Below are 57,671 nucleotides of genomic sequence, written 5' to 3'. Positions count from 1 at the left end.
TCTAAGTTCGTACCCGTACCAGAAGTATATAGAGTAAGTGAAGATGAGGATATTGGAAACAGAGAATATGCCATTTATGAATATATTGAGGGAAAGACTATAGGGCAGGCTATAAGAGAAGGTTATAGTTTGGAGGATAGTTTTGTTAGAAACGTTGCAAGGGCTTTAGCTAAAATACATAGCTATAAGTTTTCTAAGGTTGGGGCTTTAGATGAATGTTTACATATAAGAGAAGAACTACCACCACTTGTTTCATGGTATGAAAGCTTCATGGGAGATATAGCTAAGAAGCGTTTAGGAAAAACTATTGTAAATGACATTAATCGCGTAGTTAGGAAGAATGAAAAAGCATTAAGAGATTTAGATAAGGATCCTAGGCTTGTTCATGGCGATTTTCAGGGGACTAATATAATAATAAAAAATAAAATGCTAGCAGGTATATTAGATTGGGAGTTCGTAATAGCAGGGCACCCTTTAGCAGACATAGGACAGTTCTTTAGATATGAAGAATATTTTAATAGAAAATTAATTGAGGCATTTGAATATGAGTATAATAAATTTTCAGATTATAAGCTTACTCAAAATTGGTATAACATAAGTAAGCTAAGAGATCTCGTAAATTTGATTCAATTAATAGGAACGAATGAGGAAATGCCAATTAAGCATGAAAACATAAAAAAAATAATAATTAATACATTAAGTGTTTTTGATTAGATGTTAAACAAAATTAAATCTCCTTTGAAAAAAATGTTGACAATTTTATATGGAGATAATATACTATCAATAAGAACAATGGTGTTTGAGAAATATACTCGTAAGTATATTTCTCAAGCACCTTTTTTCATTTATAAAAATTATAATTATAATTCTAAGAGACTATTAAATTGATTTTTAGATAATGTGCGCAGTTATCTCTCTATTAACAGTTATTTGAAAAAATTTAAGTAATTTCAAGATGTTAATTAGCAATCTATATCTTAAACTTACTATATTTAAGGGGGATTTTTTATGGAAATTAATTTTGGCGATAGCAGTTTTATATTGATTTGTTCAGCACTTGTACTTTTAATGACACCAGGACTTGCATTCTTTTATGGTGGAATGGTTCGTAGAAAAAATGTTTTAAATACGTTAATGTCTTCATTCTTTATTTGTGGATTAGCATCTGTAATGTGGGTTTTAATAGGCTACTCACTAGCATTTGGGGATAATATTGGAGGAGTAATAGGAGGACTTAACTTTTTTGGATTTAATGGAGTAGGTGGAGATCCTTCATCGTATGCACCTACTATACCACATGAGCTTTTTGCAGCATTTCAAATGATGTTTGCAATAATCACTCCGGCTCTTATAACAGGATCTTTAGTAGGAAGAATGAGATTCTCAGCACTATTTATATTCATAGCATTGTGGTCAATTTTAGTATACTACCCACTAGCACATATGGTGTGGGGTTCAGGTGGATTAATAAACTCTTTAGGAGCAGTTGATTTTGCTGGTGGAGATGTAGTTCATATAAGTTCAGGAGTTTCAGGACTTGTAGCTTGTATTGTATTAGGTAAAAGACGTGGATATGGTATGATGTCATATAAGCCACACAATATTCCATTTGTAGTTCTTGGAGCGGCATTACTTTGGTTTGGTTGGTTTGGATTCAATGCAGGTAGTGCATTAAATGCTGGTCCACTTGCAGTTCATGCTTTCATGACAACAAATACTGCGGCAGCGTCAGCATTACTTTCATGGATGCTAATTGAGAAAATAAAACATGGAAAGCCAACAATACTCGGGGCTGCAACAGGAGCTGTTGTAGGATTAGTTGCAATAACACCGGCGGCTGGATTCGTTCCCCTTTGGAGTTCAATTATAATAGGCGCTATAGTATCTCCAATATGCTTCTTCTTCATGACTGCAGTTAAATCTAAATTCGGATATGATGATGCATTAGATGCCTTTGGATGTCATGGAATTGGAGGAGTTTGGGGAGGTATTGCAACAGGTCTATTTGGACAAACAGCAATAAACTCTGTAGCACAATGGAATGGTCTTTTCTTTGGAGATATTAAGCTTTTAATAGCTCAAATAGAAGGTATAGCAATAACAATAGTTTTTGCAGCGGTTATGACATTTATTATCTTGAAAGTTATGAAATTATTTATGACTATTAGAGTTGAAAGTGCAGAAGAAGCTGATGGTCTTGATGTCGCTGAGCATGGTGAAACAGCATACCCAGCGTTTACTGGATTAGACTAAATATTAATATATCCATGAAACTTTATAGTATTGTGTAATGTATATATTGTGATAAAGTATTTGTATAAAAATTAGTTGTATAATTTTTAGATATATATTGTTAAAATAATATTATACATTATATAGATGATTAGGGAGGAAGTATATTATGAAAAGAGTAGAAGCTATTGTAAGACCTTCGAAGCTTGAAGAAGTTAAAGAAGCATTAAAGAATAAAAATATAAATGGTGTTACTATAAGTCAAGTTATGGGATGTGGACAACAACGTGGCTGGAAGGAATATCATAGGGGTACTGAAATAACAACAAATGTATTACCAAAGATAGAAGTTAAAATAGTTGTAGAAGATGATAAGGTAGAAGATGTAATTGAACTTATTACTTCAATTGCTAGGACTGGTGAAGTTGGAGACGGAAAAATATTTATAATTGATATTGCAGATGCTATAAGAATTAGAACAGGTGAGAGAGGAAATTCAGCTTTATAGAAATAAAGTATTCACCAATTAATATAGAATCTAACTTGCAGTAAGCAATAAGAATAAAATATATAGAAAATAGTAGGTTGATCTGTTTTGATATAGATTTACCTACTATTTTCTATATATAAATAATGTATTAATATTGAAAGTGACTTTTTAAAAACTTTTGAGTTTAATAATTTTGATATTAGATATACTAATATTGTTGAATTAAAATAAAGTTTATTGGTTCAGTAGAAAATGTCTAATAGGAGTATATTATGAATGAAAAAGAAATTTTTTTAAATATTGAGGAGCGTTTAATTAGCGATGATAAGCCATCTATTTACTTAGAGAATGCACTAAAAAATCATAATCTTGATAATTATCCATTTTCAATGATAAGTGACTTACGAGATGTTGATCAGAATCCTAAATTTCATCCGGAGGGAAACGTATTCATACATACAATGATGGTCATTGACCAAGGAGCAGTAAATAGAGAAAGAAGTAGAGATAAAAGAGTATTTATGTGGGCACTTCTATTGCATGATATAGGTAAAAAACCTACTACTAAATTAAGAAAAGGAAGACTAACATCTTATAACCACGACAGTGTAGGAGCTGAAATGGCTAGAGAATTTCTTACATATTTTAATATGGAGGAAAATTTTATAGATGAAGTAAGTGGGCTTGTAAGATGGCATATGCAAAGTTTATTTGTAACTAAAGATATGAAATTTCAAAATATAGGAGACATGCTAAGAGATGTAGATATAAATGAGATTTTCTTAGTTTCCCTCTCAGATAGGTTAGGTAGAGGGAATTTAGATCATATAGAAATAAATAAGACAAAAGAGGAAGTAAGAAAGTTTAAAGAAAAAATAACTGATTTCAAAAGAAAAAATAAATAATTATCTGAATGTAAGTGATTAAATTTGTTAAAAAAATGTAGATTAACTACATTTTTTTATTCTAATCAACTATGTGAGATTGACCACATAGTTGATTAGAATTTGGTTAATAAACTTTCCTAATCACGTTTTTTACTACATAATCCTTATATAAGATAATTCTTTGGAATTTTATTTATGTTGACCCAACAATAGATAGATAGTCATGTATCGATCTGTCGTCAATCCTAGTTACTGAAAGTATCATATGAAACTTTTTCCTCTAAATTTATAAGATCATTATATGTTCCAACTAGATTATCTATATCCTCACGTGATTTTAATATAACTATGTCTACATTTTTGAGTACCGAAAATCATTTTTGCTGATTTGATAGGCTTTTTTGAGAAATTTTTATAAATGCCTACAATTAATGAAATCACCACTTTACCACCTTTTAATTACTATTTGGATACTAATATAGAGCATTAACAGCCTCATTAGTGTGTCAGAGAATATTCAATACTATTAAGAATACAGTTCTATTGTATTTAATAGAGTGAAATTATACAAAGTCAATACTGTGTATTAATTCTTTAATACACTTTATTTTAGAAATAATATATTATCTAATATTTACAAGATTATTTTGATACTAAATTCAGAATTGGATGAAGTTTAGTATTCAGTAATAATGTTATTTGCATAGCCTCTAAAACCATTAATTAGATAAGAATAAACGGTGTTTAGATTTGTATTATAGAGGGAACATGCTCTAACAGCCTCTAGAACTAATTGTGTTGATACCATATCTAAACTTTTAGTATTAATGTTAGTATGTTCATTTATAACATCACTCAAATTATTTAATGATCCCATATCTACTAAAAGCAATACGCCTTTACCTTCATCGACTATTTTAACTTTTTCAATAACAGTTTGTAATATATCAGAAGGCGTCATTTCAAGAGGTATATCTACAGCTAAAATATTATCAACATCAAAGAGCTTTCTAGCAACAGCAACCATACTTGTTGCTGCACTCGAACCATGAGAAGCAACTACTATCCCAACCCTTTCTTGGTGAGAGGATTCTTGTATTGAAGCTAAAAGCAATGATAGATAATCAACCTCAATTGCAGGAATAGTCATATTATAACGTTTTTGGGTCAACTGATGGATTTCAGTTGCAACATCATATTCTTTATTGTTAACAGATAACTGTAGCTCAATATGTGATGAAAAAGAGACCTTTCTTTTCTTAATTCTATTAAACAGAGCGCTAAAATGTAGGCTTACCGCATAAATAAATCGTTCATTTAATTTTCTATTTAATCTGGATTCTGCCAGAGCTTTGATCTCTTCAACAAATTCAACAATATCTTTATTGACAATTTTTAATAAGACTTCACGACGATTTGTATCGTTTTTAAGCCTAGCGTAGAATTGCTTTAAATGAATATTGATGTCAGTAGTTATAAAATCTTTTATATAATCATCGCTCATGCCTTCTTCATGAAGAGCAGAAGTTTTGTCCTCAACAATGTTATAAATATTAAAAGGTGGTTTATAATCATCAGTTTCTAAGAAAGTTTTATCACCATCGGGTTGAATTGTAATTGTGTTAGGGATTGTATCACATTCTGTTACATTAACTTTTCCTTTAGCGCTAAAAGTTAAAATTTTGTTTTTTATATTAGATGGGAATAAGTTTAAATTTATATCAATACATTCATCTGTATTAATACAGTTTAAAAATCCTTTTCCACACGCTAATTGAATATTCAATTTAAGCTGTCCAACATTTCCGTAAGATGTACTTCTTATTAAAGCTTCAATAGATTCAGCTGAAATTTTAATAGTTTTGTTAACTCTTTGAGCTTCATTTGATAATAAATAGTGTATCAATTCAATTTGATCATCAATTGGTCTTTCATCAAAACTTGGAATAGTTATAGTTATTGGAATTTTTCTTATGAAAGTATTAAGTAATGTGGAATTAGGATCTTCCGTTGTGGAACCTATTAATAGTATACTAGCTCTTCGGGTGCTACCTGTTTCGCCAAGTTTATTGTAAGTTCCTGTATCCATGAAGTGAAATACCATTTCTTGAGCTTCATGTGGTAATCTATGTATTTCATCAAGGAGTAAAATGCCTCCATCGGCTCTTGAAACAATACCATCGGTCTCTTTAGCGGCACCTATAAAGGAACCTTTGATGTGTCCAAAAATATACGATAGAAGAAGTTGTGGATTATTAGCATAATCAGCACAATTAAAAACAACGAAAGGAGCATCTTTTGAGAGCCTTTTTATATATTTAGAGTATTCATACATTATGTTAGCAAATAAACTTTTGCCAACGCCTGTACCACCAATTATTAATGTATGCAATCCGTTTGGTGGGTACATCAGTGCTGCTTTGGCTTGTTCAATTTGATTTTTTAAACTTGTATTAGCACCAATTAAATAGTTAAAAGGTGACTTATTCTCAGTAAATGCATTTGAAGGAGAAGAAAGTAATATATTAACATCTAATATTTCCTCTAAATCTTCAGGTAGCTTTATAGATAGTATATTTTCAAGGCAACTTCTATCAAAATACATAACTGGCCTATTTTTTATTTTAATAATTTTCTTTTCTCTACAGAGAATATTAAGATCTTTTGAAACATTATTCCTTAATATATCTAATTTTTCGCCAATTTCTTGGGCACTAAACCCCTTTTGATCTAAAAATTTATCTTTATTAAAGTTCTTAGAATTTTTTAAAATATAGTTATAAATCTTATCAATACGCTTCATTATAGTATCCTCCTATATATAATAAATATTGTAATATCTTATATGAGATTATTCAATAGTGTATTGATATATATTGAAAAAAGAAACGCTTTGGATTAATAGAGTATTAAAAAGTAATGATATTATACACTTGAAAAAATTGAGTAATATTTAGAATTGATACACTAATTAAAGTTTAAAAATACAACTAAAATTAAGATAAATGATTTAAACAAATTGGAAGTTTATAAATATTATATAAGTGTTAAGAAATATATTGGGAGGAAGATATGTTTAAAATTTTTACTTTTGGATTTGATAATGTTTTTAATACAAACAATATAGAAAAGATAAGTGGAATTATGAATTCATTTTTAGATAACTTTGATATAAATGAATTTGCTAAAAATAATGAGGATATTTCTTCTGATGAAGGAAATAGAGAAGAATATAATAATTTTATAAAACTTAATCGGTATGATGATATGTATCATCTAACTATAGATCTAAAAGGTATTGATCTTAGAGAGTTAAGCATAAGATATGATCCAGGAATACTAGATATAAACTTAAATAGATTAGAAATCAAAAAAAGTGGATTTGGGATATTTTCTAATACTGCTCTTGTTAAGAAGGCTTATAATAAAAAATTTAATGATATTGAGGATATAGACACAAATCAGATACTTAAAAGTATTGATAATGGAGTTCTTAGTATAATAATGCAGAAAAAGTATTCGTTAGAAAATACATCGAATATAATAGATGTGGATTCTTATCAAGATGATGCGGATATACAGTAATGTATAAGGAATAGCATGAAATGTTTTAATGTTATTTTTAGAGTAGTTATTTTTATAATAAAAGCAAAAAAGGGAGGATAAGCTCTAGGCATTATACCTAAATTTAAATCTTCCCTTAAGTAAGAGTATTAAGAATAAAAAGTTTTATTATCTCTTACGCTTATTAGCAACTTCAACATTAACCTTCTTCTTATTAATTTTTCCACCAGGACAATTTTTTAATATTTTAGAAGATATAGACTCATCAACAGTTACAAATGAGAAGTTTTCCATAAGGTCTATTTGACCAATTGCTGAAGCATTAACTTTTGTCATATCTTTAATATAATTAATTAATACTTTTGGAGTCAAACCGTCTCTTTTGCCGACAGAGAAAAATAAACGAACATCTTCTTTTTTAGGAGCTTCTAATTTGTTTGAACTGTAATCAAATACAATTTCATTTTCAAACTTCATTTTCATTAGAGCTGAAATAACTGATACTGCATCATAAGATTCAGTCAATTCTATTGCACTTGGTATAAACTTAGTAAGATCACCAGCTTTAATAGTACTCTCAACCTCTGACATCATGTCCTTAAATTTTTTATTATTAATTTCTTCTGCAGTTGGAACTGGCTTTTGTGTGATTGAACTTTTAGTAACATTTTGAATTTGTTTAAGCATTGAAAAATCCTTTGGAGTTACTAAAGAATAAGCTGTACCGCTTTTATTTGCTCTACCAGTTCTACCAATTCTGTGAACATATGATTCTACATCTTGAGGTAAATCATAGTTAAATACATGAGTCACACCTTCTACATCTATACCTCTAGCAGCAACATCAGTAGCTATTAATAGATTTAGTGTACCTTCTTTAAATTTATTTAAAGTAGTTAATCTGTGAGCTTGTGTCATATCTCCATGCATACCTTCAACCATATAACCTTTTGATTGTAGCTCTTGTACAAGCTCATCAACGCCTCTTTTAGTTCTACAGAATATTATAGCCGAACTAGGATTATCTAGATCAAGTAACCTACAAAGAGCTTCTAATCTATGCTTATTATTAATCATAAAATAACTTTGCTCAATTTTAGATACAGTTAATGAACTCCTCTTAATACTAACAAGTTTAGCATCTGGTTTCATATACTTTTTAGCCAACTTTGCTATTGGATCAGGCATTGTTGCTGAAAATAATAAAGTTTGTCTTTCAGATGGTGTATGACTAAGAATTTCTTGAATATCATCGATGAATCCCATGTTAAGCATTTCGTCAGCTTCATCTAGTACTAGAAATTCTATACTTTCTAAATGAAGGCATTTTCTTTTTACAAGATCTAATATTCTACCAGGTGTTCCAACTACAATATCGACATCACCTTTTCTTAGTGCTCTGATTTGTCTGTCGATTGAATCTCCACCATAAACAGCTAGAGTTACAATTTTCTCATATTTAGAAAGTCTTTGTATCTCCTCATTAACTTGAACAGCAAGTTCTCTTGTTGGTGCTAAAATAAGAGATTTGATTCCTCTATTATCACTCATCTTGGTGATAATTGGTAAGCTGTAAGCTGCAGTTTTTCCGGTACCAGTTTGTGCCTGCCCTATTAAATCAGCGCCACTAAGTGTTACAGGGATACTTTGTTCTTGTATTTGAGATGGTTTTGTAAAACCAAGGTCTGATATTGCCTTAACAATACTCTCTTTAAGACCTAATGTAGCAAATTGATTATCATTCATTAAATATCCTCGTTTCTTTGTTTCAAAATTAGTTATTTTTGTTTCGATAACTTATATTAAAGTTTTATATATAAGTCAAATGAATTCATTATAACACAATAGATAAATTCATGTCAAAAGATATTATAATCTAAATATATTATTAGCAGCATTTAGTATAAAATATACTTAAATTGATGCATAAAAATAAGCTGCCTAATTTAAGGCAACTCGCTTTTTATATTAGTGTAGCTTGCAAGCACTAGATATGATAGAATGAACAGTTTCAGGGAGTTTTTCTAGCTCGTCTTTGTTTAGAGCAGCAACATCTATTAGAGGATGTATCACTAATTCTATATCAGAACTTTTTATTGCATTATTATTTTCTTCCATAAGCTTATATGTCCCATTTATGGTTAGTGGAACTATAGGACATTTAGATTTTGTAGCCAACTTAAAGCTTCCACTTTTAAACTCATCTACAGACTTGCCTTTGCTTCTAGTGCCCTCTGGGAATATTACCATTGAATAACCAGACTTTAATAAATTAACGCCTTCAACTATTGATTCAGCGGATTTTCTTAAGTTATCTCTATCCATAAAAATGCAATTTATATATTTCATCCAAGTACTAATAAGAGGTAGTTTTTCAAGCTCCTTTTTTGCAATAAATCCTTTTGGAATGTCTATGCAGCTTAGAAGCAATGGAATATCAAAGTTACTTTGGTGATTAGATACAAATAATACAGTTTGATCTTTTGGAAGATTATCTAAGCCGATAACATTAATTTTTGCACCTGATATTTTCATTATAAATTTTCCCCAAGAATGGCTTACTTTATGAATGAAATATTTTCTTCCTTCAATATCGCCTTTATTGGTTAAGATTTTTATTCTAATTCTATAAATAGATGAAAATATAAGACTTATTATTAATCCGAGATAAAAATAGATAGTTCTTAACATTAAAAATTACACACCCTTAATCTATTAATTTTTACACTAATCAGTATAGTATAAAAATTAATAGATTGAAAGACTAAATAGATTACATACCTATTAAAAATTCAATAAAATTAATTTAAAATTAAGTAAATAATTAGGGTAAAATAATATTAAAAAATGTATAATATATAAGACAATGATAATTCTATGAAATAGTATAGCAAATAATTTACATAGGCAGGAGAAATTTGATGAATTTAAATAATAATACTTTGAATATGAAGGAGAAAGATGCTGAAACTATAATTGGCTTAACATCTGAAGAAGTTAAGCAGAGAATTAAAGAAGGAAAAGTAAATCACATTCCGAAAACACCATCAAGAACTATGCCTCAAATAATAAGAGCTAATTTGTTTACAAGGTTTAATGCAATAAACTTTGTACTTGCAGCAATAATTATTCTAGCAGGATCACCTAAGAATGCTATATTTGTGGGCGTTATAATAGTGAATACATTAATTGGAGTGGTTCAAGAAATTAAAGCTAAGCGCACATTAGAAAAGTTATCAGTCATAAGTTCTGCACATGCAAAAGTTCTTAGAAATGGTGAAATAAAGGAGATTGCAATAGAAGAAATTGTATTGGATGATGTGATTTATCTGGAAACCGGCATGCAGGTATTGGCTGATGGAGAAGTTTTGCATAGTAACGGATTAGAAATAGATGAGTCTATGTTAACAGGAGAAGCTGATGCAATATCTAAAAATTACAAAGAGACATTGCTATCTGGAAGTTTCGTAGTATCTGGAGAGGGATATGCGATTGTTACAAAAGTAGGTAAAGAAACATATTCGTCTACTCTTGCTGAGGAAGCTAAGCAATTTAAAATAATAAATTCAGAGCTACAAGCAGCAATAGATAAAATTTTTAGAGTAATAATATGGATTGTACCTCCTCTATCTGCATTATTAATAGTAACTCAACTAAGAATACCAGGGAATACGTGGCAGGATGCATTAATAGGAGCAGTATCAGGAATTGTAGGAATGATACCAGAGGGATTAGTATTACTAACGAGTGCCACATTTATAGTGTCAATTATAAAATTATCTAAATATGATACTTTAGTTCAAGAGTTGAGTGCTACAGAAGTCTTAGCAAGAGTTGATGTACTTTGTTTAGATAAGACAGGAACTTTGACTCAAGGAGAGTTAAGATTGTCAGAAGTGAAGAATATTAGTTCTAAAAGTTCTGAAGATATAGATAATGTATTAGCAGCATTAATAAATAATTTACCAAGTAATAATCCAACTCAGAAAGCTATATTAGAAAAATATAAGGAATATGATAAGGAAATCAAAGTTTTAGACAAAATTGCTTTCTCATCTAAAAGAAAATGGAGTGGAGCTACTTTTGAAAAGCTTGGGACATGGGTACTTGGCGCACCGGAAATAATATTGGGTAAGGAATATCAGTTAATAGAAGAAATAGTTAAAGAAGAAGCTAGAAAAGGAAAAAGAATTTTATTACTAGCAAATCTTCATAATAATTTGAATGAAAAATTGGAAGGTAAGATAGAAAGTGTAGCGCTATTGCTAATTGAGGATATCATAAGAGAAGCAGCACCTGATGTATTAAAGTACTTTGATAGTCAAGGCGTAGGGGTGAAGATTATTTCTGGAGACAGTCCTATTACTGTTTCAGAGGTCGCAAGAAGAGCAGGCGTAAGTGGCTGGGAGAAATATGTGGATGCAAGAGAGTTGCCAGAGGATAATGAAAAATTGAAGAATTTGATCCAGGAGATGACTGTTTTTGGAAGAGTTACTCCGCATCAAAAGAAAAGAATTGTTTTAGCTCTTCAGGAGATGGGGCATACTGTTGCAATGACAGGTGACGGAGTAAATGATGTACTTGCTTTAAAATCATCTGATTGCGGCATTGCAATGGCAAATGGCTCTGATGCAACAAAGGCTGTAGCCCAATTAGTATTAATGAAATCTGATTTCACTGCGCTTCCTAAAGTTCTTGAAGAGGGAAGAAAGCAAATTAATAATTTGGAGAGGGTATCAGAATTATTTTTATCCAAAACTGTATTTTGCATAATTTTATCATTCGTATGTTCTATATTATTTATAGAGTATCCAATACTTCCAATACAGTTGTCATTAGTGGGAAGTTGCGCTATAGGAATTCCATCATTCTTTTTAGCGTTATTGCCTAGCACGGGTGGAGTTAAAAAGGGATTTTTAACAAGAATATTAACTGTTAGTATTCCTAACGGGATATTACTTGCTATATTTATACTTATAACATTTATTATATCAATACAAATGAATCTCCCAATGGATTACAGTAGAACTTTAGCAGTACTAATGTTTTCTGGAATTAGTATGGTGGTATTGCTTAGAGTGGCAAGACCGTTAACTAAGTTTAAAACGATAATGTGTTTATCTATGTTTGGGATAATAGTGTTAGGGTTCTTAACACCAATAGGAAGATATATATTTAGTTTAACTAAAATACAATTAAGTCATTGGCTAATATCGCTAGCAGTAATAATAGCATCCAGTCCTCTGATAACCAAAATTGTAGATATATTTAGAGTTAGAGTTAATAAGAAATTTAAAGTTAAAACAATTTAAAATTATAAGGCTTAAATACATATAGAGGGTATTTAAGCTTTATTTTTACAGTTTTGGCCTAGTACATTCAGATTTTTTGCTTATTAGTTTAGAAGTTCATATGGAGCTAGAAGAAGAATAAGTTATAATATTTGTGTTTTATCAAGTATTTTTAAAAAAATTTGTTTTTTTAAAAGTTATTAATCAGACCTTTAATATCTAATATAATTTATTTTTTTATGTAAAAATAAATTATTAATTTGACAATGACAAATAATTGTAATAAACTTTATAAGTACAAATTAAACAAAAAAGGATATTTAAATATTATGCTCCTATAGTTAAATGGATAGAACAATCCCCTCCTAAGGGATAGATGTGGGTTCGATTCCCGCTGGGAGTACCAAATTACATGAAGAAACGGCTTAACCATGCGGGTTGGGCCGTTTTTTGTTTTTGGCAAAAGGGACAAAAAGGGGACACTTTGACACAAAAAAATTTTGACGATAATTTTAGTTAAAACATATCATCAAGCAGATCAGCAGTATTATTTTTCATATCCTCCATTATGTGAGTGTATGTATCTAGCGTTTCAGTTATACTTTTATGCCCTAGTCGTTCAGATACTACCTTTATATTTTCACCTTTAAATATTAGTAACGTTGCGTGAGTATGTCTAAGAGCATGAAATGTTATTTGTTTAAGTTGTGTATAATTGATTGTGTCCCCGTTGTCACCTTTTTTAAAATCTTCAAAAGGTAATTTATACTTTGAAACTTTTTTTGTAAAATTCATTGATAAATTACGAGGGTTGCACATTTCACCTTCACGAGTTAGTATTACAAGATCAGTATCTAGTGCGTTACCTTTGATGTTTGTTAAGTGATTAATCAATACTTTTGGTATTGTAATCTTTCTGTAACTGGTTAATGTTTTAAGTTTATTGGTGAATAATAAAGACTTATTTGTTTTATCGTTTAGAACTTGGTGTCGAACACTTAAGTATTTATTATCAAAGTCAATATCGCACCATCTTAAACCACATAATTCACCTAGTCGTAATCCTGTTAATACTGCAATAAGTATAGGGGTATATAAATAATCATCCTTTATCTCATTTAAGAAAAAATCAACTTCATGTTTATGCCAAAAATCAACTTTTGGTTTCTCAATCGCAACTCTTTCAATATCCATAGGAATGCTATATATCAATTTATTCTTTTGTGCATATCTAAGACAATTACCTAGTGTTTCAAGAACCTTTTTAGCACTAGAGGGTTTTTGTCCATCATTTATAAGACTATTATAGAAGTCTTGTACTATTTCATTAGTAACTTTATTTACTTTGTAATTACCCAGTTTGGGTACTATATGGGTTTCGATTCTAGAATTATAATTTGCAACTGTGTTAGTGGATAGGGTATTTATTTTATATTCATTAAACCATTTGTTTATATACTCTTTTAAAGTTACATTGATTTCAGTTGGTGCAACATATCCCTTATGTTTTTTACTCAAAGTTTCTGTAACCCATTTTTCAGCATCTTTTTTTGTTTTAAATCCTTGTTTTTTCTGTCTTATTCGCTTTCCTTGATTATCAAAACCAAGTGAAACGATCGCTTTCCAATTGCCTTTTGATATCTGTTCATAGCTTGCCATATATCCACCTTCATTTCTTAAATCTTCTTTAGTTAAGTAGATAAATTGTTTTACAATTCTATCTACAAAATCATTATATAGGAACATAATACTTTTGTAAACGGAAATATTGAGATTTGCTAACGGAAGTAAAGATATTTAAAGGAAACTGGATTTAATATATGCATATAAGAGCAATATGAGATTTTTATTAATAGCAATGAGTTGATATTATATCTATATAAAATGATGAATTACAATATACTAGGAGGAAAAACAATGAGTTTAACAAAAGAAAAAACAGTATTAAAATTAAAAGAGATTTCAGAAAAGTATGATATTCCGGTTAACAGATTAACATCATTAATAAGACAAGGTAGATTAAAAGCAGTAAAATCTGGTAAAGAATATGTTGTAACGTTAACTGAGATCCATAGATATTTAGGAATTGAAACAACTAGCGAAAGTCTAGAGAAGGAATTATATATTAGAGAGCTAGAAAGTAGAATTAAAAGTTATGAAATTCAATTAATGGCAATAAAAAATTGTATTGGAATGATAGATAAAGTAGTTACGTGCTAATAATAAAATTATCTATAATAATGTTAAATATTCAATAGAGAATAAAACATTTAATATTGATAATGAGAAAATTACTGTAGTTTTAAAGAAAATATAATAGAAAATTAATAACCTTTAAAGAGGTTCTTTTTATAATGCAAAATAACCTTTTTATTCCTCAATTTGGACGTTTTAAGGATATCAAATTGACTTAATATGTAAGTGAATATATTATTTAACATATAGTTAATTAGGGGAAGTATCAATATTTTCGACAAATCCCGCGGTTGACTAATAAAATATTATATAAAGAGGAGAGATTGAGAATGATGAATTCTAAAACACTAAAATTTGTTGCTTTAACTTTAATACTTGCTACAGCAACAAGCTTTACACCTGCAGTAACTTTTGCAGCAACAAATAACAACACTAAGGTAGTCAATAAAAGTATCGACGTTAAAAAATCAGGAAAGTCCAATTTTAAAATTTGGGATAAAAATTTGGCTCATGTTATGTATACTTATGATGAAGATGGCAAATCTTATAAGGTTATGGAAAGTATGAATTCTAAACTTACAAATGGTAATAGTAAGATTTATGTCAAAAATATCGAAACTGGAGATTATGAATTAGATTCCACTTTAACAACAACTGTAAAAAATGGAAAGGTAACTATTAAGACTACAGATGTTAAAACAAATAATACAACTACCGATTCATTGGATTTAAGTGCGGAAAATTTAAATAAGATGAAACAACAAGGTGGAATACATCTAGATTATAGAGAACCAGATGAAAATTTGACAGATTGGGAATATAGTGCCCCATTCTTTGGCTCAAGCAGGATAAAAAGATATACATTAATTGCAGTAACTGGTGTAATTGCAGGTGTTATTGGAGCATTAGGTACTCCTATATCAGGTGGAGCATCAGGCGCAATAGGCGCTGTAGCTGGTGCCATTGTAGCTGATGAAATTCCTCTTGTATTTTGGGGACAAGATGTATTTTATAAATATATTATTGGAACTAGCACTCCAGGAGCTGAAAGAAGTTTGACAACATTCTATTCTGATTCAAGTAGAAACAACCAAATTGGTGATACAATAGTCAATGAATATTATTCTGATTAAAAATAATGGTGGTAAAATATATTGAAAACTATTATAAAATATTTTAAACAAATAAATACATTAATTATGATATTCATAATGGTATTTATTGCTTTAAGTGAAAATAGCAATACAAGATATTTAATAGTAAGTTGCTATTTAGCAGTACTCTTATTATTTATGTCTTATTATATAATTAAAATTAAGCCTATTAAAAAGAGTAGTATAATATCTGAAATTATATTACTATGCGTCTTTGTTGTATGGCTTATATATATTGTATTTAAATTAATACTATAAAAGAGGTGAGATATTATTTTAATATCTCACCTCTTTTATAATATTAATTCAATTTTCATAATTTAGGATGCAGTCAAGAGTCAGCTCGTATTGTTCACATTATCCACAGAGTTACGTTTTTAGTAACTCTTTTTTTGTGAAGTGTTACGCTTTTAGTAATAGAGAGGTACGTTTTTAGCAATAGAGTGTTACGCTTTTCGAGACCATATATATATTATATAAATTTATTATTTAAATATATTATATACATACTATATTTGGTCGACTTGGTTGGTATATTGAAAAGTATTTCAGTATACTATTGACGTATATAGACGTCTAAAGTATACTAAATATATAAGGTGAACGAAAGGAGGTGGTAGAATGGCACTCGAGCGATTTACTTGCAGACTAGAGCCTGAAGTGTATGACACTTTATATCGTATGAAAAATGAAAGTATGATTGATGCTAGTAAGATAACTAATAAAGCGGTTAAAGAATATTTAATTGCCAATGGTTACGAAATACGATTAAATACAGAGGAAGAAAACGAGATTATATTTAAGGATGTAAGGAACAAGAAACAAAGGAAGTAAAGGGGGAATGATAGTGATTAAAGATTTACTAAAGACAATGCTAAATATAAATAATGATACCAATCTAAAACCAAGCGAAAAGATCCTACTAAGTGGTTTAATATTATATCATAGTCATACAGATGGATATTCTTATCCGAACTATGAGCATTTAATGATTACATTATCAACTAATAGAAAAGCAACTGTTTCAGATACTTTAAAGGCATTGGAAGAAAAAAAGTATATCACTATCAAAAAAGGCAGAGGGAATAAAAATTTATATTTTATACATAAATATTTATTCTATGTTGGCGAAGGAATAAAGAAAAAAGAGAAACCAACAGAAGAACTGAAAGAATTACCAGTTGATAGTAACGGTAAAGAACCCCTTGAAAATCAAATACATGTAGATGAAGTGATCCAAGAAGATTCGGAGGATAAAAAAGTAATCCAAATTGCTAATTATACAGGATTTAACAAAAGGCAATCTAAAGAGTTATTAAAAGATAGTGGAAATGATGCAGCAAAAATTATAAAAGCATTTGACCATATGAAAAGCCAAAATAATATCAATGATGAATTCAAGTATACAAGATGGGCCATAAAAAATGAGAAGAAAATACAGATTGAATTCAAAAACCCGTATAAAAAGGATTTGGAAGTTTCAAGATTCAATAATTTTGAGCCTAGGGAGTATGATTATGATTCATTAGAAAAAGCTTTGTTAGGGTTGGAAGAATCAAAAAACTTGTATGAGTATATGAAATAAAAATAAAAGGCAGCAACTTTCGTTACCACCGATCTCGCAAATTGATTGTAACATAAAGTTAAAAGCCTTGTAAACAAGGGCGTTATAATTCAATGATATATATTTTATAATCATTATGAAATATATATCATTGAATAAATTAATCATTGAAGGTAATACTTTCAATAGTTGGAGGTGTTGTCATAGATGGTAGAAGTTATATTATTAAGTACATTAATGGGAATATGTTTATTATACTTATTGTTTATGGTGTTCATATACGTATATATTTCAAGAATATTTTAAATTAATTAAAAAGAAAATAAAGAAATGCAATTATAGTAGTAAGATATCCTCCTATTTTTAGGGGATTTTTACTGTCCATCTTGAACAACAGTAGTGATACAAATAAGAGCAAAAGCAAATAATAAGATTCCTATTATCGCAAGAAAAATTAAAAAATATTTTGTTCTTTTTTCATCCCTATAGGTATAATTGTTTGTTTGAAAAAGGGGGCGGAATATCACAAGTAGTAGTGTTTCCACTGATTCACCCACTGTTTGGGGATCTGCAATATATTGTTTTGTACCTTCATGTTTAAATTTAACTAATTTAATTTTGTTAGATCCAAGATTGCTAACTTTTTGAAGCTTGAAAACGACCCGACCTGAAAGTACAGACATGATAAGCATACCCAAGAATACACCGGCAGCAAACAAAATAATATCCTCAAAATGTACTACAAATGCAAAACCATATTTACCACCAAGCCATTCTTCAAAGCCTAGAAACCATTTTCCCATGTAATCACTCCTTATTAAATAAGTTGTTTGCGATTTCATATAATTGTGTTGCGAATTTGTCCTTTTCTTCAGGTGTTAATTTAGGATCAATGGAAAGTTGTGTAATTAAACCTTTTAAAGAGGGCATATTTTTTAATTGTTCGTTTGTTGGAGGGGTGACTTTATCATAAAGTTTGAATAATTCCGAAGGATCAACATTATAGAATTCAGCCAAGTTAAACAAGACAGCATCCGAAGGGCAGTTTATACCGCGTTCGAGCATTGATAAATAATTTCCGCTTATATGTGCTTTCTTTGCTACTTTGAAAACCGATAAATTGGTTTCCTTCCTTATTTCTCTTAGCCTGTTACCAGCATCTATCCATTTGCATTCCATGTTTATTCTCCTTTTTGTCATTAGTTATAGTATATCTAAAATATAACACTTTATATGAAAATATTATGAGGGAATATATAAATATATAGGAATAAATTACATAAGGTGTTTTGCAATAATACTGTATTTTTTTTAAAAGCTACATGTTACAATTGAGCCATAAATCTAATAAAAAAAGTGGTAAGAATTCGCTACCACTTTTATTTAAGTCTATTATATCTAATTGTACTTATACCCATTGCAATTGCTGACATTAAGATTTCCTTTTCGTCTTTCGTAATTTGTCTATCGTCCAATATAGGATTTTCAATATAATCAATTATGTTAAGTATATCCATAAGGTTATCTGTTTCAAAACTTACTGTTTCAGTATTGCCCATTAAATCATTGACAGTAACACCAAGAGCAGCAGCAATTTTTTCTAAAGTATCTCCTTTTAATGTTTTTCTTTTACCACTTTCTATTTCACTTATAGTTGCACCACCAACGCGAGCACGTTTAGCCAATTCATAAGCAGAAAGATTTTTTAAAACTCTAATTTTTTTTATATTTTCGCCTATTATACTAATATCACTCAATCTTATATCCCCCTAGTTACCAATTTGTAATGGTAATATTCTTTTGGTCTCATGCTTCCGTTAACAATAGTATAACATATATAGTATGTGATTCAAGATGTATTTATATATAAAATCCTACAACGCATATATACCAAAGGGTTAAAAGGAAAAGTATAGTGTGAAAAGAAGTAAATAGAAGAAAAATCTTTCTGAATACGGAAAATAATTTTTAAATTTACTTCCGTATTCAGAAGTAAGGGGAGGAAATCAAAGTGTTATTAAGTTAAACTATAATTTTCAGTAAATTTCAGATGTTGAGCCGTATACTAATGTCACGTATACTAATGTCATGGCATTCCACTAACAGAAAAAATTAAATATGAGAGGTAATTATGAAAATTAAATTTATATTGAATTTGAAGACTAATAAAATTAAAATTGAAAAATTGGACGATCAAGAAGGCGAAAAGAATGGAAATATCGATAAAGTATAACAAAAAAGGTCAAATGGAATATAACCCAGACTTCCACGCCAGGCAGCATGAAAGATGGACATGGGAAGAAGATTTATATTTAATGGAATATTACAAAATTGATGGCCTGATAATGATGAGTTATGCGCTTGAAAAAAAGGAATCTACAGTATATGGGCGAGTATGGTATTTGAGAAGCTTGGGTTTTGAATTCTGATGGCCCATGAGATCAAATATAATAAACGTGGCCGAATGGAATACAACCCAGATTTTCACGCAAGACAGGACCAGCCATGGACCAGGGATGATGATGATTATCTAATGTATTATTACAAATATGATGGCCTAAAAATGTTAAGTTACGCACTAGAAAAAACAGAAACCGCCATATGCACTAGATACCATAAATTAAAGGCAAGGGGATATAAAAGTAAATGGCTAAAATAAAATTATTCCCACATCAGCTGAAAGCCTTAGAAATGACAAGGGGCATGAACAAAGCCGCTTATTATTTAGATATGGGCCTTGGTAAAACCTTTGTTGCCACGGAAAAAGCTGAAGAATTAGGGACAAACATTATTTTAGTGGTATGCCAGAAATCAAAATTGGAAGATTGGGAAGATCATTTCAATGAATTTTATCCAAAATATAAAACAATCATATATAAAAAGCAGCTGCAAGAGATCCAGCCGAACACAGTAATAATTATAAATTATGATTTGATCTGGCGAAGGGATGAATTTAAAAAACTAAAAGGATTCACTTTGATCTTAGATGAAAGCAGCTATATCAAAAACGAAAGCAGCAACAGGACAAAATTTATTTTAAAAATCAAAGCTAAAAACATAATATTGCTATCTGGAACACCAACAGGGGGCAAGTATGAGGAACTTTTCAGCCAGATCAAGCTATTAGGCTGGAAGATCACAAAAGAAGCATATTGGAACAATTATATAAAATTCTTTTTGATGAATCTGGGAGGATTTAAAAAGAAAAAAGTAACAGGGTATAAGAATATAGATCATTTGAAACAGATGTTGCGGCAGTATGGGGCGGTTTTTATGAAAACAGAAGATGTTATTGAATTACCTGAAGTGATCCCATATGAGATTAAAATAAAAAACATTCCGCAGTATAAAAAATTTAAGAAAGATCGTTTAATTGAAATCGAAGAAAATGATTTAGTTGGTGATACATCACTAACAAAGCTATTGTATTTGCGGCAGCTTGCGGCAATGTATAACAAAAACAAATATGAAAAGATAATAGAGCTTTTGGAATCAACAGAGGATCGAATGATTATATTCTATAATTTTAAATATGAATGTCAGAAGCTCCAGGAGATTTGCAAAAAATTAAAGAAGCCTATTTCTATAGTAAATGGAGATCAAAGAGATCTGAAGAACTACGAGCAGCATGATAATACAATAACATTGATCCAATACCAGGCGGGAGCAATGGGCCTTAATTTGCAGAAGGCAAACAAGATCATTTATTTTAGCTTAACACTTAGCAGCGAACTTTTTGAACAAAGTAAAAAGCGTACCCACCGCATGGGCCAGGAAAGATCATGCTTTTATTATTATCTAATTACTGAAAAGAGTATTGAAGAAGATATATTTGAAACGCTCAAACAAAGAAAAGATTATACAAACAAGCTTTTCCAAGAAGATGAAGGGCGGTGAATATAGAGAGGGGTATATATGAATATTGGAAACGCTATCAAAGTATATAGAAGCAAACAAGGGTTAACCCAGGAAGATCTGGCAATTAAGTTAAACAAAAGCACCAGGACCATTCAAAGATATGAAAGCGGCCAGATAATGCCAAGCATGAAGGTTATAGATAAAATATTCAATATAAGAGTTGAATATATCTTAACAAATGAATTATTAGAGAAAAGGAGTATTTAATTATGGGGTATGTAATGACTTACGAATCAGCAAAAAATGAATATATAATCAAGCCAGCAAATGAAATGAAAAGCATAGACAAAAGCAAAATAGGCGAAGAAGTAAGAGAATATAAACAAAATATTTGGGTGGGCAAGTCAAGAGATTCTTTAAAAGAATATAAGATCCAGCACCAAGAGGAACAGATAGCGAAGCATATGAAGGCCATTGAGAGAATACAAAAAAGAACATTATCAGAAGTAAAGCAGCAGTATAACCATGCCTAGTGAAAAAGAGTTTGAAAAGAAAGTTAAAAAATTTCTGGATGGTTTAGCTCCTGAAGTTTGGTACTTCAAGCATTGGGCGGGCGCTTATTCAAAAAGTGGAATCCCTGATATTGTCGGTTGCATTTCAGGCCATTTCATGGGGATCGAGTTAAAAAAAGAGGATGGAACACCATCGCCGCTGCAAATAAGAAATATTGAATTGATACAAGCAGCTAAAGGATATGGGTATATATTATATCCTAAAGATTTTGAAGCCTTTAAGGAAGATGTAAAGGCAATTGTAAAGGAGATAAAAAACAATGATGATTGAATTATTAAAAGAAAGAATAGAAGAAATCAAAGCAGATATTAAGGAATTTACCATATTGGAATTAGAAGCAAATAATGAAAGAGATAGATTGAAATATGAGCTAAGAGTTGCAGAATTTCAAGGGACATTGGAAATAATAGAAGACGGTTTTAAATTTGCCATGGCGTGTGAAGAAACTGACAAAACAATGAGGATATTTCTTAAAGATACTGAAAGATTAATGAAAATTTTCTTTAATGATATGGGCCTTTAAGCAGCTTTTGTTATGCCCTTATATATAACTAAACAGATCAAACAAATAGGAGTTCAAAGGGGATGAAAAATTGGTTGTTTATTGCAAAGCTAGTGAATGCAGCTTTAATAACAATGGAGAATGCCAGAAAAAATCAATTTTAATGAAAGATATTGAAGAAAAAGAAAATATAAAATTCAAAGATAATGACTTTATGGTGTGCGTATCTTTTGAGTGGAGAAAGTAGGAAGAAATCAGATGGTAGAAGAAAAAAACAAGATAAATGTAGTTGCGAAGCTGCAAAAGGTGAGGGCAGATTTGCAAGGGGTAGATTTGAAGAAAACTGGAAGAAATACATATTCTAAATATGATTATTTTGAACTAAAAGACTTTTTACCAGATGTTGCAAAGCTATGTAATAAACATGGGGTTAATCCGGTTTTCAATATGACTAAAGATGTTGCAACACTTTTAATATATGATTGCGAGGATATAGAAAGATTTATAAGCTTTGATATGCCAGTTGCGATATCAGAATTAAAGGGATGCAATGCAATTCAAAACATAGGTGGAGCTTTGACATATGCGAAAAGATATTTATATATGAATGCCTTTGAAATTGCGGAAAATGATACAACAGAAACCGAAGGGGAAGAAGAAGGGGCGCGCGATCCTATAAGTAACGTTCAGGTAAAAGTAATTGAAAACTTAATAAAGGAAACGAATACAGATAAAATGAACTTTTGTGCCTGGGCCAAAGTAAAGGACATAAAGGAGATTGAAAATAGAGATCTAGCATATTGCATGAAGATGCTAAATGAAAAGAAAGAGAAGATTCAGCAAGAAAAGAGCGGAGGGAAAAAAGGTGAATAAATCTATACTTATCGGAAGATTAACTAATGATGCTAATTTGAGTTATGTAGGGGATAAACAGACCGCAAAAGCCACTTTCAATATAGCGGTCAATGATGGTTATGGAGAAAATGCAAAAGTCTATTATATACCTATTGTAGTTTGGGGCAAAAGTGCTGAAAGTGTAGCGAACTACACCAGAAAAGGTTCTAAAGTTGGTATAGCTGGGAAGATTGTCACCAGATCATATGACGATTCCCAAGGGATAAAAAAATATATAACCGAAGTTGTGGCAGATCCAGTTAATGGGGTTGAGTTCTTAGAAAATAAGAATAGCGGCAGCAATGAAAATACAAAATTTAACGCAGACATAACACCAGTTGACAACGGAGATATGCCATTTTAATTGATTATAAAGGAGAAGATAACAAATGATTATTGATGTAAATACAAACGAAATAGATTTTCACAATATAGATAGGGGAGATATTCTAATAATGGCCAATGGAGCGGTTTGGCTTGTTGTAAATGATGATATTTACTTCAGGGGTGTTGATTTAACTAACAACAGGGTAGAAGATTATGAGAATTTCTTTCCAACGCCATATGGATTATGTCTCCATTTAGAAGCAACCGAAGAATGCAAAATAATCAGACATATCACAAGTAACGATCTTTTATTAACAATAGCGGAGTAGCAGCAATGAAGTTAATACAAATGATTATACTAGAATTTTTAATTGATATTGGTTTACTTTGGACCATGAAAGCCATAAGGGATATTATATGGAGCTTATTGGATTATAAAATACCAATCAATATATATACCATAATTATTGCTATAGCTTTGGCAGCATTAATAAATTTTAAAATTACTAAATGGGAATAGGCGGGAGGTTCAAGATGTATAGTGAGATACAAATGAATAAAGATCTATTAATAAAAGCTATTTGTAGATTCGGACAAGCAGCACAAAAGATAAGAGCAGCACAAGCAGCAGCGGGATTAAGTGAAGCGCTTTTGAGAGATGTTTCTGGAGAACCGCACAATATAGAAGAAGGAATCGCAGAACTTGAAATAAGGGTTGCCGAGTTGCGATTAATCTACAGCCAAGCCACTATAGATGGGTTTATTGAAGCGAAGATTGAAAGGTTGAAAAGGCAAATAGATAAAGATGGATTCAGGTATTAAATACAGTGAAAAAGATCTGTATTCCCTGAAGGTTAAATATAATGAGCTATTAGAAAGGAACAAAAAAGCTGAAGTATTTTTCAAAGCCAATAGCATAAGCGAATGTATAAAATATCTGGATCTCTTCAACGATGTGACCAGGCAATTGAGCGGGATAATATTTTTTATAGAATTTTTATCTGGTGAGGAATTGAGTTATGAACAAAAGATAAATGGATTTAACGAGGTGAAGGAATGAAAGAAATAAGTGATATTAATTTACATGAAACAATTGAAACTGAATTAGGTAATAGATTTAATAGGCAAGGTTATATAAACTGCCCTTTTCATTCAGATCATACGCCTTCATTATCAGTTAAATTCTTCCCTGATAAAAATAAGTATAGATATAAATGTTTTGCTTGTGGAGCTTCAGGGGATGCGATCGACTTTATCCAAAATTATAGAAATGTTGATTATAAAACCGCGAGGGAACTTTTAGGAATACAAGGCGAAAAAACTGAAATAGAACTACGCTTTGATAAAATAATAAGCCGCATTGATTGGGATGTTAAAAACAGTGAATATAAACTAGGATATAAACTTTTAGGAGTATTTGAATTTGTTAACGAACAAAATGAAATTATTTATTATAAAGCTAAATTCTTAAAACCAGATGGCAAAAAAGTAAGTTCTTATTACCGATTTATGGGCGATAAGATAATTAATAATAGGGAAGGAATAATTGACGTTCCTTACAATCTTTACAATGTCCTACAGGGCATTAAGAATGGAAAAACAATAATATTTGTTGAAGGGGAAAAGGATGCAAATACAATAAATAAATTCCTTAAAAGAAAAAATTATGTGGCCACATCAATAAAAGGGTGCAAGGACCTTTCAAAGATCAAAGAGCAAAGGATCAAAGCAGTTTATGTTATTGGAGATACTGGCCAAGCTGGTGAAATTTATGTTGAAAAAATAAGAATTGAGTTTCAGGAGATCAGCGACAGTTTTAAAATAATTAAGCTGCCAGATCTTAGAGCTTTAGGCAATAACAAAGATGTTACCGATTGGATCGAAGCGGGCCACAACCTAGAAGATCTATTTGCAGCATTTCACAGGGCATCAAACCTCAATAATAAATATGATTTTTATTGTGAATTTGGCAAAACATACATAAACACAATTAAAAATGATGAAGTAAAGAAAATTCCAGTAAGTAATTTTAGGGTTATAGATGGAAAGATCCTTCATAATGTTGAAACAGATGCCGAGGGGGTAAAAATTACCTTTAAAAGTGCAAATGGAAAAATCCTTGAAAGGGATGATTTTAGCACCGTTTTTGATGATGTAAGGTCTTTTAAAAATTTCTTAGGCAGCATGGATTTAACTTTTTATGGCGGTATGGGCATATTGAATGATTATAAAACTTGGATCAATAATAACTATTTAGTTGATACAGATAAAATTTACACAGGCGATAGGTTTGTTGAGATAAACAATGAAATTGCATTTGTGACAGGAGAGGGAACAATGAAAAAAGATAAATTGGACATTTCTATTTATGCAAAGGAAAGCAAAATTAACATAATGGGCGTTGAACCTATAAAATCAGATGATTTAAAGGGCCTGAAAGATGCCTTGCTTGGGTATTTATCTTTTGATAAAGCAGCAGCCATTTTAGGAACAATAATTAATAATTTAGCAGTTTATCAAAATATCAACATAGGAAAAAAGCTGCATCACTTATTAATCGTTGGGGAATCTGGATCTGGGAAAAGTACAATTCTTGAAAAAGTAATAGCACCTATTTTAAATTATCCAAGTGGAGAAAATAGAGCAATTAAAACTATAGGAAGTTCAATTTTTGCTATGACAAAAGATCTTTCAACAGGCAATTATCCAGCGTTATATGATGAATTTAAACCATCAATGCTGAATAAAAATAAGCTTCAGGAAATATCAGGGACTTTAAGAGATCTTTATGATCGAGGGATAAAGGAAAGAGGAACAAAGCAACAAAAAGTAAATAAATATGCTTATCAAAGCCCTATCATAATTGCTGGTGAAGAATCCTACCCAAACGCAGAAAAGGCCCTTGTAACTAGATCATGTATAGTCTATGTTTCAAAGGCAACCAGAACAAATGAAAATACCAAAGCTATAGAATATTTAATTGACCATGAAAAGGAATTAAATTCGCTAGGTAGATCAATTATAGCTGCTATTCTGGATCTTTCAAGTGATGAATATAAGCAGATCCACACCGAAGCAGCAGCCAAGTTCGCAAACCTGAAGGACAGGCCACAAAATACCGCTTGTAATATTGCAACCGGGATTGAAATTTTTAATAAAGTGTTAATTAAAAATGGCATTGACCCAGTTGTTGATTATGTGGACCAGATCACAGATCTAATCAAAACTGAAGTATTAGGGAATAAAGATGATGCTTATTCAATTGTAGATCAAATGTTAATGTTATTTGATGAAATGGTTGGCCTTGGTAAAGTTCCATATATTGAGGGGATGATAAGACATGAAGGGGAGTTCTTATATATGTATACAACAGAACTTGTTGCAAAGGTTATGGAATACGCGAACAACTCAAACGCGGTGGACATAACACCAATTAAAGTAAATGACTTTAAGAAACAAGCCAGATTGTCAGGTTATATTGTTCAAGATCCTGAAGAATTGAAAGGCTATGAGGAAGGCCAAAAAGAGCCAACATATAATAAACTATTTAAGATTCAAAAGAAAGCAATAAGAATGGATAGATACAGTATAAAGAAATTAACTGAATTAGGTTTATTGGTTATTCCTAACGTTGATTCTTTTGAAGGCACTGAAAGCAAAGAAAAGGCAAAATTAACATTAGTGCCTAACAATCCAGAAACTACAGACGATATTGGCAATTGGCTATAAATAAAAGGTTACAAAAAACAATTAAGGTAACACAAATTTTGAAAAGTGTTACCCAAGTTGTAACCGCAAAGAATAAGGCTATGACTAGCTTTAAGATAGATATATATATATAAGTAACAGAAGTAACAAAAATAATAGTATATATATATATAGAAATACAGTAAATAAGCTTATTTTATTAAAAGATAGAGTCTATACATTTTTTCTGTTACTTTAGTTACCAAACAAAACAAATATAGCTCAAAGTGTTGATATAACTAAATCCCAGCGGTTACAGTTTTAAAAATGAATTTGTTACCTGATAAACAATAAACAAAGGAGTGATTAAATAATGGATCACCTATTTAAGAAAACGGAAAGAGCATTATATGAATATAAGAATATAGATCTAAGAATCAAAAGCATAGATATTTATATAGATAGATTAAGTAATGATGTTGCAGTTGCTGGGGTATCATATGAAGAAAAGACAGGACCTACCAACGCTTTTAAATCATCAGTTGAAGATGAAGTGATTCGAAGGGATGAACATATAAACGAAGAATTAAACAGGCTGAAGCAATCAAAGCAAGATCTTATTATATTAAAGCAGCTCATAAACAATGGGATCGAATCATTGAAGGAAGAAGAATTAAAGATAGTTGAATTAAGATACTTTCAAAAGGGAAGGAAAAAGACCTGGATAGAGATTGGAATGAGCTTGGGCATGGATAAAGATAATTGCTGCAAAGCTAAGAATAAAATAGTAAATCATTTAGCTGCATACATATATCCCAATGAATCAATTTCACACCAGTTTTTCACCAATATTTAAACAGTTTTTCGCCAATAAGTCACCAATAAGCCAACAGTTTTCCATAAGGAAATGATGTTATTATTGTATTATAGCAAAAGGCAATGAGCTTGGAAGATAGCTCAACATAGCATCTAAGGTGGTATAAGTTTTATTTTCATTTATTATGCACCTCCTTTCAGATATAGAGTTAATAAATTTTTTGGTTTACGGTTTACATTTAAGCCTTAGATGTTTATGTTGGGTTATCACAATTGCTGAATCTAAACAAATGATAAGAGGACTATGAAAAAGAATAGAAAGAACAATTGATAAAACTATTTAAAGTTAGATCTTAACAAAAATATATTGAGGCACAATATATAAACAAAATAATAAGGTATCATCAACTAACTTTATGCAGCAGCATCAATTGATTAAGTAGTATTCACATAGCCATTAAGTAACTTATGAGGATAGAATGAAGCAAGTAAATAAATTTTATAAAGATCCTAAGTGGATGGCCAAGAGAATAAGGATATTAAAGCGTGACGAATATCGGTGCAAAGAATGTTTAAGGTATGGTAGGAGTGTCGCAGCAGCTACAGTACACCACGTAATTCCTTTGGATCAAAGGCCAGATTTAAAATTTAATAGTGATAACTTAATAAGTTTGTGCAACAAGTGCCATGACAAGATGCACGACCGTACAAACAACAAACTAACAAAGTTAGGGGAACAATGGATCAAGAGAATGAAGGCAAAAAATAAATTTCAATGAAGTCCATCAGAAGAAATTATTTTTGTATTAAAATTATTCAATTGCTTTCAGATCGATCAGATTCCCCCCCACTTTGTTTTTTTTTTATTTTATTGAGTAAGGAACCGAGGGAGATAACCTTTTCCAATAGATCGACTACCCAAAAACTTTTTTTAGGAGGTGAGAGGATGCCAGAAAATAAAGCAGCAATGATGGCCCAAGTGGTGGAAGACATGAAAGTTCTAGGAGTATATAAAAAACAATATAGCAGCCTTATAGGCATATATGTTGATCTTAATATTCAATATGAAGTAGCCTTAAAGGAATTTGAAGATAGCGGCTATCAATATGAAACAGAAACCGCAGCTGGCGGGACCAAAAAGTCTGCAATTGTGGCAACGCTTGAATCACTAAGGAAAGATATTCTTGCATATTCTGATAGACTTTGTTTAAATCCAAAAGCCTTGGGATCTGTTACACCTGAAGGAAATAACAAGTCAAAACTTGCAGCGGTACTCCAGGAGCTACAATGATCCAATATACAAATTATGAAATAGTAATGGAATACGCCAGCAGCATTGTTGAGAAAAGAAAAATAGCTTGTAAAGAACAGATTCAAGCTTGTAACAGATTTTTAAATGATTTAAAAAATCCTAAATATGAATTTAATCCAAAAGATGCAGAATTCGTAATCGGAATAATAGAAAAAACCTTTGTTCATGCACAAGGAGAGAAATTGGATGGTACACCTTTAAGGGGTACGCCATTTTTATTAGAGCCATTTCATAAATTCCAGGTGTATAACTTATTAGGTTTTTATCATAAAGGTACTAAGATAAGGCGCTTCAAAGAAGCGTTTATTTTTATACCTAGAAAGAATATTAAGACTTCATTTGCAGCAGCATTGGCGTGGGCCCTGGGCCTACTAGAGCGAAAAAGTGGAAGTAAAGTATATATTACCGCAGCAGCTTTGAAACAATCCCTTGAAAGTTTCAATTTCATTAATTTTAATCTTGAAGCTATGGGAGAAAAGCAAAACTTCAGAGTGATTGACAATAATCAGGAACATTCAATTCAAGGAGATCTTGGGGATGGCGGCATATTTATACAAGCACTTGCAGCAAATCCAGATCGTCAGGACAGTTTGAATTGTAATATTGCCATAGCGGATGAAATACACGCCTATAAAACACCGAAGCAATACAACATCATAAAGGAAGCCATGAAAGCTTATACAAATAAGTTAATGATAGGCATAACGACCGCTGGTGACAATATGAATTCCTTTTGTTATCAGCGGTTAATGTATTGTAAAAAGATCTTGGATGGCACTGTAAAAGATGAAGCTTACTTTGTTTTCATCTGCAAGGCCGATGAAGATGAAACAGGCGAGGTTGATTATACAAATCCGATCCAGCATGAAAAAGCGAATCCAGCATATGGGGTAAGCATCAGGCCAGACGATATTTTGAATGATGCGCTGCAAGCTCAAAATGATCCGCAGCAGCGAAAAGATTTTCTAGCAAAGTCAATGAACATTTATACAAGCGCTATGAAAGCTTATTTCAATTTAGATGAATTTAAAAATTCGGATAATAAGTATGAATGGACCTTAAAACAACTTGCAAAGCTGCCCATCACTTGGTATGGCGGGGCCGATTTATCCAAGTTGCATGATTTAACCGCCACCGCTTTATATGGAGAATACCAGGGCATTGATATTATTATTCCCCACGCCTGGTTCCCAATTGTTGCAGCTCACAAAAAGGCGGATGAAGATGGAATCCCACTTTTTGGCTGGAAGGATGATGGCTGGCTGGATATGTGCAATAATCCAGTTGTTAATTATGCTGATATTGTAAATTGGTTTGTAAAAATGAGAAAGATGGGATTTAAGATAAAACAAGTTGGCCATGATAGAAAGTTTTGTAGAGAGTATTTTGTTGGAATGAAAAAAGCTGGTTTTAATATCATAGATCAGCCGCAGTATTTTTATAAAAAGTCTGAAGGTTTTAGAAGGATCGAAGCAAAGGCAAAGGAAGGAAAATTGTATTATCTTCATGCCGATCCATTTGAGTATTGTTTACAAAATGTAAGAGCAATCGAAAAAACAGATGATATGATCCAGTACGAAAAAGTTATGCCAGAGCAGCGAATTGATGTTTTTGATGCAGCGGTTTTCGCTTGTGTTAGAAAATTAGAAGATATTGAAAAATCAAATTCCGCTTCAACTTGGTTGAAAGGTTAAGGGGGTGAGAGATTGGCAAAGAGTAATAAAAAGAAAATGAATAGGAGATCTGAAGGGGATGCAATAAGTTGGTTTTTATCTAATGATTCAGAATCTTTGAGCGTTCCAGGCTATACAAGATTGTCAGATAATCCAGAGGTACGAATGGCCGCCCACAAGATCGCAGATCTTATTTCTAGTATGACAATTCATTTAATGGAAAATACAGATAATGGGGATATAAGAGTAAAAAATGCTTTATCCAGAAAGATTGATATAAACCCTTATTCATTAATGACACGAAAAACATGGGTGTATAACGTTGTTCATTCAATGTTATTAGCGGGAAATGGAAACAGTGTTGTATATCCAAAGGTTGACAATGGGTTAATATCTGAATTGATTCCTTTGAAGCCTTCAGGCGTTTCTTTTCAGGATACGCCAGCAGCCTATCAGGTACGTTATGGATCTAACATTTACGATTATGATGAAGTATTGCATTTCATTATAAATCCAGATCCAGAAAGGCCATATTTGGGCCAGGGTTACAAGGTTGTATTAAAAGATATTGTTATGAACTTGAAACAAGCTGCAAAGACTAAAAATTCTTTTATGAGTGATAAGTGGAAACCATCACTAATAATTGCAGTTGATGCAATGACAGAAGAATTAGCAAGCGAAGCGGGAAGGGATGCAATATTAAACAAATATATTGACGAAACAGGGGGCGGCAAACCTTGGGTTATTCCAGCCGACTTAGTAAAGATAGATCAAGTCAAACCATTGAGCTTAAATGATCTGGCCTTAAATGATGCAATTCAATTGGATAAAAAAACGGTGGCGGGTATTTTCGGAGTACCAGCCTTTTTTTTGGGCGTAGGTGCGTACAACAAGGAAGAATATAACAACTTCATTAATGTAACGATCCTACCAATGGCCAAGGGGATTGAACAAGAGTTAACAAGGAAACTTTTATATAGCCCAGATCTATATTTTAAATTCAATGCGCGGAGTCTTTATTCATACGATATGAGCGAACTGGCAACGGTTGGCGGTGATATGTATGTTAGAGGTTTAATGCTTGGAAATGAGGTTAGGGATTGGCTAGGAATGTCACCATTAGAAGGCCTTGATGAAAGAGTGATCCTTGAAAACTATATTCCAGCTGGAATGATAGGCGATCAAAAGAAGCTGCAAGGAGGTGATAAGTAATTGAGCAGAATTGAAAGACAAACAAGGAGCATGAGCATAGCACTTGAAACCAGAGATAACGCTGATAGTAATGAAATGTATATTGAAGGTTATTTCATTGTTTTTAATCAGCCAACAGAGTTGTGGCTGGGAGCATATGAAGAAATAGCACCAACCGCACTTAATAACACTTTGTCAAATGATATAAGAGCTTTGATAAACCATGATACGCGCCTTGTATTAGGCCGAAACAAGTCAGGTACTTTGGAATTAAAAGTAGATTCGAGGGGCCTATGGGGAAGGATCAAGATTAATACAAACGATTCTGAAGCGGTCAATGTGTATGAGCGTGTGAAGCGTGGTGATGTAAGTCAATGCAGCTTTGGTTTTAATATCATATCTGAAGAAACCGAGTGGCGGGATGATGGGAGTGTCAAATGGACCATTACTGAAGTGGATCTCCATGAAGTTAGTGTTGTTACATTTCCAGCCTATGAAGAAACAGGGGTACAAGCTAGGCAAAAGAGCGTTGAAGCTTATAGGGAAAAACAGATTCTACAAAAGAAAAATAATTTAAAGGTGAGGTTGAAAAATTATGGCATTAAAGAAGCTAATAACAGCTAAAAAGATAGAACAAAGGAAAGCTAGTCTAGCTGAATTGCAGCAAAGAGAAGCAGTATTAAACACAAGAGCCGCAGAGCTTGAAGCAGCAGTTGAAGAAGCTAAAACAGATGAAGAAATTGCGCTGGTTGAAGAAAATATATCTCAATTAGATACAGATAAAGCGAGTCTTGAAGGTGAAAAAACAACTTTGGAAACTGAAATTGCAGATCTTGAAGGGGAGCTTGAAAAGCTAAATGCAAAAGATCCAGTAAATGATCCAGCACCAGCAGCAGATCCAACACCAGCAGCAATTGAAAGAAATAAAAACCTAGGGGGAGAACAAAGGATGCAATCAAAGAGAATGAACACAAGAAGCCAAATAGTGGACAGATTAAACAGGGAAGAAGTTAGAAGCTTTTACGCTAACTTAAAAGAAGCAGTTGAAAAAAGAAGCATATCTGGCCTGGATCTTACAATACCACAAATAATAATGGATACTTTAACTTATGATATGGGCAGATATTCAGTATTATATGATCTTGTTAGAGTTGCTAAATTAACTGGTAAGGGTAGAGCAATCATAGTTGGGGAAGCTCCGCAAGCAGTATGGACAGAAATGCAAGGAAGAATAAACGAATTGAGCTGCCTTTTCACAGATGTTGAAGTTGATGGGTACAAAGTAGGCGGGTTTATACCATTAGATAACTCTTATATAGAGGATTCAATGGTAAATTTAGCAATGCACGTTGAAGATTGTTTAAAAGAATCAATTGCAATTGCATTAGATAAAGCAATTATATATGGAAAAGGAAACAAAATGCCTATGGGTATAATTCCAGCTATCAACGCAAATACAGATTTGAAAGCTAAAAATATTATAACTTTATCAGCTGCAAATACAAAATTTGATAAGATAATTGAAGCTATGAAAAACATAAAAAGAGGTAGAAGGGGCAGAGGTCCAATAACAGTTATAATGAATGAATCAACATGGTTAGGAACAATCGTGCCTATGTCTTTAACTACCAATAATAGTGGTACTTTTGTTACTGCAAGCAATCAAGCGTTCCCAGGTGTTGGATACAAAGTTGAGTTCAGCGAAGAAATGCCAGATAATAATATTTTAGTTGGAGACTTCACAAAATATCTATTAGCTGAAAGATCAGATGTAAAGGGTGCAAGTTCATCAGAATTCCTTTTTACAGATGATAAGACAGTTTTCAAAGCTACTGCCAGATATGATGGAAAGCCAGTAAGAGAAGCAGCATTTGTATTGATTGGACTAGGCGGAGTTACGCCAGATGTTTCAGCATCATTTGCATTGGACAAGGCTAATGAAGAAGCAACACAGCCACAAGGATAATTTAAACTTTAAGGAGGTCTAATGGATGAACATTGAATTGATCCTCCAATTGGTAAAAGAAGAATTGGGCATTATGTCCAGTATTAGAGATAATTATATTACTGCAATTATAAAAGGAATAACAAAAGAGTTAGAAGATGAAAAAGGTTTGATTTTGGAATATGAGAACTTTTATCATCTTTTATTTATTGTTGATTATGTTGCGTGGTCCTACAGAAATAAGGATCATGCAGCCATGCCAAGGCATTTGCAATATAGATTACACAATTTAATTATTCATGTTGGAAGGGGTTAGACCATGGCGTATGATTATGGATTAACTTTGATTAAGTATACTTTCAAAACAGATAAATTAATGAATCAGATCCCTGAAGAAGTAAAAACGGATCTGTATTGTGATCTAAAAAGCGTTGGAAGAAATGAATATTATAATGCAGCAAGTCAGGGCCTAAAGCCAGAGATCATATTTGTAATTCATAAGTATGAATACAATGGAGAAAGGGAAATTCTATTTGAAAAAAATAAGTATAAAGTAATCCGTACTTATTCAACGAATTTTGAAGAAATAGAATTAACGTGTGAAAAGGTGAATTAAATGTCTAAGATAGAAGGATTAGCCAAAGAAATTGCAGCAGCATTAGAAGCATATTCAAGCGAAGTAGCTGAAGGGTTAGAAGTAGCCAAGCAGCAAGCCGCAAATAATGCAGCAAAGATCCTGAAGGTTACAAGTCCAAAAAATACAGGAGCTTATGCCAAAGGGTGGACAGTTTCAAAAGAAGACACGAGATTAATTGTTCATAATAGAACAAATTATCAATTAACCCATCTACTAGAAAAAGGCCATGCCAAAGTAAATGGGGGTAGAGTTGCGGCGAAGGTTCACATCAAACCAGCCGAAGATCAAGCAGTTGAAGAATATATAAGCGGAGTGGAAAGGATGATTCGTAAATGATAATAGATGAGCTTGTGGACATATTAAATGAAACTGGCTATCCAGTTTTTTATTCTCATTTTAATGTTACAGACGATAACCCAGCACCACAGCCGCCATTTATGACATACATTTATGGCCCTTCAGCTCATATGTATGCAGATAATAAAGTCTATATAAAAATATATAATATTCAAATTGAATTATATACAAAGATCAAAGATCTTCAGGAAGAAAAAAAGCTTGAAGATCTTTTTGATTCCAATGAAATTCCTTATTCGTCTGAAGGTGAGGTTTTTATTGAAACAGAGAACATTTATCAAAAAATATACGAAGTGAGGTTAACATAATATGGATAACAAAGTTACTTATGGATTAACAAATGTACATTATGCAACTTTTTCGGTTGTTAATGGGGTTATAACTTATGACACGCCAATTGCATTGGAAGGTGGAATTGAATTGGCCCTAGATCCTAGGGGAGATATGACAGAATTTTATGCGGATAACGTTTTATATTATTCTGCATCAAACAATCAGGGGTACGATGGGACCTTAACCATTGCAAATATTCCAGAACAATTTTTAATTGATGCACTTGGGGAAGTTAAAGATGAAAAGGATGGGGTTCTAACAGAAAAATCAAATTTAGTGGGCAAGCCTTTTGCATTATTATTCGAGTTTGATGGTGATATAAAGGCAACAAGGCACGTTCTATATAATTGTACTGCATCAAGGCCAAAAGTTGGATCTAACACAAAGACAGATAAAGCAGATCCAAACACAAGTGAGTTAACTTTTGTTGCAGCTCCAAGAGCAACAGATCTTGCAGTTAAAACAAAGACAACTACAATGACACCAGCGGAGATCTACAATGGCTGGTATTCAAAAGTATATGAAAAAGATGCAGCTTAAAGGGGTGTAGTAATTGGAAACAACAATAACAATTGATAATAAAGAAGTTAAATTTAAATCGACCGCAGCAACGCCATTAAGATTTAAGGCGCAATTTCATAAAGATTATTTTGCAGAAATAATTAAATTGAATAGATTAAATAAATTTAAAGATGCGGCAGATAACTTTGAAATGTTGGAAAATGCAGATTTTGAAATATTTTATAACATCATATGGGTATTAGCAAAGACCGCTAATAATTCAATTCCAGATCCTATCACTTGGCTGGATGGTTTTGACGAATTTCCATTATTTCAAATAATACCACAGATACAGGACCTAATTGCTTCAAGTATTCAGAGTAAAAAAAAATAGAAAATGACAATTCAGCAGATGATTCGGTTTTAACAACTGAATCATTTGTTATTTTATGCAGAAAATGCGATCTCCAGCGTGAAGATCTTGAAATTATGACCATTGGTATGTGCTTTGACTACATTGAAGAATTTATTGAAATGACAAACCCAAGCAAAAGCAAGTCAAGAGCAGCAAGCCAGACCGACTTTGATAATTTTTAGAAAGTGAGGTGAGAAGATGGCAGATAGCAGAATTAAAGGAATTACTATTGAACTGGATGGGGAAACGACAGGACTCCAAAAATCTTTATCAGGCATTACAAAACAAAGTATTGATATTCAAAAAGAGCTAAAAGATGTTGAAAGGTTATTAAAATTCGATCCTGGAAACACAGCAGCATTGGCCCAAAAGCAAGAATTATTGGCCAAGCAAATAGAAAATACAAGTCAAAAATTGAAAGCTTTGAAAGAAGCTGAAAGCCAAGTCGAAGCACAATTTGCTAAAGGGGACATAGGCGAAGCACAATACAGAGCATTCCAAAGAGAAATAGAGTTCACAGAAACGTCATTAAATAAGTTTAAAGCATCTTACAAGGATGCTATGAACCCGCCTTCAGGTGGTGATTTAAAAAAGCCTATCAAGGAGCTGGAAGAAGAAGTTGAAAAAAGCAAAGGTTTATTCGCTAACATGGGTGAATATATCAAGCGCGGTTTTGGAATGGCCATTGGTGGGGATATATGGGACAAGCTAAAAGAAGGTATAAGCGGAGTCATAACATTTGGTGGAGATTGGCAAAGGTCCTTAAATGGGTTACAAGCTCAAACAGGCGCGACCAATGAAGAAATGGCAAAATTTAATGACCAGATCGAAGCAGTTTATAACAATAATTTTGGCGAAAGTATTGAAGATGCAGCACAAAGCTTTTCAAGTGTAAGACAGTATATGCAAGGCACTGGAGAGGATCTGCAAGGGGTAACACAAAACGCCATTGCTTTTAGAGATACGTTTGGGGTTGAAGTCCCTGAAAGTATGCGTTCTGTTCAGGCATTAATGAAGCAATTTGGGATCACATCTGAAGAAGCTTTTAATTTATTAGCACAAGGGCAGCAAGAGAATTTAAATTATAGTGATGAATTGCTTGACAGTGTAAATGAATATTCGGTCCAATTTGGAAAACTTGGGTTAAATGCTAACGATATGTTTGATATTTTTGAAGCTGGAGCGCAAAATGGGGCATTCAATTTAGACAAAGTAGGGGATGCAGTAAAAGAATTATCAATCAGAGTCATTGATGGATCTGATACCACAGCGGATGGATTCAGTAAACTTGGCCTTAATGCAGATGAAATGGCCAAAAAATTTGGAGCTGGGGGAGAAACTGCCAGAGCAGCATTTTTCCAGATCATTGAAGGTCTTAGGAAAATGGATGATCCAGTCAAACAAAGTGCCGCTGGGGTTGATCTTTTTGGAACTCAATGGGAGGATCTAGGGCCAAAAGTAATTACAAACCTTGATAGTATGCAAACTATGTTTGATAAAACAGCTGATTCAATGGATCAAATTAACCAGGTGAAATATAATACACCTATCGAAGCGCTGCAAGGACTAGGCAGACAGATAGAAACAAGTATATTGTTGCCTATCTCAAAGGAGCTTATGCCAAGCTTGAATGATGCAGCAGATCAAATGAACACCGCTTTTTCAGAGTCAGGCATTGAAGCTGGGATAGAATCATTATCACAAGGATTAGGGGAATTAATAAAAAACATAGCTGATATGGCCACAAATGTATTACCAGCATTATTGGATGGTTTGGGTTGGATAATGGATAATTCTAGTTTAATCGCCGCTGGAATCGTTGGTATAGGAACAGCTATGCAAGTTTTCGCAATGACGAGCGTTATTAATGATCTGGTGCTGGGATTCCAGAGCGCAAAAGAAGCTGAAGAAGCTTTGACAGTTACTCAATACCTTTTAAATACTGCAATGAGTGCAAATGTTATAGGCTTAATAGTTGCGGCAATAGTTGGATTAGTTGCAGCTATAGTTTACTTATGGAATACAAATGAAGGTTTTAGAAATGCAATAATTGGAGCATGGGAGGCAATAAGCACCACTGCAATTTCTGTATTTAATGGGATAATAACTTTCTTTACAGACACAATTCCAACCGCTTTTAGTGGATTTGCTTTGTTCTTTACAACTACAGTACCGCAGACTTTTCAGGAGGGATGGACCAAAGTAACTGACTTTTTCACAAAAAGTATACCAGCTTGGTTAGATTCCATGGGGCAATGGTTCGCCCAATTGCCACATAAGATAGCTTATGGATTGGGTGAAGCGGTAGGAGCTATCTTTAAATGGGGATCAGATGTAATTAATTATTTAACTATAAATGTACCTCAATGGATCGATTCAGTTGGCCAATGGTTTAGCGCACTACCTGGAAATATAATGACATGGTTAACTAATACGATCACTAATATTGAAACATGGGGAAGTAATATGCTAAGCGAAGCGACAGCAGCCGCAAGCAATACATATAATTCGGTTATTAATTGGTTTACTCAATTACCTGGCAGCGTTGAAACTTGGTTAACTAATACAGTTAGTAACGTTGCTACATGGGGAAGTAATATGCTTACAGAAGCTACCCAAGGGGCGCAAAATACTTTCAATGGAATAGTTGATACCTTTGAAAACTTGCCAGAAAGAATGCTTGACATTGGTAAAAATATCGTTGATGGCCTTAGAGATGGAATTAAAACCGCCTGGGATGATATGAGCGGATGGATGGGCGGCCTTGTTGATGATTTTGTGGCGGGTATTAAACATTCATTAGATATTCATTCACCATCAAGGGTTATGAAACAAATAGGGATATACACTGGTCAAGGGTTTGAAATTGGTATTGCATCAACGGTTGGAAATATTGCTAAACAAGCAAAGGCACTAGCAGCAGCAGCGATCCCAGCAGTTGATTCAGGAAGTGCAAATTTCGCAATATCAGGCAGCAGCCAAGCGGCCAGCAGCGGAATTAGTCAAGTTGTAAATATCTATAGTCCATCAGCATTGAGTCCAGCCGAAACCGCAAAGCAAAATAAAAGAGCGTTGCAAGAATTAGCATTTGGATTGTAAGGAGGAAAAGAAGTGAAAAAATTAACTTATGTTAACAAATTAGGCCAAACAATTGATTTTAATGAATTTGCACCGCTTTTGCTGCTTGGTTTTTCGGAAAAAGGGAAAGTAAATATTTATACTAATAAAGGCATGAATCAGGATGGATCAACTTACTTAGGCAATACGATTGAATCAAATGATAAGACAATTGAAATTGCAATAATTGCTAATAATGAAACGGATCTAATAGATTATAGAAATAAGATCAATAAAGTATTTAATCCGCGATTAGGTGAAGGCTATTTGATCTATAAAGATCCAGTAAAAGAAGTTAAAACTAAATGTATAATTGATTCACTTCCATACTTCACAAGTGTTAATGGCGTAGTTAATAAATGTCTTATAAGCTGCACCGCTAGTAATCCTTTTTGGATGAATATAGCAGAATCACAAGCTGAAATTGCCTTATGGAAAGGTGATTTTAGTTTTGATTTTGAAATACCAGATGAAACAGGGGTTGAAATAGGCCACAGAGAGCCTTCATTGATCGTTGATGTGTTTAATGATGGTGATGTTGATTGTGGCATTAGGGCCGAGTTTAGAGCGCTGGCAACGGTTGTAAATCCATCAATATTGAATGTTAATACACAAGAATTTATAAAGATCAATAGGACCATGCAAGCAGGCGAAGTTATTGTTTTAAACACTAGCTTTGGCAACAAAAAACTTGAAAGTGTTATAAATGGAGTTCCTACAAACATATTTAATTATATTGATTTTCAAAGCACTTTTTTACAATTGGCTACAGGTGATAATTTATTTAGGTATGATGCAGACCAGTTTATTGATAGCTTAGAAGTTACAATATATTACACGCCACAATATTTGGGGGTGTAAGTATGGAATTACTTATATTTGATAGGAATTTAACCTTTAAAGGTATAGTTGAAGGTTTTATATCATTTAGATATGTTAGAAAATATTTTGAAGCTGGAGAGTTTGAGCTGCATTGTGGCCTAACGCCTGAAATTCTTTCGTTGTTGAAAAGGGAAAATATTATATATATTAAAGGAGATCCAGAAGCAGCGTACATTGAATATGTGAACTTAAAGCAAGATGAAGAAGGCAAAGAGATCATTATTGCAAAAGGTTATTTTTTAACAGGCTATTTGAATAGGCGAATCATTTGGGGTACTGAAATAATAAACGATACAACAGAAAATGCCATGCGGCAGCTAGTAAATCATAATTGCATAAATCCAGCAGATCTATCAAGAATAATAAATAATTTAACACTTGGCAGCCTGAAGGGATTCAATGAATCGGTTAATTATCAAGTATCATATTCAAACTTGGCTGAAGAAATTAAGAGTCTAAGTAATATATCTAATTTAGGTCATAGGATCAAATTTGATCCAGTTAATAAAGATTTGATCTTTGAGGTATACAAGGGCCAAGATCGAAGCATAAGCCAGAATATAAACCCAAGGATTATATTTAGCAAGGAGTTTGAAAATGTGCTAAGCCAAGAGTTTACAGATAGCTTGAACAACTATAAGAATTTAGTTCTAATTGGTGGGATCGGTGAAGGCCCTGAAAGGAAACTTGCTACCGTTGGAAATGCAGCTGGCCTGGATAGGTTTGAAATATTTGCAGATCAAAAGAGCTTAACCAATGTTGATAAAGATAACAATGTTTTGAGTGAACAGGCATACAATGATTTATTAATCGAAAAGGGTAATGAAGCGCTTGCAGCCACAAAAGAGGTGTTAACTTTTGATAGCACTATTAATGTTAATTCAAATTTGGCATATAAAAAAGATTTTGAGCTTGGCGATATTGTCACGTGTGTTTCTAAAAGGTGGAATTTAGTTATAAACGCAAGGATCACAGAAATTGAAGAAGTATACGAACAGAATGGACAAACTATTAATATAATTTTTGGCAATAATGTACCAACATTAATTGATAAACTAAAGCAGAAAATGAGGGGATAAGATGGCAGAAAAAAGTGGATTTTTTAACAGTATAAATGGAGATCGTAAGTATAAAGCAGATTTTTTCGCGGAGTATTTTTCAAGTTTTATAAGCAATGGAGTTTTCCCAAACCCTAGTACAAACTTACAAACATTATCAAATAGTGATATGAGTATAACCATAAAGGCTGGTAAGGCATGGATCAAAGGCTATTATTATAATAATGATGCTGATTTGGCCCTAAATATTGATAATGCGGATGGAATATTAAATAGAATTGATAGAGTGGTTTTAAGATTTGATGTTATAACTAGAGCTATCAATGCAAAGGTGAAAAAAGGTACTTTTGCTACTACGCCAGCAGCTCCAGAGCTACAGAGAGATGCGAATGCCTATGAATTGGGAATAGCTGATATTTATGTTGGAAAAGGTGTTTTAAGCATAAGCCAACCCAATATAACAGATCTTAGACTTGATAATTCAAAATGTGGGATAGTTCATGGAACTATAGACCAAGTAGACACAACAACATTATTCAATCAATATCAAACCTGGTTAACACAAAAGAAAAGCCAATATGACACAGATCTTTCTACTTGGACAACTCAAAAGAAAACAGATTTTCAAGCTTGGTATGATTCTACTAAATCAACAGAACAATCACAAATAGACTCTATGGAGACTCAATTCGCAAATGATTTTAACTCATGGTTTTCAGGAATAAAAAATACTTTAAATGGCGATATCGCTGGAAACTTAACAAATAGGGTTGATGGTATACAAGTCTTACAGATGGCCCAGGGATCTTCAAACGCAATAATATTAAATGGCGTGGATCTTATTGATGGAAGTTCAAAGAGTTTCAGAGTCGCTTATAATAACAACGGTACAAGCACACTTGTTAATGGAAGGCCATTGTATAAACCAAACACAACAACGCCAGTAAATTTGATAAAGGGTAAGGCGGTTACAATTTGGTATGATCTGGCGGGTGATTGTTTTTTTATCAAGGCTAGTGCCGAAGGGAACACCATTGCAGCTCATGTACTAGCAAATGAAACTTTTAGCAATGATAATGATACAGGCATTATTGGAACTATGCTGAATCAGCCAGCTTCAGTAAGCGCGGTAAGTGTTGGAGTTAGTACGTTCTACCCTAACAATAGATATTTTAGATTCCCACCAGGGGCGTATATAACAAGCACAACAAGCGGGTATCCAGAAATAGTGGCCACAGCTGCTCAAATTGATTCTAATATCATTTCAAATAATATAAAATCTGGCGTTAAAATAGTGGGTGTTTCAGGAAGTCCAACCGTTATTGATAGCGCAGACGCAACCGCAGCGGCGGGGCATATTTTGAATGGATATAGTGCCTATACTAAAGGGGTAAAAGTGGCGGGGAATATCCCTTCCAAAGCGGCCGCAACAATAATACCTGGAACAACGGATCAGACGATCCCAGCCAATATATATACAGCTGGGCCACAAATAATCAAAGGCGATCCCAATTTATTAAGCCAATATATTGTAGCTGGAAAAAATATATTTGGGGTTGATGGATCTGCAACAGTTGAAAGCTTGGGCGGATCTTATACCTCATTTTATAGATCAACAACGAATTATCAATATGCTGCCCCTTGTGTTGCAATAGACAATGATGGTTGCTCATATTTATTGGTTTGCAATAGTAACTATAGTACAATTGATTTAATAAAATTTGATGCTAAATTAAATGTAGTAACAAAAGTGTCATGGACTAGGCCATCAGACATAAGCGCACCATTTATAAGGTTTGATAGATGGACTAACTTATTATGGGTGAATATTGCCAATGGTGGCGGGGCGAATTCAGGCTGGTATGATACTAATTTAAATTTCGTAAGTTGGACATACAGATCAAATAGGTGCTTGGCCCATTATCCAACAAGTTATAGTTACGTGCTTGATGATAGCAACGGAGACATCTACAAAGTATCAAGGTCTAGCCATGATGCCATTATACAGAGGTTTGATATAAACGGAAATTTAGTTTATTCTTCAACGATCTTAAATGTTTTCCAATCCACTTCAGGGGGAAGTCTTATTACTTCAATAGGACTATCCAAGAATTATATTTGGATAGTAGACAGCTATAACAACGGTACTACATCTTATACAAAAGCCAATAAATCAGATGGATCGAACGTTATTAAAGTTAGTCTTAATTCTATATATCAAGCGGGATTCATAGGGAATGGAACAACTGACTACGTTTTTAAACCATTTAGATCAAGCACAAGTTCTTCAAGTTCCTACGGTGGGTATATATTAAAAGAATCTGGGGCGCAAATGTCGATAGGTTACGCATACAACGCTGGATTCAGCCCAGCGGGGCGATCAGTTATAGTATTAGGGACAAGCGATGGAAGTGGATCAAGCGCGACCGGAACTGGCGTTACCGTATTGGACGGTGATGTTACCTCAATCCCACAATCATATCCATTTGGCGGTCTATACGCTGAAAGTAATGGATTCGTTGGGGCCGCTGGAAATGCAAATAATGAATTTGTAATGCTTGCAAATGCAAAAAATCTATTAAAATTTAAGGTTTAGGAGGATATAAAATGATATTTATCAGAACTAATGAAAAAAATGAGGTTACATTTATTAGATACAATTTTAGTTATGATCTTAATGAATTTGATGTAAATGAAGGCTATGTATTAGATAAAAATGAGCCTGGAATGGTTGAAGTTGAGGGGAAACAAGCAATATTGGTATATGATAAAGAACACAATGAGTTATATTATAAATATATTGATATAACAAAAGAAGTTGATCCAGTTGAACAAAGATTGAATGATTTAGAAGCCGCGCTTGTAGAGATCGCAGCAATGTTAGGAGGTACAAAATAATGGTTGTTATATATGTTAGAAGAATAAAAGAAGGTATAATGACGATCGAAGAAGTGCCGCCATTATGGAGAGATAGAGTGGCAGCAATTTTAGCAGCTCAATAATAAATGCCATGGCCAAAATAAATGACTTTTGATAAGTCTTTTTTTTATGGCCTTTTTTAATGTTGAATGAGTAGGTGTGTTATGGATGAGTTAATCAATGTGGCCCTAAAACAGGGCCTAGGGTATGGAATGTTTGCGTGTTTACTGGTTTATGTATTAAGGACCACAGGAGAAAGAGAAGCAAGGTATCAAAATTTATTAGATACTTTGGCAGAAAAATTCAATTTAGTTGAACATATTCAGGAAGATGTAAGAGAGATCAAAAGCAAAATAAATGAAAAGAGGTAGAAAAGATATGAATAAAATTGATTTAAAGGCAAGATTAAAAAATAAGAGTTTTTGGGTGTATATTGCAAGTGCAATTGTACTTTTAAGCCAACAATTAGGGTTTAAAATATTCCCTGATAATTGGAACGATATAGTAAACACAGTGCTTGGAGTTCTTACAATGTTAGGAATTGTTGTGGACAATAGCACAACAGGAATGAGCGATAGTGTAACAAAGGAGGAATTGCAATAATGAAAATAGGATTAAGAGGCGGCCATAGCTCCAATTGTATTGGGGCGGTTGGAATCGTTAATGAATACGAACAAATGCAGCAATATTTTAAATATGTTAGGGATCTATTAATACAATATGGTCATACTGTTATAGATTGTAATAGCAATGGCAGCAACGCAAACGCTGAATTATCTGAAGGAGCAGCCGCAGCAAATGCAGCAAATGTTGACTTATTTGTGAGCCTTCACATGAATGCTTTTAATGGATCAGGCCATGGGGTTGAAGCGCTTGTTTCATCAGAATCAAGCAAGGCCCTTCCATATGCTCAAAGGCTATGCAATAACTTTGGATCTTTGGGATTCACTAACAGGGGCGTAAAATATGTTAAAGACTATGAAATGAACCATATTGCAGCTGGCAACATAATATTTGAAATATGCTTTTGTGATAGCGAAACAGACATGGCCATCTATAGGGGTTGTAGCTGGCAGCTTTTGGCGCATAGGTTTTGCAATGCAATTGATTCAAATATACCAGCAGCCGCAGCGGCAAGCAAAGGCTATGTAGTTACAACCTATTTACCGCCGGATTCAGAGAATTATGATGGGGTTAATATAAATAAAGTCTTAGAGTATTTCAAAGGGGTTACGTGCTACGTGAGGGGCGATAGTAAGGGCATATGGATAGAAACGCAACACTTAACTTTGAGTAAGTGCAATGAATTAAAAGGTATGTTGGGTTCTTGGTTCTATGAAATAAAAAAATAGGGAAATAATAGACTAGTAACAACTTAGTTTTTAATTGTATACTGGAAGTTTTAAGATTGTGCTATAATAAGGACTCGATAGAAATTATAATATAATAAAAAATAAATTAGCCTATATCTTTATTTATTATGAAAAATAAGATATAGGCTTTGTATATTTTGTATTACATTTCTATAGTAATTTTTAATGTTTCATCAATTTGTTTACATAAGGCATTTTTGATAGTTTCGGCTTTCTTATATTTATTAGCAATAAGTTTTTGCGTTTCTAAATCAAATTTTCCATCTTCTTTTACCGGAATAGGAATAAACAAGTCTTGGATTATATTTTTACCTATTTTTGAAAACTCATTTTCTCCATTAGGGCCTTTTCGGCCTCTTGTATTCATTCTAAAGATAGGTTGCAAAATATACTTAAGATAATTTTCATCTATGTAATCTTTATATGTATTAACAATAATTAGAGGTTTAACTTTTTCTGATAAACTAAATTTACCTTTCCTATAAAATACATATCCCGCTGTACCATCAATATTATAAGTGAGGCAGTCCTCAAAATATCTGACTTTAGTAATTATTTTTTTCCCATTCTTTGTTTCAACTATTTCTGCATTATCTTTAACATATCCATAACTAACTTCTTCTTCAAATTTTGAAGCACCATAAACAGGTATATTACCCGGATTAGATTTAATAAAAGTTTTGGTGAATTTAGAACCATTACTTGTTTGTGATAAATCAAAAATTTCTCCTAAATTTATTTCTTTGTATGGATAAATGGATAAATCAATATCAATTGAGCTATTCAGTAATCTTTGTTTATCGTCTAAAAGCAACTTCTTATTATCTTCAAGTTTTTTATATTTTTCAGCTATATTTTGTTGATATTCAAAATCAAATGTTCCATCTTCATTTATTGGAATAGATATTTCAACATCCTTAGCAACTTTCCAATGTCTTGAATATCCCAAGTTAGGTATTTTATTTCGCCATTGATACTTAATATATTCAAGACATAGTTTCCTGGAAGAATGTTTTAGATCCAAAACTTTTACATTATCCATTACCGAAAAGTTAGTATATACAACATTTACGGCTCTGGTATGATCTCCAAAAACAATTAACGGCTTATCGGCACTAGCATGAAAAGTAGCAGTATTATAGTAACCTATTATACCATTATTTTTAGTTTCAGCTGAATATACAGGAATGTCTCCATCTGTAATGAGTTCCTCATATTTTAACTTTTTAACAATAGGAACAGTTTTTAATAATTCATTTATTTTTATGTCTTTAAATTTAATATCAGACATTCTTAAGCACCTCTTTATATGCATTGAGATCATTTATAACTTTATCTATAAAATCAGATAACTCATTAGGGGTCATTGTTTGTTCTTCTTCTTTTATTCCTAATGCTACTTTTTCTTCATCAGTCCAATTATCATCAATAGTCCAATGTTTAGAAAGATTATTTATAAACCAATCAATATCTAATATTTTTAACCTTGGGTTAGAGAATTTACCTTGTTCTAGTCTGCTTTTGTAAGCTTCTTTATTACCTTTAAAATTATGATATTCATAAGCTGCATCTGCTAAATCATTATCATTCGGAGTTTCTGTTCTATAAACATCTAAAGTCTCCCCTATTGTAGAACATAGATAAGTATAAATTGGTTCTGTTTGTTTTGCCTTTGTCTCTTCAATCTTTTTTGTTAAACAAAGTATATATGTTTTTTTATTTGTTGAAAAAAATGTGTTTAATGGTAAAGAGATAACGCCATTAATAATGCATTCATCAAGAATAAATTGTCTCAGCCCTTTATCTTGAGATCTATACATAAATCCTTCAGGAACAATAATAAATGCGTCTCCATTATCATTCAGACTTCTAATTATCCACTCAACAAACAATCCTTCTAAACCAGTACCATTTTTATTATAATATGTTTCTAAAGTTGCATTTCCTTCAATTTCTTTTTTAAAAACATCTGTTCCACCAACATATGGAGGATTAGAAAGAATTAAATCATATTTTTGTTTTTTTGTTGGAATATAGTCTAAAGTTCCAAGAACAGACGTCCTTAAATGAAATGTATCATTAAATAACTTTGAAAATTGATCCGTTAATGAGGGATTATCTTTTATTAAGTCTGAAAAATATATCATCATATTAGCTTTAGCTAATATGATAGTTCTTTCACTTTCTTTTGTAAATCCTTTATCAAATCCCTCTATTGTTATATTTCTTATTAAATTTCCATCTTCTATTTTGTAAAATTTATTTATATTTCTTGAAACAGCATCTAAAATAAATTTTCCAACCCCACATGCAGGGTCGCAAATTCTCATACCTGGTTTAACATCAGCCATATTTACGATTTGCTGAACAACCTTTAACGGAGTAAAATATTGTCCCATACCACCTTTTTGACTATCTTTTTTAAAGAAGATTTCAAAGATCTTAGATTTAAAATCTTTGTCAATATTTCTCAAGTCTACATCTTTAAACATTTCTAAGATGTTTTTAAATATTTTCCCATAACCAGTAATGCCATCTGCAGTATCCTCATTGACAAAAATAGTTCCATTAATAATGGTAGTCATATCTTTTTCATCTTCAGGGAAAAGTTGTTTGATTTCTCGTCTGATATTTTTAGCATATTTTGATAATAATACATCTTCATTAGATACATTTTCTTTTTTTTCTAGTTGACTTCTATGATCAATTTTATACTTTTTCATAAATTCTGAATAAGAATTTTCATGTGATAATAACCCTAAATCGCTTAGGTATTTAAAAATGAATAATTCAACAAATGTATAAAGACAATTTTCTGGTGTTGCAAATGTAGCTTTATATATTTCATTCCAAATTGATAATGCCAAAGGAGTAGGGTCTATGTTGTCAATGTTAGTAATATATCTACAAGTTTCTGTTATGGTATTGTCAAGAATTTCTATTAACTTTTCCATTTTTGGAGTATTGCATGATGTAATGCCAAATGGTTCTTTTAATTCAGTTCCATCAATATTTAAAATTGGCTCTCCTGTAAAAACACTATACCATTCACTGTTGATACTATCTGTACTTATTACAAATTTAGCGCCTAAATCAGTAGCAACTTCAAGAGCCTGTTTTGTTGCGTTTGCTTTTAATCTAGGTGTTTTATATTTTGATAGACTTTTGTTTTCAATAACGGCTATGACTCGTTTGGTATCATCAACAATTAGACCATCGGGTTTTCTATCCTCATTTTCATAATCTTTGTCTGGAATTAATTTACTTGCTTTTAGACTTCCGATAAATGTATCACCTATATTGTAATACGTATATTTACCAATTCTGTTTGGATTATCTATAATTCCTCTTTGTAATAATTCTTCTGAAACATTATAGCGTTTATTAGCCATTCCACTTAACCCCCTAGTATTTAGATTTATCTATTAGTTTATATCTAAATTTTGCATTTTATCTCATATAATATGGATCGCTTCTTACATTAATGATAAATAATAAATAGTATTAATATTGTACCTTTAAAAGTGCTTTATATCAAGATTACTAAACGTATATAGATATAATCCTTTAAAGTAATAAACTTAATATATATTTTAGCGGTATGAATTAGAAATAAAAAGGGGACACAACGGGGACATTTTATAAATATCACATTAAAATTAAGTTAGATTGAAAATATATACTTATACAATGAAATATAGTTAAATAGCGAGTTTAAGGCATGTCATTATAACTGAATAAATGTGAAAAAATGTATAGGTGGTATCCCGCTGGGAGTACCAATGTGCAAAGAAGAATGGCTTAACTGCAATGGTTAAGCCGTTTTTATTTATTAAAAAGGTGACGAAATGATGACCAAAAGTTTATTTGAAGTAAAAAGATGACTAAAAGTGACCACAAATTAGAGTTATTTATTATCATCATTAAGGGGTTTATATTTAAATATATTATCAAGTAATGCAGCAGTATTATCTCTCATATCATCCATGACATGAGTATAGGTGTCTAATGTTTCAGATATACTTTTATGTCCAAGTCTTTCAGATACCACTTTAATATTTTCACCTTCTCTTTTTAAATCATCAATAGATTTTCTATATTTGTGTATAGATTTAGTGAAATTCATTGATAGGTTTCTAGGATCACACATTGAACCTTCACGATCTAATACTAAAAAATCAGTATCAAGTGCATCACATTTAATTGATTTTAAATAATCAGTTAATATTTTAGGTAGAGTTATCTTTCTATGGCTTGTATCAGTCTTTAATATCTCTGAAAATACCAATATTTTTAATTCTCTATCATAAATAACCTGATTATTAACAGTTAGATACCTATCTTCGAAATCAATATCATACCATCTTATTCCACAGAGCTCTCCAACACGCAAGCCAGTAAATATTTCTATTAAAATTGGTGTGTAGAGGTATGAATCGTGAATCTTATCTAAATAAAAATCAATTTCCTCTTTAGTCCAAAACTCGACTTTAGGCTTATTCATAGGCTGCTTTTCTATGTCAGTAGGTAGGTTATATATTAACTTACTTTTTTGAGCATATTTTAAAACACCATTCACAGTTTCCATGATTTTTTTTACACTGGAAGGCTTGAGGCCTTCTCCTATAAGGCTATTATAAAAATCTTGAATGATTGCATTAGTAATTTTATTTAACTTGTATCCGCCCAATTTTGGCACTATGTGAGTATCAATTCTTGACTTATAATTTGTGCTTGGTATTTATGCTTATGTGTTTAGATTTATATTCGTCAAACCATTTTAATATATAATCCTTAAATAAGGTATTACCTTCAGTTGGAGCAATAAATCCTTTATTTCTTTTTGATAAGATTCCAGTAACCCATGCTTAAGCTTCTTTTTTAGTTTTAAAGCCTTGCTTTCTTTCAACGTTCTTTTTACCATTTGCGTATCCAAGGCTTACTGTAGCTCTCCAATTGGCTTTGATGGATTAAATTATATGAAGAAAAATAGATTTCATTAATGAGTTTTATCTAAAGTAAATACGAAATAGGTTTGGGATAATGGAGGGTGAACAATATCATAACTAAAGGTATAAATGTCAAGCTAGAAATGTAACTTTTTGATCATTTAAGAATGTGGTTTTTTAATCTTCTTCTTGTTTAAAATGATCTTTTAGTCTATATGATTTTCCATTGATTGTAACAACATGGGCGTGATGTAAAATTCTATCTAAGATAGCACTAGCTATAACAGGATCATAAAAAATATCATCCCAAGAGTTAAAATTTATGTTGGTAGTTAAGATAGTGCTTTTTTTCTCATACCTCATATCAATTAATTGGAAAAACAGTTTCGAATCTTCTTTATCTATAGGTAAATACCCCAATTCATCAATAATAAGAAGTTTATACTTACTAAAATGCTTAAGTCTAGCATCTAACCTATTCTCTAAATTTGCTCGTTTTAGCTGCTGCAGCAAATCATTACACTTAATGAAATATGTACTGTACCGGCGCTTCGCAGCCGCGATTCCTATAGATGTCGCAAGATGTGTTTTCCCAACTCCGCTAGAACCTAAAAATACAATATTTTCTTGTGATTCTAAAAAACGCAGTGTTAAAAAATCCAATATTTGATCTTTATTAATTCCAGGTTGAAAATTAAAGTCAAAATCTTTAATTTCCTTTTGATGTGGAAAAGCCCCAACCTTAACCATTGATTTAATCATATTGGCTTCTTTACAGTCGATCTCGTGAGCTGTAAGCTTAATTAAAGCATCAACAAAAGATAGATTGTTTTTTGTTGTAAAATCAATAACTTCGTCCAAATGAGTAATCATTTGCTTCATCTTCAAATATTCTAAATTATTTATGAGTTGTGTATATGTACTATTCATTTTGATATATTTCTCCTATCATTTTCAAATTATTTCTGGCTACTTCTATCATTTCATATGAATTTTTATTAAATGTTAAACCACTGATTTCAGCATAATGATCAGCATGATAATTTAACTTCTGATTTTTTATTCTATGAATAGTAACTAACTTTGTGCTATAATACACATGTAGTTGATCATCATAAACTTGAAGTTTTAGTTTTTTACCTATATATTCTGGTGGTACAGAATATTGGTTTGATTTATATGAAATCATACTTTGGCGATTTACTTTAACATTTGTGGTGATTATTTTGTGGTGATTTCTTATCTGTACTTTAGGCAGTTCTGATAAGAAATCTTTTTCTTTTTCTAAATGCAATATGGGTATTTTACCAGTTGATGTATGGCATGTACCATTAATTCTATTGTTTAAATCCGAAACAAGCTTATGCAGACCTTCATAATCTAAGGTTCCATTATAGGCCCTTATTTCGTCTAATAGTTTCATAGGAGCCTCAACTTTTGCTTTTGTATTCGGTCTTCCTGCTATGCAGGGACGGACCTTAAATCCATAGTCATCTGCAAATTGTTGAAATTTATTGTTTACTTTTCCCTTAGAATAAGTAGTTCGAGGGTTATCCATAACTGTTTTCATGTTATCTGTTAGTAATTCTTTTGGCACACCTCCAAAAGTTTCGAATGACTCATCTAAAAAAGATAGTAGTATATCTTGCGTTTTATCAATCGATAATTTATATACTCTAAACCTTGAGTATGAAAGGATTACCACAAAAATATTTATATTAATAATTTCACCTGTAGTCAAAACAAATTCTATATTTTCTTTCCAATCCAATTGTGCTTGTTGCCCTTTCTCCGTTTCATATCGCATAGGCGAAGCATTTGATATATGTCCTTTTTTCCTATTATTAAAGTACTCATTAAATTCTGAGTGATTAGAAATGTATCTTCTAAACGAAGATTGTGCGCAATCTAGTCCATGATTATCTTTTAGATATTGCCATAAAATACGTTTATAATAAAATACTTGAATTGAATCTTTGCTAAGAAGCTCTTTTATAATAGGCTCAAAAGCTTCTATTTTAGATTTGCATTTTCTAGTGGTAGGTTTGACATATCCATTTATATATTTGCCTACGGTTCGAGGATCAACTCCAAGTTCTCTAGCTATTTGGCTTTTATTTACTTTCAAATTGTTTACCTCCATAAGTGGCTTTAATTTATGAAGATCTTCTACCTTATTTATTTTAATTTCTGAATAAATGTTTGTTTGTATAATCATAATTACCCCCAATAAATATTGGGTAATTATAATTTATAAAAACTAATTTGTACATTCTTAAATGATCATTTCCTTACATTCTTATCTTATCATTTATATAAAGGATAAGTATACTTGATTTAATAAGAATATGCCATTGATAAGTATAAGAAAGACCATAAAAGAATTGCAATTAAAGCTTTGACGATAAAGAAGGAAACAATGGAGATTTTTTCAACGGTAATAATATTTAATACATTATACAAGTTAGTATTAATAATTTATCATTAAGAATAAGTGATAAATTTATATATGTATAAGTAAATTTGTAAGTAGAGTGCCTTTAATACTAGAATAACTAATGATTAAGGCACTTATGCTATTAATAAAGTATCATAATATAAGTATAGTTTAATAAATTTATTTAATACTAAAAAATACCTAAAATTAAATAAAATATACAGTTATCTTACTTAATATATATTTTAAGATATATATTCCAATAATCTTTTTCCTGTAAAAGATGAAGAACATTTTGTAATGCCACTAGGATATCCCATATATACAAGTTCTCCTCCATTAAAGCCCCCTAGTGGACCTAAATCAATAATCCAGTCAGCTTGGCACATTATACTTAAATTATGTTCTAATATTATAACTGTTTTTCCTTTATTAATTAATTTATTAAATAACTGTATCAATTTCTTTATATCTGACTCATGCAAGCCTGTGCTTGGTTCATCCAATATGTAAATTTCCCCAGCGTTATTTAAAAGAGTTACAGCAATTTTTAATCTTTGAAGTTCTCCACCTGACATTGTGTCAAGAGATTGACCGAGTTTAATATACCCTAGATTTACTTCAGAAATAGTATACAATATTTTATTTAGCTCTTTGTCAATAAAGACTGCCAAAGCTTCATCAACAGAGAGGTTAAGGATATCACTTATTGTATATGAACTGTACTTATAATTTAATATTTCTTGTTTGTATCTTGTTCCATCACATAATTCGCAAGTTTCTTCAACATCATCCATAAAAGCTAAATCTGTTTTTATTATACCTTTTCCTTTACACAAAGGACATGCACCTTCTCCAATAAAGCTGAATAGTGAAGGTGATTTACTATTTGCTTTACCAAAGATAGCTCTAATTTTATCAAAAAAGCCCATGTATGTTGCGAGTATTGAGCGAGAAGAGGTATGGACTCTTTTTTGGTCTAAGAGTATGCTGTTTGGATACTTGTCAAGGAAAAGACGTGTAATCAATGTACTTTTACCTGAACCGGCTACTCCAGTTACAACTGTTAAGGCATTTCTAGGTATTTTTATAGAAATATTTTTCAAATTAAACATATTTGCATTATTAAGCTCGTAGAATTCGTGAAGCTCCTTATTTTCTGTAATTATTTCATGTTTATTACATAAAGCATTTCCAGTGGTAGTATCACTATTTAAGAGCTGCTTATATGTACCTTCAAAAGTAATTTCTCCACCTTTAACTCCTGATTCAGGCCCCATGTCAATAATGTGATCTGCTATATTTATTACATCAGGATCATGTTCCACAATTATAACTGTATTTCCTTTTTCTTTAAGCCCTTTGAATATATTATTTATACCAGTTATATCATGAGGATGTAATCCAATGCTGGGTTCATCGAATATATAGAGAACATCACTCAGACTGCTGTTTAAATGTTTTGACATTTTAATTCGCTGAGATTCACCACCAGATAAAGTATTAGTTGTACGATTCAATGTAAGATAATTTAATCCCACTTCCTCTAATGTAAGTAAACGCTTTAGAATATCATCAATAACTGTTTGAACTTTTGGCTCATGGACTAATTGAAGAAAAGACTTCAATTCACTTATTGACATATCAGTACAATCACCAATTGACTTTTCATTGATTTTGCAGGACAAAATAGTATCATTAAGACGTTTTCCATTACAATGAGGACAGATTTGTTCATCAACAAGCTGCTCAAGCTCTTTTTTATATTGCTTTTGATTTTTTTCTAAGAATGAGTTTCTGATTCTTGGAATAAGGCCAATATATTTTGCTGTCTTATGCCAATTACTTGTAGGATTATCAGGAGCTTTTTCTTCTTCATAAAGTAGAGTATTAAGTTCTAAATCTGAGTAATCTTTAATTGGTTTTTCAATATCAAAATAACCAGACTCTGTATAACGGCTTAATCTCCAGCCTCCGGGTTGAAATGTTGGAAACTTAATAGCACCATCATTTAAGCTTTTGTCAAAGTCTATTAATCTATGAGTATCAATATCTTTAATTACTCCTAATCCTTGGCAATAAGTACACATACCATTTGTATTATTAAAAGAAAAATTCATTGAGTAGCCAACAAAAGGTTTCCCTATTCTAGAAAATAGAAGGCGCAGTAAGGTATATATATCAGTGACGGTACCAACTGTTGAACGTGCATTTCCACCTATTTTCTTTTGGTCTATAATTATAGAAACAGGAAGATTGTTGATTTTTTCAACGTTAGGTCTGCCATAGTGAGGTAATAATTGTTGAACATAAGCGGAATATGTATCATTTAACATCCTTTGAGATTCAGCAGCTAAGGTATCGAGGATTAGAGAAGACTTCCCTGAACCAGATAAACCTGTAATTATTGTGATTTTATTCTTAGGTATATTTATAGATATATCCTTAAGATTATTTTCATTTGCATGGAAGATTTCAATCATTTCTTTTGACATATTAGCGCCTTCTCTCTTCAAAAACACTGCTCACTTTTAGGCATAGCTCAGCAAAAAGTTTTTGTTCACTTGGAGTTAAGGCAGAGGATGCAATTTTAGCTAAATGTTCATGACCTTTTTTTATTTCTTTTAAAAACTTGAAACCTTTATCTGTTAATGCTGTCAAAAGTGCCCTTGCATCGGAATCACTTTTTTCTTGTTTTACATATCCCTTATCTTTAAGAGCTTTTAATCCCTTAGATATTTTAGAACGTGAAACACTTAAATTAATGCTTAATTCTGCAGGGCGACTTCCATTTGTGTGATATAAGGATTCTAATAAATCATATTGAAACCAAGAAATATTCTCTGTATTTATCGTATTCCTTTCGGCAACAAGTTCACATTGAAGTCTCGATAATCCCTCTTCTAATTTAGAAGTATATAATTGTTTGTTCATAAAGTAAGTATCTCCTTAATATTTATAAAAGTAGTTTCTTTATGGAAATTATTTTAACATTTTTGCAAAATGATTGCAATATGGAAACTATTTTTAGGATAACAATAGTAAATCAATATAGATGAACATAGTTGAATATGTTTGACGTATCATGTTGTGAGTACCATAAAAAACCTGCAGTTAATTGAATGAATAAGCTGCAGGTTTTTAGTATATTTATGATAAGATAAATATTAAGTCAATAGTGCAATGATGGTGCAGTAGATTGCACCAATTATAGAAAATAATAAGTCACAATGAAAAATGGAACTGACAAAATTGCTTAAATACTAATATTTACAGAATAATGTATACTAAATAGAAAATGAGTTAATCGAATCCAGAAATCGTGAGTTGTAAAAGCATCTATATAGATATAGGTGCTTTATTTTATGTGAAGTTTTGTATATATTGCATATACAAGCAATACAATTATTTTTTAATATTCTTGTTCTATTAAAGTTTATATGGTAATAGTAGTACAAATGTCATATGAACAGCATAAAAAAGAATATTACACTATAAATTTAAGACATATCAAATAAATTATGATTGGATATCTATATAAACGCCATACAAAAGTACTTAAGTGTAATATGATTAATAAAAATATATACAGATATGGGGGAGTAATGATGAATTATTTTAAGAATTAGTTTGTTATAACATATTTCTATGATTCTATATTTTTTTACTTAAGAATTTACTACTTTTTTGGCACCATGAAATAAAATAAGTATCTAATTGAATATTAAAAAAAAGAGTGCTATACTTTTTGCATAGGGTACTGTGGTACTTTATTTGAAAATCCCTGAAATATATATAAGTGATCCTCGGCTCATTAACTGTATCAGTCATTGTATTTATTGGTGTTTATATCAATATATTATGGTGGAATTATGTTGATTCAAATGAGAAAAATGACATTCGCAAATGAATTGGAACAATTATAACAAGAGCAGATAATCATAATAAGATTTCACTTTCGTTAAATACTACTTCTGAAAAGGCATTAAATTTATCATCCTTGATAATCATAAATGAGATAGTATTGTGTGGAAGGCCTGTAGAAGAGAACGTTTATTGAAGCAGATCGGAGGTGCAAAAGTGCAAAAAAAGATATTAGTTATAGATGACGATAAAGATATAGTAAAACTTATAACAAAGAGTTTAAGCTATGAAGGATTTGAAACTATTTCGGCATATTCTGGGAAAGAAGCCTTATGTGTATTGAAAGAAAATAATATTGATTTCATCATTCTTGATATAATGATGCCTGATATGGATGGCCTTGATGTCTGCAGAAGCATCAGAAAATCTTATAATGCTCCAATTCTGTTTTTAAGCGCCCGGGATAAGGATATTGATAAAATCGTTGGGCTCGAAATAGGGGCAGATGATTATATGACAAAGCCCTTTAGTATTCAGGAGCTTAATTCCAGGATAAGGGCCAACTTCAGGAAAGTCGACAGGCTGTTTAAAGAGTGGAATGAACTTAGTCCAAATAGAGAAAAGATTGATTCTCCTCTCATTTTGAATGATAAGACTTTTGAAGCATTTCTAA

At 31.7% G+C, this 57,671-nt stretch carries 60 protein-coding genes, 1 tRNA gene and 1 pseudogene (2 of these 62 running past the window's edge); 48 read left to right on the top strand and 14 right to left on the bottom strand.

Features of this window, described 5'->3' with window-relative positions:
* From AXY43_RS13835 to AXY43_RS13820, 4 genes are all read left to right on the top strand, one after another.
* Positions 1-714, top strand: partial view of a phosphotransferase family protein gene (locus AXY43_RS13835; RefSeq protein WP_023974954.1) — the 3' portion only. The gene continues 246 nt to the left of window position 1, outside the view; only the last 714 of its 960 coding nucleotides appear in the window; the start codon falls outside the window, past its left edge; it ends in the stop codon at positions 712-714.
* 294 nt (positions 715-1,008) lie between these two features.
* A complete protein-coding gene (locus tag AXY43_RS13830) occupies positions 1,009-2,253 on the top strand; it encodes an ammonium transporter (protein ID WP_012061183.1) in 1,245 nt (414 codons plus the stop codon).
* A gap of 148 nt (positions 2,254-2,401) precedes the next feature.
* The gene (locus tag AXY43_RS13825; RefSeq protein WP_012061182.1) at positions 2,402-2,740 is read left to right on the top strand and encodes a P-II family nitrogen regulator; all 339 of its coding nucleotides are present in this window, start codon (positions 2,402-2,404) and stop codon (positions 2,738-2,740) included.
* 254 nt (positions 2,741-2,994) lie between these two features.
* Positions 2,995-3,627, top strand: a complete 633-nt coding sequence (locus AXY43_RS13820; protein ID WP_105411707.1) for an HDIG domain-containing metalloprotein — start codon at positions 2,995-2,997, stop codon at positions 3,625-3,627.
* A gap of 658 nt (positions 3,628-4,285) precedes the next feature.
* On the opposite strand, the gene AXY43_RS13815 is transcribed toward AXY43_RS13820, so the two are convergent.
* Positions 4,286-6,412: a sigma-54-dependent transcriptional regulator gene (locus tag AXY43_RS13815; RefSeq protein ID WP_105411706.1), complete on the bottom strand. Its 2,127-nt coding sequence runs from the start codon at positions 6,410-6,412 to the stop codon at positions 4,286-4,288.
* Positions 6,413-6,681: 269 nt separating this feature from the next.
* Here AXY43_RS13815 and AXY43_RS13810 point away from each other — a divergent pair, with 269 nt between their 5' ends.
* On the top strand, positions 6,682-7,194 hold the full coding sequence (locus AXY43_RS13810) for an Hsp20/alpha crystallin family protein (RefSeq protein WP_023974951.1): 513 nt from the start codon (positions 6,682-6,684) through the stop codon (positions 7,192-7,194).
* A gap of 147 nt (positions 7,195-7,341) precedes the next feature.
* On the opposite strand, the gene AXY43_RS13805 is transcribed toward AXY43_RS13810, so the two are convergent.
* Together AXY43_RS13805 and AXY43_RS13800 are read right to left on the bottom strand one after the other, a co-directional pair.
* Complete coding sequence (locus tag AXY43_RS13805; protein WP_039773951.1) at positions 7,342-8,919, bottom strand: DEAD/DEAH box helicase; 1,578 nt, start codon at positions 8,917-8,919, stop codon at positions 7,342-7,344.
* A gap of 222 nt (positions 8,920-9,141) precedes the next feature.
* Positions 9,142-9,864 (bottom strand): lysophospholipid acyltransferase family protein, encoded by a 723-nt coding sequence (locus tag AXY43_RS13800; RefSeq protein WP_012061177.1) that lies wholly within the window; start codon positions 9,862-9,864, stop codon positions 9,142-9,144.
* A gap of 230 nt (positions 9,865-10,094) precedes the next feature.
* Here AXY43_RS13800 and AXY43_RS13795 point away from each other — a divergent pair, with 230 nt between their 5' ends.
* Together AXY43_RS13795 and AXY43_RS13790 are read left to right on the top strand one after the other, a co-directional pair.
* Positions 10,095-12,485, top strand: a complete 2,391-nt coding sequence (locus AXY43_RS13795) for an HAD-IC family P-type ATPase (RefSeq protein ID WP_023974948.1) — start codon at positions 10,095-10,097, stop codon at positions 12,483-12,485.
* A gap of 310 nt (positions 12,486-12,795) precedes the next feature.
* Positions 12,796-12,870: transfer RNA gene (locus AXY43_RS13790), tRNA-Arg, on the top strand.
* Positions 12,871-12,980: 110 nt separating this feature from the next.
* On the opposite strand, the gene AXY43_RS13785 is transcribed toward AXY43_RS13790, so the two are convergent.
* The gene (locus AXY43_RS13785; RefSeq protein WP_105411705.1) at positions 12,981-14,123 is read right to left on the bottom strand and encodes a site-specific integrase; all 1,143 of its coding nucleotides are present in this window, start codon (positions 14,121-14,123) and stop codon (positions 12,981-12,983) included.
* A gap of 258 nt (positions 14,124-14,381) precedes the next feature.
* On the opposite strand from AXY43_RS13785, the gene AXY43_RS13780 reads away from it, so the two are divergent.
* The 4 genes from AXY43_RS13780 to AXY43_RS13760 all read left to right on the top strand — a co-directional run bounded on the left by AXY43_RS13780 (position 14,382) and on the right by AXY43_RS13760 (position 17,399).
* Positions 14,382-14,684 (top strand): helix-turn-helix domain-containing protein, encoded by a 303-nt coding sequence (locus AXY43_RS13780; RefSeq protein ID WP_105411704.1) that lies wholly within the window; start codon positions 14,382-14,384, stop codon positions 14,682-14,684.
* 305 nt (positions 14,685-14,989) lie between these two features.
* Positions 14,990-15,793: a hypothetical protein gene (locus tag AXY43_RS13775; protein ID WP_105411703.1), complete on the top strand. Its 804-nt coding sequence runs from the start codon at positions 14,990-14,992 to the stop codon at positions 15,791-15,793.
* Between the two features lie 642 nt (positions 15,794-16,435).
* Entirely contained in the window at positions 16,436-16,648 is a 213-nt protein-coding gene (locus AXY43_RS13765; RefSeq protein ID WP_026886697.1) for a hypothetical protein, read from the top strand.
* Positions 16,649-16,661: 13 nt separating this feature from the next.
* Positions 16,662-17,399: a helix-turn-helix domain-containing protein gene (locus tag AXY43_RS13760; RefSeq protein WP_105411701.1), complete on the top strand. Its 738-nt coding sequence runs from the start codon at positions 16,662-16,664 to the stop codon at positions 17,397-17,399.
* 353 nt (positions 17,400-17,752) lie between these two features.
* On the opposite strand, the gene AXY43_RS13755 is transcribed toward AXY43_RS13760, so the two are convergent.
* The 3 genes from AXY43_RS13755 to AXY43_RS13745 form a co-directional block, all read right to left on the bottom strand.
* Entirely contained in the window at positions 17,753-18,181 is a 429-nt protein-coding gene (locus tag AXY43_RS13755) for a hypothetical protein (protein ID WP_105411700.1), read from the bottom strand.
* 4 nt (positions 18,182-18,185) lie between these two features.
* Entirely contained in the window at positions 18,186-18,557 is a 372-nt protein-coding gene (locus AXY43_RS13750) for a helix-turn-helix domain-containing protein (protein WP_181246104.1), read from the bottom strand.
* A gap of 200 nt (positions 18,558-18,757) precedes the next feature.
* Positions 18,758-19,135, bottom strand: coding sequence for a helix-turn-helix domain-containing protein (locus tag AXY43_RS13745; RefSeq protein ID WP_242986241.1), 378 nt, complete (start codon positions 19,133-19,135; stop codon positions 18,758-18,760).
* Positions 19,136-19,588: 453 nt separating this feature from the next.
* On the opposite strand from AXY43_RS13745, the gene AXY43_RS13740 reads away from it, so the two are divergent.
* The 36 genes from AXY43_RS13740 to AXY43_RS13570 all read left to right on the top strand — a co-directional run bounded on the left by AXY43_RS13740 (position 19,589) and on the right by AXY43_RS13570 (position 45,727).
* Entirely contained in the window at positions 19,589-19,807 is a 219-nt protein-coding gene (locus AXY43_RS13740) for a hypothetical protein (protein ID WP_105411698.1), read from the top strand.
* A gap of 217 nt (positions 19,808-20,024) precedes the next feature.
* On the top strand, positions 20,025-21,275 hold the full coding sequence (locus tag AXY43_RS13730; protein WP_105411697.1) for a DEAD/DEAH box helicase: 1,251 nt from the start codon (positions 20,025-20,027) through the stop codon (positions 21,273-21,275).
* Between the two features lie 18 nt (positions 21,276-21,293).
* Positions 21,294-21,503, top strand: coding sequence for a helix-turn-helix transcriptional regulator (locus tag AXY43_RS13725; RefSeq protein ID WP_105411696.1), 210 nt, complete (start codon positions 21,294-21,296; stop codon positions 21,501-21,503).
* A 2-nt stretch (positions 21,504-21,505) separates the two neighbouring features.
* On the top strand, positions 21,506-21,769 hold the full coding sequence (locus AXY43_RS13720) for a hypothetical protein (protein ID WP_105411695.1): 264 nt from the start codon (positions 21,506-21,508) through the stop codon (positions 21,767-21,769).
* Positions 21,762-22,079, top strand: a complete 318-nt coding sequence (locus AXY43_RS13715; protein ID WP_105411694.1) for a nuclease — start codon at positions 21,762-21,764, stop codon at positions 22,077-22,079. Before AXY43_RS13720 ends, AXY43_RS13715 begins: the two co-directional genes overlap by 8 nt.
* Positions 22,069-22,332 (top strand): hypothetical protein, encoded by a 264-nt coding sequence (locus AXY43_RS13710; protein WP_105411693.1) that lies wholly within the window; start codon positions 22,069-22,071, stop codon positions 22,330-22,332. Before AXY43_RS13715 ends, AXY43_RS13710 begins: the two co-directional genes overlap by 11 nt.
* A gap of 70 nt (positions 22,333-22,402) precedes the next feature.
* On the top strand, positions 22,403-22,558 hold the full coding sequence (locus AXY43_RS27970) for a hypothetical protein (RefSeq protein WP_181246105.1): 156 nt from the start codon (positions 22,403-22,405) through the stop codon (positions 22,556-22,558).
* Positions 22,559-22,569: 11 nt separating this feature from the next.
* The gene (locus AXY43_RS13705) at positions 22,570-23,184 is read left to right on the top strand and encodes an ERF family protein (protein WP_105411692.1); all 615 of its coding nucleotides are present in this window, start codon (positions 22,570-22,572) and stop codon (positions 23,182-23,184) included.
* A complete protein-coding gene (locus tag AXY43_RS13700; RefSeq protein ID WP_105411691.1) occupies positions 23,129-23,569 on the top strand; it encodes a single-stranded DNA-binding protein in 441 nt (146 codons plus the stop codon). Before AXY43_RS13705 ends, AXY43_RS13700 begins: the two co-directional genes overlap by 56 nt.
* A gap of 25 nt (positions 23,570-23,594) precedes the next feature.
* Complete coding sequence (locus AXY43_RS13695; protein WP_105411690.1) at positions 23,595-23,861, top strand: hypothetical protein; 267 nt, start codon at positions 23,595-23,597, stop codon at positions 23,859-23,861.
* Positions 23,862-23,866: 5 nt separating this feature from the next.
* Positions 23,867-24,052 carry a hypothetical protein gene (locus AXY43_RS13690; RefSeq protein ID WP_105411689.1) on the top strand — a complete coding sequence of 62 codons (186 nt, stop codon included), beginning with the start codon at positions 23,867-23,869 and terminating at the stop codon, positions 24,050-24,052.
* A gap of 14 nt (positions 24,053-24,066) precedes the next feature.
* Positions 24,067-24,354 (top strand): hypothetical protein, encoded by a 288-nt coding sequence (locus AXY43_RS13685; RefSeq protein ID WP_105411688.1) that lies wholly within the window; start codon positions 24,067-24,069, stop codon positions 24,352-24,354.
* On the top strand, positions 24,338-24,592 hold the full coding sequence (locus AXY43_RS13680; RefSeq protein WP_105411687.1) for a hypothetical protein: 255 nt from the start codon (positions 24,338-24,340) through the stop codon (positions 24,590-24,592). Before AXY43_RS13685 ends, AXY43_RS13680 begins: the two co-directional genes overlap by 17 nt.
* The gene (locus AXY43_RS13675; protein WP_105411686.1) at positions 24,589-27,261 is read left to right on the top strand and encodes a CHC2 zinc finger domain-containing protein; all 2,673 of its coding nucleotides are present in this window, start codon (positions 24,589-24,591) and stop codon (positions 27,259-27,261) included. Before AXY43_RS13680 ends, AXY43_RS13675 begins: the two co-directional genes overlap by 4 nt.
* A gap of 331 nt (positions 27,262-27,592) precedes the next feature.
* Positions 27,593-28,075, top strand: coding sequence for a xanthine dehydrogenase (locus AXY43_RS13670; RefSeq protein WP_105411685.1), 483 nt, complete (start codon positions 27,593-27,595; stop codon positions 28,073-28,075).
* A gap of 439 nt (positions 28,076-28,514) precedes the next feature.
* A complete protein-coding gene (locus tag AXY43_RS13665) occupies positions 28,515-28,814 on the top strand; it encodes an HNH endonuclease (RefSeq protein ID WP_105411684.1) in 300 nt (99 codons plus the stop codon).
* Between the two features lie 167 nt (positions 28,815-28,981).
* The gene (locus AXY43_RS13660; protein WP_105411683.1) at positions 28,982-29,326 is read left to right on the top strand and encodes a P27 family phage terminase small subunit; all 345 of its coding nucleotides are present in this window, start codon (positions 28,982-28,984) and stop codon (positions 29,324-29,326) included.
* A complete protein-coding gene (locus AXY43_RS13655; protein ID WP_105411682.1) occupies positions 29,323-31,041 on the top strand; it encodes a terminase large subunit in 1,719 nt (572 codons plus the stop codon). Before AXY43_RS13660 ends, AXY43_RS13655 begins: the two co-directional genes overlap by 4 nt.
* 36 nt (positions 31,042-31,077) lie before the next feature.
* On the top strand, positions 31,078-32,232 hold the full coding sequence (locus AXY43_RS13650) for a phage portal protein (RefSeq protein ID WP_105412509.1): 1,155 nt from the start codon (positions 31,078-31,080) through the stop codon (positions 32,230-32,232).
* Positions 32,233-32,835 (top strand): HK97 family phage prohead protease, encoded by a 603-nt coding sequence (locus tag AXY43_RS13645; protein ID WP_105411681.1) that lies wholly within the window; start codon positions 32,233-32,235, stop codon positions 32,833-32,835.
* Entirely contained in the window at positions 32,807-34,177 is a 1,371-nt protein-coding gene (locus tag AXY43_RS13640) for a phage major capsid protein (RefSeq protein ID WP_105411680.1), read from the top strand. The genes AXY43_RS13645 and AXY43_RS13640 overlap by 29 nt, the downstream gene beginning before the upstream one ends.
* A gap of 25 nt (positions 34,178-34,202) precedes the next feature.
* A complete protein-coding gene (locus AXY43_RS13635; protein ID WP_105411679.1) occupies positions 34,203-34,472 on the top strand; it encodes a hypothetical protein in 270 nt (89 codons plus the stop codon).
* 3 nt (positions 34,473-34,475) lie between these two features.
* Positions 34,476-34,772 carry a phage head closure protein gene (locus tag AXY43_RS13630; RefSeq protein WP_105411678.1) on the top strand — a complete coding sequence of 99 codons (297 nt, stop codon included), beginning with the start codon at positions 34,476-34,478 and terminating at the stop codon, positions 34,770-34,772.
* On the top strand, positions 34,773-35,129 hold the full coding sequence (locus AXY43_RS13625; RefSeq protein WP_105411677.1) for an HK97 gp10 family phage protein: 357 nt from the start codon (positions 34,773-34,775) through the stop codon (positions 35,127-35,129).
* Positions 35,126-35,458, top strand: a complete 333-nt coding sequence (locus tag AXY43_RS13620) for a hypothetical protein (protein WP_105411676.1) — start codon at positions 35,126-35,128, stop codon at positions 35,456-35,458. Before AXY43_RS13625 ends, AXY43_RS13620 begins: the two co-directional genes overlap by 4 nt.
* 1 nt (position 35,459) lies before the next feature.
* Entirely contained in the window at positions 35,460-36,023 is a 564-nt protein-coding gene (locus AXY43_RS13615) for a major tail protein (protein WP_105411675.1), read from the top strand.
* A gap of 13 nt (positions 36,024-36,036) precedes the next feature.
* Entirely contained in the window at positions 36,037-36,378 is a 342-nt protein-coding gene (locus AXY43_RS13610) for a hypothetical protein (protein WP_105411674.1), read from the top strand.
* 219 nt (positions 36,379-36,597) lie between these two features.
* Positions 36,598-39,498: a phage tail tape measure protein gene (locus tag AXY43_RS13605; RefSeq protein WP_105411673.1), complete on the top strand. Its 2,901-nt coding sequence runs from the start codon at positions 36,598-36,600 to the stop codon at positions 39,496-39,498.
* Positions 39,499-39,510: 12 nt separating this feature from the next.
* Complete coding sequence (locus AXY43_RS13600; protein WP_105411672.1) at positions 39,511-40,377, top strand: phage tail family protein; 867 nt, start codon at positions 39,511-39,513, stop codon at positions 40,375-40,377.
* Positions 40,378-40,379: 2 nt separating this feature from the next.
* Positions 40,380-41,477, top strand: a complete 1,098-nt coding sequence (locus AXY43_RS13595; RefSeq protein ID WP_105411671.1) for a siphovirus ReqiPepy6 Gp37-like family protein — start codon at positions 40,380-40,382, stop codon at positions 41,475-41,477.
* A 1-nt stretch (position 41,478) separates the two neighbouring features.
* The gene (locus AXY43_RS13590) at positions 41,479-44,052 is read left to right on the top strand and encodes a hypothetical protein (RefSeq protein ID WP_105411670.1); all 2,574 of its coding nucleotides are present in this window, start codon (positions 41,479-41,481) and stop codon (positions 44,050-44,052) included.
* Positions 44,053-44,063: 11 nt separating this feature from the next.
* Positions 44,064-44,354: a hypothetical protein gene (locus tag AXY43_RS13585; RefSeq protein WP_105411669.1), complete on the top strand. Its 291-nt coding sequence runs from the start codon at positions 44,064-44,066 to the stop codon at positions 44,352-44,354.
* Complete coding sequence (locus AXY43_RS28480; protein WP_274597740.1) at positions 44,354-44,458, top strand: CD1375 family protein; 105 nt, start codon at positions 44,354-44,356, stop codon at positions 44,456-44,458. Before AXY43_RS13585 ends, AXY43_RS28480 begins: the two co-directional genes overlap by 1 nt.
* A gap of 81 nt (positions 44,459-44,539) precedes the next feature.
* The gene (locus AXY43_RS13580; protein WP_105411668.1) at positions 44,540-44,746 is read left to right on the top strand and encodes a BhlA/UviB family holin-like peptide; all 207 of its coding nucleotides are present in this window, start codon (positions 44,540-44,542) and stop codon (positions 44,744-44,746) included.
* Positions 44,733-44,978, top strand: a complete 246-nt coding sequence (locus AXY43_RS13575) for a phage holin (RefSeq protein ID WP_243099088.1) — start codon at positions 44,733-44,735, stop codon at positions 44,976-44,978. The genes AXY43_RS13580 and AXY43_RS13575 overlap by 14 nt, the downstream gene beginning before the upstream one ends.
* The gene (locus tag AXY43_RS13570) at positions 44,978-45,727 is read left to right on the top strand and encodes an N-acetylmuramoyl-L-alanine amidase (RefSeq protein WP_105411667.1); all 750 of its coding nucleotides are present in this window, start codon (positions 44,978-44,980) and stop codon (positions 45,725-45,727) included. Before AXY43_RS13575 ends, AXY43_RS13570 begins: the two co-directional genes overlap by 1 nt.
* A gap of 163 nt (positions 45,728-45,890) precedes the next feature.
* Here AXY43_RS13570 and AXY43_RS13565 read toward each other — a convergent pair whose 3' ends face one another.
* The 7 genes and pseudogenes from AXY43_RS13565 to AXY43_RS13535 form a co-directional block, all read right to left on the bottom strand.
* Positions 45,891-47,039, bottom strand: a complete 1,149-nt coding sequence (locus AXY43_RS13565; protein WP_181246107.1) for a restriction endonuclease subunit S — start codon at positions 47,037-47,039, stop codon at positions 45,891-45,893.
* Positions 47,032-49,140, bottom strand: a complete 2,109-nt coding sequence (locus AXY43_RS13560) for an HsdM family class I SAM-dependent methyltransferase (protein ID WP_105411665.1) — start codon at positions 49,138-49,140, stop codon at positions 47,032-47,034. The genes AXY43_RS13565 and AXY43_RS13560 overlap by 8 nt, the downstream gene beginning before the upstream one ends.
* Before the next feature lie 515 nt (positions 49,141-49,655).
* A pseudogene (locus tag AXY43_RS13555) lies at positions 49,656-50,743 on the bottom strand (tyrosine-type recombinase/integrase).
* A gap of 131 nt (positions 50,744-50,874) precedes the next feature.
* The gene (gene istB / locus AXY43_RS13550) at positions 50,875-51,627 is read right to left on the bottom strand and encodes an IS21-like element helper ATPase IstB (protein WP_078114545.1); all 753 of its coding nucleotides are present in this window, start codon (positions 51,625-51,627) and stop codon (positions 50,875-50,877) included.
* A complete protein-coding gene (gene istA, locus AXY43_RS13545; RefSeq protein ID WP_077857071.1) occupies positions 51,620-52,915 on the bottom strand; it encodes an IS21 family transposase in 1,296 nt (431 codons plus the stop codon). Before istA ends, istB begins: the two co-directional genes overlap by 8 nt.
* A gap of 464 nt (positions 52,916-53,379) precedes the next feature.
* The gene (locus AXY43_RS13540; protein ID WP_077855401.1) at positions 53,380-55,629 is read right to left on the bottom strand and encodes an ATP-binding cassette domain-containing protein; all 2,250 of its coding nucleotides are present in this window, start codon (positions 55,627-55,629) and stop codon (positions 53,380-53,382) included.
* Position 55,630: 1 nt separating this feature from the next.
* Complete coding sequence (locus tag AXY43_RS13535) at positions 55,631-56,068, bottom strand: MarR family winged helix-turn-helix transcriptional regulator (protein ID WP_077855402.1); 438 nt, start codon at positions 56,066-56,068, stop codon at positions 55,631-55,633.
* Between the two features lie 1,146 nt (positions 56,069-57,214).
* On the opposite strand from AXY43_RS13535, the gene AXY43_RS13530 reads away from it, so the two are divergent.
* Positions 57,215-57,671, top strand: the 5' portion of a protein-coding gene (locus AXY43_RS13530; RefSeq protein ID WP_023974945.1) for a response regulator transcription factor. Its footprint extends 236 nt past the window's final position; 457 of the gene's 693 nt are visible here — the first part of the coding sequence; its start codon is at positions 57,215-57,217; the stop codon falls past the right edge of the window.

This window comes from Clostridium sp. MF28, from assembly GCF_002969175.1.
In the GTDB taxonomy this organism is placed as follows: Bacteria; Bacillota; Clostridia; order Clostridiales; family Clostridiaceae; genus Clostridium; species Clostridium beijerinckii.
This window is presented reverse-complemented; position numbering and strand designations above follow the sequence as displayed.

Bases quoted from the DNA above. Each gene is read 5' to 3' on its own strand.
- AXY43_RS13830 (WP_012061183.1), top strand. From the start codon at position 1,009: ATGGAAATTAATTTTGGCGATAGCAGTTTTATATTGATTTGTTCAGCA.
- AXY43_RS13825 (WP_012061182.1), top strand. From the start codon at position 2,402: ATGAAAAGAGTAGAAGCTATTGTAAGACCTTCGAAGCTTGAAGAAGTT.
- AXY43_RS13820 (WP_105411707.1), top strand. From the start codon at position 2,995: ATGAATGAAAAAGAAATTTTTTTAAATATTGAGGAGCGTTTAATTAGC.
- AXY43_RS13815 (WP_105411706.1), bottom strand. From the start codon at position 6,412: ATGAAGCGTATTGATAAGATTTATAACTATATTTTAAAAAATTCTAAG.
- AXY43_RS13810 (WP_023974951.1), top strand. From the start codon at position 6,682: ATGTTTAAAATTTTTACTTTTGGATTTGATAATGTTTTTAATACAAAC.
- AXY43_RS13805 (WP_039773951.1), bottom strand. From the start codon at position 8,919: ATGAATGATAATCAATTTGCTACATTAGGTCTTAAAGAGAGTATTGTT.
- AXY43_RS13800 (WP_012061177.1), bottom strand. From the start codon at position 9,864: ATGTTAAGAACTATCTATTTTTATCTCGGATTAATAATAAGTCTTATA.
- AXY43_RS13795 (WP_023974948.1), top strand. From the start codon at position 10,095: ATGAATTTAAATAATAATACTTTGAATATGAAGGAGAAAGATGCTGAA.
- AXY43_RS13785 (WP_105411705.1), bottom strand. From the start codon at position 14,123: ATGGCAAGCTATGAACAGATATCAAAAGGCAATTGGAAAGCGATCGTT.
- AXY43_RS13780 (WP_105411704.1), top strand. From the start codon at position 14,382: ATGAGTTTAACAAAAGAAAAAACAGTATTAAAATTAAAAGAGATTTCA.
- AXY43_RS13775 (WP_105411703.1), top strand. From the start codon at position 14,990: ATGATGAATTCTAAAACACTAAAATTTGTTGCTTTAACTTTAATACTT.
- AXY43_RS13765 (WP_026886697.1), top strand. From the start codon at position 16,436: ATGGCACTCGAGCGATTTACTTGCAGACTAGAGCCTGAAGTGTATGAC.
- AXY43_RS13755 (WP_105411700.1), bottom strand. From the start codon at position 18,181: ATGGGAAAATGGTTTCTAGGCTTTGAAGAATGGCTTGGTGGTAAATAT.
- AXY43_RS13750 (WP_181246104.1), bottom strand. From the start codon at position 18,557: ATGGAATGCAAATGGATAGATGCTGGTAACAGGCTAAGAGAAATAAGG.
- AXY43_RS13740 (WP_105411698.1), top strand. From the start codon at position 19,589: ATGGAAATATCGATAAAGTATAACAAAAAAGGTCAAATGGAATATAAC.
- AXY43_RS13730 (WP_105411697.1), top strand. From the start codon at position 20,025: ATGGCTAAAATAAAATTATTCCCACATCAGCTGAAAGCCTTAGAAATG.
- AXY43_RS13725 (WP_105411696.1), top strand. From the start codon at position 21,294: ATGAATATTGGAAACGCTATCAAAGTATATAGAAGCAAACAAGGGTTA.
- AXY43_RS13720 (WP_105411695.1), top strand. From the start codon at position 21,506: ATGGGGTATGTAATGACTTACGAATCAGCAAAAAATGAATATATAATC.
- AXY43_RS13715 (WP_105411694.1), top strand. From the start codon at position 21,762: ATGCCTAGTGAAAAAGAGTTTGAAAAGAAAGTTAAAAAATTTCTGGAT.
- AXY43_RS13710 (WP_105411693.1), top strand. From the start codon at position 22,069: ATGATGATTGAATTATTAAAAGAAAGAATAGAAGAAATCAAAGCAGAT.
- AXY43_RS13705 (WP_105411692.1), top strand. From the start codon at position 22,570: ATGGTAGAAGAAAAAAACAAGATAAATGTAGTTGCGAAGCTGCAAAAG.
- AXY43_RS13700 (WP_105411691.1), top strand. From the start codon at position 23,129: ATGAAAAGAAAGAGAAGATTCAGCAAGAAAAGAGCGGAGGGAAAAAAG.
- AXY43_RS13695 (WP_105411690.1), top strand. From the start codon at position 23,595: ATGATTATTGATGTAAATACAAACGAAATAGATTTTCACAATATAGAT.
- AXY43_RS13690 (WP_105411689.1), top strand. From the start codon at position 23,867: ATGAAGTTAATACAAATGATTATACTAGAATTTTTAATTGATATTGGT.
- AXY43_RS13685 (WP_105411688.1), top strand. From the start codon at position 24,067: ATGTATAGTGAGATACAAATGAATAAAGATCTATTAATAAAAGCTATT.
- AXY43_RS13680 (WP_105411687.1), top strand. From the start codon at position 24,338: ATGGATTCAGGTATTAAATACAGTGAAAAAGATCTGTATTCCCTGAAG.
- AXY43_RS13675 (WP_105411686.1), top strand. From the start codon at position 24,589: ATGAAAGAAATAAGTGATATTAATTTACATGAAACAATTGAAACTGAA.
- AXY43_RS13670 (WP_105411685.1), top strand. From the start codon at position 27,593: ATGGATCACCTATTTAAGAAAACGGAAAGAGCATTATATGAATATAAG.
- AXY43_RS13665 (WP_105411684.1), top strand. From the start codon at position 28,515: ATGAAGCAAGTAAATAAATTTTATAAAGATCCTAAGTGGATGGCCAAG.
- AXY43_RS13660 (WP_105411683.1), top strand. From the start codon at position 28,982: ATGCCAGAAAATAAAGCAGCAATGATGGCCCAAGTGGTGGAAGACATG.
- AXY43_RS13655 (WP_105411682.1), top strand. From the start codon at position 29,323: ATGATCCAATATACAAATTATGAAATAGTAATGGAATACGCCAGCAGC.
- AXY43_RS13650 (WP_105412509.1), top strand. From the start codon at position 31,078: ATGAATAGGAGATCTGAAGGGGATGCAATAAGTTGGTTTTTATCTAAT.
- AXY43_RS13640 (WP_105411680.1), top strand. From the start codon at position 32,807: ATGGCATTAAAGAAGCTAATAACAGCTAAAAAGATAGAACAAAGGAAA.
- AXY43_RS13635 (WP_105411679.1), top strand. From the start codon at position 34,203: ATGAACATTGAATTGATCCTCCAATTGGTAAAAGAAGAATTGGGCATT.
- AXY43_RS13630 (WP_105411678.1), top strand. From the start codon at position 34,476: ATGGCGTATGATTATGGATTAACTTTGATTAAGTATACTTTCAAAACA.
- AXY43_RS13625 (WP_105411677.1), top strand. From the start codon at position 34,773: ATGTCTAAGATAGAAGGATTAGCCAAAGAAATTGCAGCAGCATTAGAA.
- AXY43_RS13620 (WP_105411676.1), top strand. From the start codon at position 35,126: ATGATAATAGATGAGCTTGTGGACATATTAAATGAAACTGGCTATCCA.
- AXY43_RS13615 (WP_105411675.1), top strand. From the start codon at position 35,460: ATGGATAACAAAGTTACTTATGGATTAACAAATGTACATTATGCAACT.
- AXY43_RS13605 (WP_105411673.1), top strand. From the start codon at position 36,598: ATGGCAGATAGCAGAATTAAAGGAATTACTATTGAACTGGATGGGGAA.
- AXY43_RS13595 (WP_105411671.1), top strand. From the start codon at position 40,380: ATGGAATTACTTATATTTGATAGGAATTTAACCTTTAAAGGTATAGTT.
- AXY43_RS13590 (WP_105411670.1), top strand. From the start codon at position 41,479: ATGGCAGAAAAAAGTGGATTTTTTAACAGTATAAATGGAGATCGTAAG.
- AXY43_RS13585 (WP_105411669.1), top strand. From the start codon at position 44,064: ATGATATTTATCAGAACTAATGAAAAAAATGAGGTTACATTTATTAGA.
- AXY43_RS28480 (WP_274597740.1), top strand. From the start codon at position 44,354: ATGGTTGTTATATATGTTAGAAGAATAAAAGAAGGTATAATGACGATC.
- AXY43_RS13580 (WP_105411668.1), top strand. From the start codon at position 44,540: ATGGATGAGTTAATCAATGTGGCCCTAAAACAGGGCCTAGGGTATGGA.
- AXY43_RS13575 (WP_243099088.1), top strand. From the start codon at position 44,733: ATGAAAAGAGGTAGAAAAGATATGAATAAAATTGATTTAAAGGCAAGA.
- AXY43_RS13570 (WP_105411667.1), top strand. From the start codon at position 44,978: ATGAAAATAGGATTAAGAGGCGGCCATAGCTCCAATTGTATTGGGGCG.
- AXY43_RS13565 (WP_181246107.1), bottom strand. From the start codon at position 47,039: ATGTCTGATATTAAATTTAAAGACATAAAAATAAATGAATTATTAAAA.
- AXY43_RS13560 (WP_105411665.1), bottom strand. From the start codon at position 49,140: ATGGCTAATAAACGCTATAATGTTTCAGAAGAATTATTACAAAGAGGA.
- istB (WP_078114545.1), bottom strand. From the start codon at position 51,627: ATGAATAGTACATATACACAACTCATAAATAATTTAGAATATTTGAAG.
- istA (WP_077857071.1), bottom strand. From the start codon at position 52,915: ATGATTATACAAACAAACATTTATTCAGAAATTAAAATAAATAAGGTA.
- AXY43_RS13540 (WP_077855401.1), bottom strand. From the start codon at position 55,629: ATGTCAAAAGAAATGATTGAAATCTTCCATGCAAATGAAAATAATCTT.
- AXY43_RS13535 (WP_077855402.1), bottom strand. From the start codon at position 56,068: ATGAACAAACAATTATATACTTCTAAATTAGAAGAGGGATTATCGAGA.